Source organism: Nocardia sp. NPDC059236 (assembly GCF_042754085.1).
GTDB lineage: Bacteria > Actinomycetota > Actinomycetes > Mycobacteriales > Mycobacteriaceae > Nocardia.
Map to the genome: position 1 here is coordinate 1 of NZ_JBHZAF010000031.1, position 55,468 is coordinate 55,468.

52 protein-coding genes, 2 tRNA genes and 1 pseudogene (1 of these 55 cut by a window edge) are annotated in these 55,468 nt (G+C 69.5%); 28 read left to right on the forward strand and 27 right to left on the reverse strand.

Features of this window, described 5'->3' with window-relative positions; all coding sequences use genetic code 11:
* A pseudogene (locus tag ACFXIV_RS43675) lies at nt 1-674 on the reverse strand (NAD(P)(+) transhydrogenase (Re/Si-specific) subunit alpha); the annotation flags it as partial.
* A gap of 323 nt (nt 675-997) precedes the next feature.
* Between ACFXIV_RS43675 and ACFXIV_RS43680 the strand changes: the two are divergent.
* Genes ACFXIV_RS43680 through ACFXIV_RS43690 form a run of 3 tightly spaced genes read left to right on the forward strand, consistent with a single transcriptional unit; the run spans nt 998 to nt 2,904 of the window.
* Nucleotides 998-1,447: an HIT family protein gene (locus tag ACFXIV_RS43680; protein WP_379402897.1), complete on the forward strand. Its 450-nt coding sequence runs from the start codon at nt 998-1,000 to the stop codon at nt 1,445-1,447.
* Nucleotides 1,444-2,262 carry a maleylpyruvate isomerase family mycothiol-dependent enzyme gene (locus ACFXIV_RS43685; protein ID WP_379402893.1) on the forward strand — a complete coding sequence of 273 codons (819 nt, stop codon included), beginning with the start codon at nt 1,444-1,446 and terminating at the stop codon, nt 2,260-2,262. The genes ACFXIV_RS43680 and ACFXIV_RS43685 overlap by 4 nt, the downstream gene beginning before the upstream one ends.
* Before the next feature lie 3 nt (nt 2,263-2,265).
* Nucleotides 2,266-2,904 carry a Type 1 glutamine amidotransferase-like domain-containing protein gene (locus ACFXIV_RS43690; protein WP_379402892.1) on the forward strand — a complete coding sequence of 213 codons (639 nt, stop codon included), beginning with the start codon at nt 2,266-2,268 and terminating at the stop codon, nt 2,902-2,904.
* 68 nt (nt 2,905-2,972) lie between these two features.
* On the opposite strand, the gene ACFXIV_RS43695 is transcribed toward ACFXIV_RS43690, so the two are convergent.
* A complete protein-coding gene (locus ACFXIV_RS43695) occupies nt 2,973-4,415 on the reverse strand; it encodes an MFS transporter (RefSeq protein ID WP_379402891.1) in 1,443 nt (480 codons plus the stop codon).
* A 59-nt stretch (nt 4,416-4,474) separates the two neighbouring features.
* Here ACFXIV_RS43695 and ACFXIV_RS43700 point away from each other — a divergent pair, with 59 nt between their 5' ends.
* Complete coding sequence (locus tag ACFXIV_RS43700) at nt 4,475-5,011, forward strand: MarR family winged helix-turn-helix transcriptional regulator (RefSeq protein WP_379402890.1); 537 nt, start codon at nt 4,475-4,477, stop codon at nt 5,009-5,011.
* Nucleotides 5,012-5,019: 8 nt separating this feature from the next.
* Here the strand turns inward: ACFXIV_RS43700 and ACFXIV_RS43705 are convergent, their stop codons facing one another.
* Nucleotides 5,020-6,423 carry an MFS transporter gene (locus tag ACFXIV_RS43705; RefSeq protein ID WP_379402889.1) on the reverse strand — a complete coding sequence of 468 codons (1,404 nt, stop codon included), beginning with the start codon at nt 6,421-6,423 and terminating at the stop codon, nt 5,020-5,022.
* Between the two features lie 142 nt (nt 6,424-6,565).
* Entirely contained in the window at nt 6,566-7,423 is an 858-nt protein-coding gene (locus ACFXIV_RS43710; protein ID WP_379402888.1) for an NAD(P)H-binding protein, read from the reverse strand.
* A 74-nt stretch (nt 7,424-7,497) separates the two neighbouring features.
* Here ACFXIV_RS43710 and ACFXIV_RS43715 point away from each other — a divergent pair, with 74 nt between their 5' ends.
* Together ACFXIV_RS43715 and ACFXIV_RS43720 are read left to right on the forward strand one after the other, a co-directional pair.
* Entirely contained in the window at nt 7,498-8,454 is a 957-nt protein-coding gene (locus tag ACFXIV_RS43715) for a cupin domain-containing protein (RefSeq protein WP_379402887.1), read from the forward strand.
* Nucleotides 8,455-8,496: 42 nt separating this feature from the next.
* Nucleotides 8,497-8,940: an acyl-CoA thioesterase gene (locus ACFXIV_RS43720; protein ID WP_379402886.1), complete on the forward strand. Its 444-nt coding sequence runs from the start codon at nt 8,497-8,499 to the stop codon at nt 8,938-8,940.
* Here ACFXIV_RS43720 and ACFXIV_RS43725 read toward each other — a convergent pair.
* The 3 genes from ACFXIV_RS43725 to pdhA are packed head-to-tail and all read right to left on the reverse strand — an operon-like array spanning nt 8,937 to nt 12,469.
* Entirely contained in the window at nt 8,937-10,385 is a 1,449-nt protein-coding gene (locus ACFXIV_RS43725) for a dihydrolipoamide acetyltransferase family protein (protein WP_379402885.1), read from the reverse strand. The genes ACFXIV_RS43720 and ACFXIV_RS43725 overlap by 4 nt on opposite strands.
* Before the next feature lie 24 nt (nt 10,386-10,409).
* Nucleotides 10,410-11,393, reverse strand: a complete 984-nt coding sequence (locus ACFXIV_RS43730) for an alpha-ketoacid dehydrogenase subunit beta (protein ID WP_379402884.1) — start codon at nt 11,391-11,393, stop codon at nt 10,410-10,412.
* The gene (pdhA, locus tag ACFXIV_RS43735; protein ID WP_379402883.1) at nt 11,390-12,469 is read right to left on the reverse strand and encodes a pyruvate dehydrogenase (acetyl-transferring) E1 component subunit alpha; all 1,080 of its coding nucleotides are present in this window, start codon (nt 12,467-12,469) and stop codon (nt 11,390-11,392) included. Before pdhA ends, ACFXIV_RS43730 begins: the two co-directional genes overlap by 4 nt.
* 179 nt (nt 12,470-12,648) lie before the next feature.
* On the opposite strand from pdhA, the gene ACFXIV_RS43740 reads away from it, so the two are divergent.
* From ACFXIV_RS43740 to ACFXIV_RS43750, 3 genes are all read left to right on the forward strand, one after another.
* On the forward strand, nt 12,649-13,179 hold the full coding sequence (locus tag ACFXIV_RS43740; RefSeq protein WP_354849423.1) for an Lrp/AsnC family transcriptional regulator: 531 nt from the start codon (nt 12,649-12,651) through the stop codon (nt 13,177-13,179).
* 77 nt (nt 13,180-13,256) lie between these two features.
* Entirely contained in the window at nt 13,257-14,462 is a 1,206-nt protein-coding gene (locus tag ACFXIV_RS43745; protein ID WP_379402882.1) for a benzoate/H(+) symporter BenE family transporter, read from the forward strand.
* A gap of 67 nt (nt 14,463-14,529) precedes the next feature.
* Nucleotides 14,530-15,387, forward strand: coding sequence for a sulfurtransferase (locus tag ACFXIV_RS43750; protein WP_379402881.1), 858 nt, complete (start codon nt 14,530-14,532; stop codon nt 15,385-15,387).
* Here the strand turns inward: ACFXIV_RS43750 and ACFXIV_RS43755 are convergent, their stop codons facing one another.
* The gene (locus ACFXIV_RS43755; RefSeq protein ID WP_379402880.1) at nt 15,388-16,089 is read right to left on the reverse strand and encodes a methyltransferase domain-containing protein; all 702 of its coding nucleotides are present in this window, start codon (nt 16,087-16,089) and stop codon (nt 15,388-15,390) included. It lies immediately after the preceding gene.
* 54 nt (nt 16,090-16,143) lie between these two features.
* Here ACFXIV_RS43755 and ACFXIV_RS43760 point away from each other — a divergent pair, with 54 nt between their 5' ends.
* Complete coding sequence (locus tag ACFXIV_RS43760) at nt 16,144-16,773, forward strand: TetR/AcrR family transcriptional regulator (RefSeq protein WP_379402879.1); 630 nt, start codon at nt 16,144-16,146, stop codon at nt 16,771-16,773.
* On the opposite strand, the gene ACFXIV_RS43765 is transcribed toward ACFXIV_RS43760, so the two are convergent.
* Together ACFXIV_RS43765 and ACFXIV_RS43770 are read right to left on the reverse strand one after the other, a co-directional pair.
* Nucleotides 16,714-17,421, reverse strand: coding sequence for an HNH endonuclease family protein (locus ACFXIV_RS43765; protein WP_379402878.1), 708 nt, complete (start codon nt 17,419-17,421; stop codon nt 16,714-16,716). The two genes, ACFXIV_RS43760 and ACFXIV_RS43765, sit on opposite strands and share 60 nt — an antisense overlap.
* Before the next feature lie 70 nt (nt 17,422-17,491).
* The gene (locus ACFXIV_RS43770) at nt 17,492-17,854 is read right to left on the reverse strand and encodes a hypothetical protein (RefSeq protein ID WP_379402877.1); all 363 of its coding nucleotides are present in this window, start codon (nt 17,852-17,854) and stop codon (nt 17,492-17,494) included.
* A gap of 229 nt (nt 17,855-18,083) precedes the next feature.
* Between ACFXIV_RS43770 and ACFXIV_RS43775 the strand changes: the two genes are divergently transcribed.
* Entirely contained in the window at nt 18,084-20,909 is a 2,826-nt protein-coding gene (locus tag ACFXIV_RS43775; protein ID WP_379402876.1) for a DEAD/DEAH box helicase, read from the forward strand.
* On the forward strand, nt 20,906-21,676 hold the full coding sequence (locus ACFXIV_RS43780) for an SWIM zinc finger family protein (RefSeq protein ID WP_379402875.1): 771 nt from the start codon (nt 20,906-20,908) through the stop codon (nt 21,674-21,676). The genes ACFXIV_RS43775 and ACFXIV_RS43780 overlap by 4 nt, the downstream gene beginning before the upstream one ends.
* Here the strand turns inward: ACFXIV_RS43780 and ACFXIV_RS43785 are convergent.
* From ACFXIV_RS43785 to ACFXIV_RS43800, 4 genes are read right to left on the reverse strand one after another with little or no spacing between them, the layout of a single operon-like run.
* Nucleotides 21,635-23,221, reverse strand: a complete 1,587-nt coding sequence (locus ACFXIV_RS43785; RefSeq protein WP_379402874.1) for a flavin-containing monooxygenase — start codon at nt 23,219-23,221, stop codon at nt 21,635-21,637. The genes ACFXIV_RS43780 and ACFXIV_RS43785 overlap by 42 nt on opposite strands.
* Nucleotides 23,218-23,994, reverse strand: coding sequence for a hypothetical protein (locus ACFXIV_RS43790; RefSeq protein WP_379402873.1), 777 nt, complete (start codon nt 23,992-23,994; stop codon nt 23,218-23,220). Before ACFXIV_RS43790 ends, ACFXIV_RS43785 begins: the two co-directional genes overlap by 4 nt.
* Nucleotides 23,991-24,914: a ferritin-like domain-containing protein gene (locus tag ACFXIV_RS43795; protein WP_379402872.1), complete on the reverse strand. Its 924-nt coding sequence runs from the start codon at nt 24,912-24,914 to the stop codon at nt 23,991-23,993. Before ACFXIV_RS43795 ends, ACFXIV_RS43790 begins: the two co-directional genes overlap by 4 nt.
* A 23-nt stretch (nt 24,915-24,937) precedes the next feature.
* The gene (locus tag ACFXIV_RS43800; protein WP_379402871.1) at nt 24,938-25,774 is read right to left on the reverse strand and encodes an SDR family NAD(P)-dependent oxidoreductase; all 837 of its coding nucleotides are present in this window, start codon (nt 25,772-25,774) and stop codon (nt 24,938-24,940) included.
* 104 nt (nt 25,775-25,878) lie between these two features.
* Here ACFXIV_RS43800 and ACFXIV_RS43805 point away from each other — a divergent pair, with 104 nt between their 5' ends.
* Complete coding sequence (locus tag ACFXIV_RS43805; protein WP_379402870.1) at nt 25,879-26,556, forward strand: TetR/AcrR family transcriptional regulator; 678 nt, start codon at nt 25,879-25,881, stop codon at nt 26,554-26,556.
* A gap of 27 nt (nt 26,557-26,583) precedes the next feature.
* Here the strand turns inward: ACFXIV_RS43805 and ACFXIV_RS43810 are convergent, their stop codons facing one another.
* The 4 genes from ACFXIV_RS43810 to icmF form a co-directional block, all read right to left on the reverse strand.
* On the reverse strand, nt 26,584-27,570 hold the full coding sequence (locus ACFXIV_RS43810; protein WP_379402869.1) for a methyltransferase: 987 nt from the start codon (nt 27,568-27,570) through the stop codon (nt 26,584-26,586).
* Nucleotides 27,571-27,640: 70 nt separating this feature from the next.
* On the reverse strand, nt 27,641-28,717 hold the full coding sequence (locus tag ACFXIV_RS43815) for an amidohydrolase family protein (protein ID WP_379402868.1): 1,077 nt from the start codon (nt 28,715-28,717) through the stop codon (nt 27,641-27,643).
* A gap of 216 nt (nt 28,718-28,933) precedes the next feature.
* Entirely contained in the window at nt 28,934-29,329 is a 396-nt protein-coding gene (locus ACFXIV_RS43820) for a hypothetical protein (protein WP_379402867.1), read from the reverse strand.
* 138 nt (nt 29,330-29,467) lie between these two features.
* Nucleotides 29,468-32,743 carry a fused isobutyryl-CoA mutase/GTPase IcmF gene (gene icmF, locus ACFXIV_RS43825; protein ID WP_379402866.1) on the reverse strand — a complete coding sequence of 1,092 codons (3,276 nt, stop codon included), beginning with the start codon at nt 32,741-32,743 and terminating at the stop codon, nt 29,468-29,470.
* A gap of 127 nt (nt 32,744-32,870) precedes the next feature.
* On the opposite strand from icmF, the gene ACFXIV_RS43830 reads away from it, so the two are divergent.
* From ACFXIV_RS43830 to ACFXIV_RS43850, 5 genes are read left to right on the forward strand one after another with little or no spacing between them, the layout of a single operon-like run.
* Nucleotides 32,871-34,370, forward strand: coding sequence for a CoA-acylating methylmalonate-semialdehyde dehydrogenase (locus ACFXIV_RS43830; RefSeq protein WP_379402865.1), 1,500 nt, complete (start codon nt 32,871-32,873; stop codon nt 34,368-34,370).
* 4 nt (nt 34,371-34,374) lie between these two features.
* A complete protein-coding gene (locus ACFXIV_RS43835) occupies nt 34,375-35,514 on the forward strand; it encodes an acyl-CoA dehydrogenase family protein (protein WP_379402864.1) in 1,140 nt (379 codons plus the stop codon).
* Complete coding sequence (locus ACFXIV_RS43840) at nt 35,511-36,626, forward strand: enoyl-CoA hydratase/isomerase family protein (RefSeq protein WP_379402863.1); 1,116 nt, start codon at nt 35,511-35,513, stop codon at nt 36,624-36,626. Before ACFXIV_RS43835 ends, ACFXIV_RS43840 begins: the two co-directional genes overlap by 4 nt.
* Before the next feature lie 18 nt (nt 36,627-36,644).
* The gene (gene mmsB, locus ACFXIV_RS43845) at nt 36,645-37,547 is read left to right on the forward strand and encodes a 3-hydroxyisobutyrate dehydrogenase (RefSeq protein WP_379402862.1); all 903 of its coding nucleotides are present in this window, start codon (nt 36,645-36,647) and stop codon (nt 37,545-37,547) included.
* Nucleotides 37,544-38,320, forward strand: a complete 777-nt coding sequence (locus ACFXIV_RS43850) for an enoyl-CoA hydratase (RefSeq protein WP_364623263.1) — start codon at nt 37,544-37,546, stop codon at nt 38,318-38,320. The genes mmsB and ACFXIV_RS43850 overlap by 4 nt, the downstream gene beginning before the upstream one ends.
* A 177-nt stretch (nt 38,321-38,497) precedes the next feature.
* On the opposite strand, the gene ACFXIV_RS43855 is transcribed toward ACFXIV_RS43850, so the two are convergent.
* Entirely contained in the window at nt 38,498-39,553 is a 1,056-nt protein-coding gene (locus tag ACFXIV_RS43855) for a hypothetical protein (RefSeq protein WP_379402861.1), read from the reverse strand.
* Nucleotides 39,554-39,629: 76 nt separating this feature from the next.
* On the reverse strand, nt 39,630-40,172 hold the full coding sequence (locus ACFXIV_RS43860; RefSeq protein WP_354849479.1) for a MarR family transcriptional regulator: 543 nt from the start codon (nt 40,170-40,172) through the stop codon (nt 39,630-39,632).
* Between the two features lie 127 nt (nt 40,173-40,299).
* Between ACFXIV_RS43860 and ACFXIV_RS43865 the strand changes: the two genes are divergently transcribed.
* Nucleotides 40,300-40,374 (forward strand) — tRNA-Cys (locus tag ACFXIV_RS43865).
* 41 nt (nt 40,375-40,415) lie between these two features.
* On the opposite strand, the gene ACFXIV_RS43870 is transcribed toward ACFXIV_RS43865, so the two are convergent.
* Nucleotides 40,416-41,822 carry a metallophosphoesterase gene (locus ACFXIV_RS43870; RefSeq protein ID WP_379402860.1) on the reverse strand — a complete coding sequence of 469 codons (1,407 nt, stop codon included), beginning with the start codon at nt 41,820-41,822 and terminating at the stop codon, nt 40,416-40,418.
* Between the two features lie 7 nt (nt 41,823-41,829).
* The gene (locus tag ACFXIV_RS43875; protein ID WP_354849484.1) at nt 41,830-42,273 is read right to left on the reverse strand and encodes a hypothetical protein; all 444 of its coding nucleotides are present in this window, start codon (nt 42,271-42,273) and stop codon (nt 41,830-41,832) included.
* A gap of 179 nt (nt 42,274-42,452) precedes the next feature.
* On the opposite strand from ACFXIV_RS43875, the gene ACFXIV_RS43880 reads away from it, so the two are divergent.
* The 6 genes from ACFXIV_RS43880 to ACFXIV_RS43905 all read left to right on the forward strand — a co-directional run bounded on the left by ACFXIV_RS43880 (nt 42,453) and on the right by ACFXIV_RS43905 (nt 48,853).
* Nucleotides 42,453-43,475 carry an iron ABC transporter substrate-binding protein gene (locus ACFXIV_RS43880; RefSeq protein ID WP_379402859.1) on the forward strand — a complete coding sequence of 341 codons (1,023 nt, stop codon included), beginning with the start codon at nt 42,453-42,455 and terminating at the stop codon, nt 43,473-43,475.
* A 77-nt stretch (nt 43,476-43,552) separates the two neighbouring features.
* Nucleotides 43,553-45,091, forward strand: a complete 1,539-nt coding sequence (locus ACFXIV_RS43885) for an ABC transporter permease (protein ID WP_379402896.1) — start codon at nt 43,553-43,555, stop codon at nt 45,089-45,091.
* The gene (locus ACFXIV_RS43890; protein WP_379402858.1) at nt 45,088-46,206 is read left to right on the forward strand and encodes an ABC transporter ATP-binding protein; all 1,119 of its coding nucleotides are present in this window, start codon (nt 45,088-45,090) and stop codon (nt 46,204-46,206) included. The genes ACFXIV_RS43885 and ACFXIV_RS43890 overlap by 4 nt, the downstream gene beginning before the upstream one ends.
* A 123-nt stretch (nt 46,207-46,329) precedes the next feature.
* On the forward strand, nt 46,330-46,683 hold the full coding sequence (locus tag ACFXIV_RS43895) for a hypothetical protein (RefSeq protein WP_379402857.1): 354 nt from the start codon (nt 46,330-46,332) through the stop codon (nt 46,681-46,683).
* A 157-nt stretch (nt 46,684-46,840) separates the two neighbouring features.
* Nucleotides 46,841-48,244: a hypothetical protein gene (locus tag ACFXIV_RS43900; protein WP_379402856.1), complete on the forward strand. Its 1,404-nt coding sequence runs from the start codon at nt 46,841-46,843 to the stop codon at nt 48,242-48,244.
* 9 nt (nt 48,245-48,253) lie between these two features.
* On the forward strand, nt 48,254-48,853 hold the full coding sequence (locus ACFXIV_RS43905) for a TIGR03086 family metal-binding protein (RefSeq protein WP_379402855.1): 600 nt from the start codon (nt 48,254-48,256) through the stop codon (nt 48,851-48,853).
* A 4-nt stretch (nt 48,854-48,857) separates the two neighbouring features.
* Here ACFXIV_RS43905 and ACFXIV_RS43910 read toward each other — a convergent pair whose 3' ends face one another.
* The gene (locus ACFXIV_RS43910) at nt 48,858-49,280 is read right to left on the reverse strand and encodes an alpha/beta hydrolase family protein (protein ID WP_379402854.1); all 423 of its coding nucleotides are present in this window, start codon (nt 49,278-49,280) and stop codon (nt 48,858-48,860) included.
* Nucleotides 49,277-49,543: a hypothetical protein gene (locus ACFXIV_RS43915; protein WP_379402853.1), complete on the reverse strand. Its 267-nt coding sequence runs from the start codon at nt 49,541-49,543 to the stop codon at nt 49,277-49,279. The genes ACFXIV_RS43910 and ACFXIV_RS43915 overlap by 4 nt, the downstream gene beginning before the upstream one ends.
* Before the next feature lie 210 nt (nt 49,544-49,753).
* Between ACFXIV_RS43915 and ACFXIV_RS43920 the strand changes: the two genes are divergently transcribed.
* Nucleotides 49,754-50,101: a DoxX family protein gene (locus tag ACFXIV_RS43920; protein ID WP_379402852.1), complete on the forward strand. Its 348-nt coding sequence runs from the start codon at nt 49,754-49,756 to the stop codon at nt 50,099-50,101.
* Nucleotides 50,102-50,447: 346 nt separating this feature from the next.
* Here ACFXIV_RS43920 and ACFXIV_RS43925 read toward each other — a convergent pair.
* The 3 genes from ACFXIV_RS43925 to ACFXIV_RS43935 all read right to left on the reverse strand — a co-directional run bounded on the left by ACFXIV_RS43925 (nt 50,448) and on the right by ACFXIV_RS43935 (nt 52,332).
* Nucleotides 50,448-50,523, reverse strand: a tRNA-Arg gene (locus tag ACFXIV_RS43925).
* Between the two features lie 124 nt (nt 50,524-50,647).
* Entirely contained in the window at nt 50,648-51,361 is a 714-nt protein-coding gene (locus ACFXIV_RS43930; RefSeq protein WP_379402851.1) for a DUF305 domain-containing protein, read from the reverse strand.
* 11 nt (nt 51,362-51,372) lie between these two features.
* Nucleotides 51,373-52,332, reverse strand: a complete 960-nt coding sequence (locus ACFXIV_RS43935) for a DUF3105 domain-containing protein (RefSeq protein ID WP_379402850.1) — start codon at nt 52,330-52,332, stop codon at nt 51,373-51,375.
* A 122-nt stretch (nt 52,333-52,454) separates the two neighbouring features.
* Here ACFXIV_RS43935 and argS point away from each other — a divergent pair, with 122 nt between their 5' ends.
* Complete coding sequence (argS, locus tag ACFXIV_RS43940) at nt 52,455-54,113, forward strand: arginine--tRNA ligase (RefSeq protein WP_379390880.1); 1,659 nt, start codon at nt 52,455-52,457, stop codon at nt 54,111-54,113.
* Nucleotides 54,114-55,468: the 5' portion of a diaminopimelate decarboxylase gene (gene lysA, locus ACFXIV_RS43945; protein ID WP_379402849.1), read on the forward strand. It continues 67 nt past the right edge of the window; 1,355 of the gene's 1,422 nt are visible here — the first part of the coding sequence; the start codon lies at nt 54,114-54,116; its stop codon lies off the right edge, out of view. It begins immediately after the preceding gene.

Sequence of the window (55,468 nt, forward strand, 5' to 3'; positions counted from 1 at the left end):
AGGTCCAGCCACTGCGCGCCGACCGAGCGCACCTGGTCGGCGACCTCGGGGCGGACGTCGTAACCGGTGGTCCGGCCGCCGAGACGCTTGGCGGTGGCCAACGCTTGCAGACCGGCGACACCCACGCCGAGGACCAGCACGGTGGCGGGCTTCACGGTGCCCGCGGCGGTGGTCAGCATGGGGAAGAAACGGGTGGACTCCGACGCGGCGAGCAGCACGGCCTTGTAGCCGGCGACATTCGCCTGCGACGAGAGCGCGTCCATCACCTGGGCGCGGGAGATACGCGGAATGGCTTCCACCGCAAAGGCCTGCACGCCCGCGCTCTTCAGCGCACCGATCTTGTTGTCGGCGTTGCGAGGTGCGAGGAACCCGATCAGCGTCTGCCCCGACGACAGCTTGGCGATCTCGCTGTCGTTCGGCGCGGCGACCTTCACGACCACGTCGGCGCTGTACGGATCACCCAGCGTCGCACCGGCTTCGATGTACGCCTCGTCCGGAATCAACGCGCCCAGACCGGCACCGGCCTCGACGATCACCTCGACGCCCTGCTTCAGCAGGGCCGGGATGATCTTCGGCACCAATGCGACGCGTCGTTCGTCCGGGTTCGTCTCGCGAACCACTCCGACGCGCGCACCGCGGGGCGCAGCGGTCTGTGCGCTCTGCGTTGTGTCCACTAGTCAAACTTCCTTCTCGTGGTGAGCCCAGGTCACCCTCATGTCGGGGCCGCTTCACCGGTCCAACGGCGGGCCGAACTTACTCGGTAGTAAGTTCGTGAGAATTCTCGCAACTGTACCTGGTTCGGCGTGAGCGTAGCGGAGATGCCCGTCACATGGTGTGGCGAGAAAACCGGACAACTCCATGCTCGACCGGGGTTCGATCGGCGACAAGTACGAAGAATTCCGCGTGCTACTCACCAGTAGGTACGTTGCTGGTTGTGCCGACATCGGGGGCGTGTAGGGGGTGTCGCACATCACTTGTACGCCGTAATGTCTGCATGGTGAGTGGCTGCATGTTCTGCCGGATCGTCGCGGGCGACGCATCCGCGACCAAGGTCTTCGAAGACGACACCCTGGTGGCGTTCCTGGACATCCGGCCCATCACCCGCGGGCACACCCTGGTGATCCCCAAGCGCCACGCCACCGATCTCGACGAACTCGACCCGGCCCTGGGCGCACAGCTTTTCGCCTTCGGCCATCGCCTGGCCAAGTCCATGCGCCGCGCCGGCCTCGCGGCCGACGGCGCCAACCTGCTGATCAATGACGGCAAGGCCGCCTTCCAGACCGTTCACCACGTGCACCTGCACGTGATCCCGCGCCACCACGGCGACACCCTGCGCTTCGCCAAGGGTTTCGTGCTGCGCCGCCCGCACGACACCGAGCGCACCGCCGCGGCACTGCGTTCCGGACTGGACCGGCTCGCCGACGAAGAAAGGGAGACCACCGCATGACCGACACGGTGCCGGACCGCGCCGAGATCACGGCCCTCTTGTCCGACCAGTGGGACGCCCTTACCCGGCTGGTGGACGGCCTGGACGAGGACCGCTGGCGCACGGCCTCACCGCTGCCCGGCTGGACCGTGTTCGATGTGCTCGCCCATGTGATCGGCACCGAATCGGTCCTGCTGGGCGAGCCGACCCCCGATCTCGCGGTGGCCGGCGAGCACATTCGCAACGACATCGGCGCGCTCAACGAGAAGTGGATCGACTCGCTGCGCCCGCTCGCCGGTTCGCAGCTGCTGGAACGGTTCCTGGATGTCACCGGCCGCCGGCTGAAGATGCTGGAGCAGACCACCGACGAGGCCTGGGCCGAACTGGTGCCGACCCCGGTGGGCATGGCCCCCTACGGCCGGTTCATGCGTATCCGCCTGTTCGACTGCTGGATGCACGAGCACGATATCGCCGACGCGCTCGGTGTGGCCGTCGACGAGGGCGGCAGCCGCGGCGCGACGGCCTTCACCGAACTGCTGACCGTGCTGGGCAAGGCCGCGGTCAAAGGCGCGGGCGCACCGGACGGTTCGCGGATCACCTTCGAGCTCACCGGCCCGGTGCCGCAGACGCTGCACGTGACCGTCGACGGCGGCCGGGCGAGCCTGGTGGAAACCCTCGACGCCCCGGCGGGTCTCGTGGTGACCATGGACTCCGACCTGTTCGCCCGCCTGCGCGGCGGCCGCACCACCGCCGACGCGCACGCGGGGGAGATCACGCTCACCGGCGACACCGACCTCGGCGACCGCCTGGTCCGCAGCCTGGCCTTCACCATCTGACCCGTGCGACTGTTCCTGTCCAGCTATCGTTTCGGCGCGCACCAGCGGCGACTGCTCGAACTGGTCGGCGATCCCGGACCGGTGGCGGTCATCGCCAATGCCTGTGATGCCTGGCCCTCGGCCTGGCAGGGTGCGGTCACCAGCGACCTGGTGCCATTGCGCCGCCTGGGTTTCCGGCCTGATGTGCTGGATCTGCGCGACTACCTCGGCCGTCCGGCCGAGGTCGAGCAGCGGCTGCGCGAATATCCGATGGTGTGGGTGCGCGGCGGCAACACCTTCGTGCTGCGCGTCCAATTCGCCCGCAGCGGAGCAGATCTCGCCCTGACGACGCTGCTGGCCGAGGACGCGCTGGTCTACGCCGGCTACAGCGCGGGCGCCTGCGTCATGACCCCCGACCTGCACGGCATCGAAGCCATCGACGACCCGGACGAGGTCCGCACCGCCTGCGGCGTCGAACCACGCTGGGACGGACTGGGTCTGGTCGATCACCGCATCGTCCCGCACCTGGATTCCCCGACCGACCCCGAGGGGTTGTCCCGGAAACTGGTGCGCGAGTACGCCTCCGCGGGAATCCCGCACTGGGCGCTGACCGACGACCACGTCGTTGTCGTCGACGGCGATCGGACCGAGATCCTGACCTAGCGGTCCTCACATGGAAAAAGCCCGCGCACGCCGACGGCGTGCGCGGGCTTTTTCTGCCCGACAGATGGTCAGTGCCCCTTGTGGCGGATGCCGTGGCCCAGGGCGACGGCGGCCGCACCGAACGCGCCGATGGCCAGGGTCGCGAAGCTGGCGACGTACGCGCCCTCGGTCGGGACCGTGGCGTGCGGGCCGAGGTGCAGGACGTGGGCGGTCAGGATGGAGCCGGTGATCGCACCGGCGATCGAACCGCCGGCGGTGCGCACCAGCGAGTTGATGCCCGAGGCGATACCGCTCTCGCTCATCGGCACGTGCTGCACGGCCAGGGTGCCCAGTGCCGCGTAGCCGATGCCGAAACCGGTGCCCTGCAGCACATTCGCCATGATCATGTCGAACTTGTGATCGTGCGAGACGGCCAGCCAGCCCATGGACAGTCCGGCGAAGGCCGCGCCGATGGCCAGGGTGTAGGCCGGACCGATCTTGGCGGAGATGCGGCCGGTATTGAAGGAGAAGAAGGTCATCAGCGCCGCGCTCGGGATGCCGTAGAGGCCGACCGAGAGCACGGTGCCGGACAGGCCGTAGCCGACCTTGTCCGCCGGGGTCTGAATGAAGTTGGACACCAGCGAGAACGCGCCGAACATGGAGAACCCGAGCAGCGCGGAGGCCACATTGGCCGACAGCGACTGCGGTCCGACCAGCAGCTGCAGGCGCACCAGCGGCTGTTCGACCTTGAGCTCCACGAACACCCAGACGGCGGCGAGCACCGCGGCGGCGGCGAACAGCGCGATGACCGAGCCGGAGCCCCAGCCCCAGCGCGGGCCCTCGCTGATGCCCAGCAGCAGGCAGACCAGCAGGGCGGCCAGCAGCGCGGCGCCGACGAAGTCGGGCTTGCCGCCGTGGCGGACGCCATTGTTCTGGGCGCTCACCTGGATCAGCACGGTGGCGATCACGCCCAGGCCCGCGGTCAGCCAGAAGACCGGGTGCGGGTCGGTGGTGTGGTCGGCGATGACGCCGGTGGCCAGCAGGCCGATGGTGCCGCCGACGCCCATGGTGCCGGACACGATTCCGATTGCGCTGACCAGTTTTTCGCGCGGGAAGGTGTCGCGGATGATGCCGATGGCGAGCGGGATCATGGCCGAGGAGATGCCCTGCAGGGCGCGGCCGACGATGTAGACCGGCAGCGAGGTGGCGAAGGCGCAGACGACCGAGCCCGCGATGAGCACGCCCATCGCGACCATGACCATGGGCTTCTTGCCGTACATGTCGCCGAAGCGGGAGAGCAACGGGGTGGCGACCGCACCGGAGAGCAGGGCGGCGGTGAACAGCCAGGTGACACCGGCGACGTCGGTGTGCAGCTGTGTGATGAAGCGCGGCAGTAGCGGAATCACGACGGTCTGCTGGAGCGACACGACCAGGCCGGCCGCGCACAGCGCGAGCAATGTCAGGCCGAGGTGGGCCTTCGAGTGGTCTGCGGGTTTGGTCCCGTCGACCTGACCGACAGCGGTCGTAGTCATGCAGCGATCCTTTGGTTTACTTACCAAAATTAAGTAAATGAGTTTCGTAAGATAACCACATGCCGCGACCGGAAGCCACTCCCGCCAAACAAGTTGATGCAGCTCACATAGTCGAACTGGAGCGTGCGCTGGCCCGGGTCGCCTATCTGCTGACCCGGGTCCGCCGCCACGATCAAGCCATGGTGCAGTGCGGGCTCACCATGGATCGGGCCAGTGTCCCGCTGCTGCGGCTGCTCGCCGACGCCGGCGAGCCCATGCGCCTGGGCGAGCTCGCCACCCGCCTCGATGTGGAGGCCCCGCACGTGAGCCGCCAGATCCAGCGCCTGGAGAAGGCGGGCTACGTCGAGCGCGTTCCCGACCCGGACGACCGTCGCGCGCAACGGGTCCGCCCCACCGCCTCCGGCCGGCGCGCCGTCGAAGCCGTCCGCCAGGTCCTGCGCGGCTGGATGGCAGAGGCCCTCACCGACTGGACCACCGAGGACCTCCAGGCCCTCGCGGTCCTCAACCACCGCATGGTCGACGACTTCCTCGACCACGCCGAATTCATCGGCGACCTCGGCGCGACCGCGCGAGACCGGCCCAGCCGCACCGCCTGACCCCGCGGCTATCGGCCCGCAGGCGCTCGCCCGGGTGCGGCGACGGCGTGAGCGCCCCAGGCGCACAACAGCATTGCCACCAGCGGCACCGCCATCGCGGCGGTCAGTGGCATGGCCTTGTCGAGCCAGCCGATGATCGCGGGCCCGGCCAGCAAGCCCACATACCCGAGCCCGAACACTCGCGACATATCGGTGGCGGCGGTGCGCGAGCCCAGGTTCCCGGCGGCGGTGAACACCTGCGGCACGCCGCCGGACAGCCCGATGCCGCACAGCGTCCACCCCAGCAGCGTGAGCGGCAGCCACCCGGAGGCCACCACCAGCCCGAAACCGATGGCCGCCAGCAGCGTTCCCCAGCGCACGATGGCCACTCGCCCGAACCGCCCGCTCACCCGGTCCGTGCCGAACCGGCCGAGCGTCATGGCCAGCGAGAACCCGGTGAACGCCAGCGCCGCCGTCCCCGCCTCCACCCCGAGCCGCCCCTGCACCTGCAGCGCACTCCAATCCGCGGCCACCCCCTCTGCCATCAGCAGCGCGAACGCGATCAATCCCAGCGCCAGCACTTTTCGCCCGATCCGCGTGCCCGCCGGTGACCCAGGGCTCGGATGCTCTCCGTCCCGCTCACCCGGGGTAACGGCGGCAGCGGCGGTGAGTCCGGTGGACACGGTCGGTTCCGTGCCGGGCGTCACGGCGTGATCGACGGCGTCGCGAGCAGTGGGCAGGCCGTCCGCGCGCGGGTCGATCGGAGTGCTCGGGACGTGCTGGCCCGCCGCCGGGTCGGTTCGGTGGCGGCGGTTGCCTTCGGCTGCCGACACGTTCGGGACCGAGTGGGTCGTGGGAACGGTGGGCGGGAGCAGGCGCGGAATCGCGATGGCCACGGTGGCGAGGCCGAAGGCACTCGACAGAGCGAAGGTCGTGTGCAGCGGCCAGTGGGCGTGCTGGGTCGCCGCGCCGAAGGCGGAGCCGAGGAAGCCGCCGCAGGAGAAGAAGGCGTGGAAGGCCGACATGATGGGGCGGGCGTAGGCGCGCTCGATGTGGACGGCCTGGGCGTTCATGGAGACGTCGATCGCGCCGTTGGCGACACCGAAGGCGGCCAGGGCCAGTCCGAGGGTGAACGGGGAGGTGGCGTGTGCGGGGCCGAGCAGGGCCAGGGACAGCAGGGTGGCGGCGGTGGCGGTGAGGGTGCGGCTGCCGAGCCGGTCCGCCAGGGGTCCGGCGGCCTGCATACCCAGGATGGCGCAGGCCGCCATGAGCAGGATCAGCATGCCCAGGGTGGTCGGTGACACGCCGGTGCGCCCGGTGACGGCGGGGATGTGCACGATCCAGACGGCCGAGAGCATCCCATTGAGGCCGAACACCGCGAACAGCGCCAGGCGCGCCTTCCGGATCCGGGGAGCGGGCGTCGTAGCGGCCATCGGTACGACGCTACCGGGTGTTGTCCCGGCATCTCCCTGGTTTCCGCAACCCCTCGCGGCTTCGTCGGCGCTCGGGGCTGCGATCCGAATCATCTGCAGTACAGCCTGTTTGATATCGAGTGTAGGCGGGGGCACCGACAGGTTATGCGCTCGCCGGGACCGCCCAGGCGCCCGAGCTCGCCACCTCGCGCACATACTCGGCGAAGTCGTGCGGCTCCCGGCCCAGCGCCCGCCGCACCCCGTCGGACAGGTGCGAATTCCGCCCGTCGAGCACCGTGCCGAACAGGTAGTCCAGCAGGCTGATCTCCTCGCCGGGCACCCCGTAGGAGGTCAGCGCGGCCACGAAATCGGTTCGGGTGAGCGGAACGTAGGCGATCTCCCGCCCGATCGCCGCGCCGATCTCCGCCACCGCCTCGGCGAAGGTGAGCGCGCGCGGGCCGGTCAGCTCGTACACCTGTCCGGCGTGCCGGTCGTCGAGCAGCGCCGCCACCGCCACCTCGGCGATATCGTCCGCGTGCACGAACGGCTCCGGCACATCCCCGGCGGGCAGCGCGACCTCACCGGCCAGGATGAAATCGGCGAACGCGCCCTCGCTGAAGTTCTGCGCGAACCAGGCGCACCGCACCACGGTCCACCCCAGGCCCGAATCCCGCACGATGGCTTCGCATTCCAGCGCCTCGGGCTCGCCGCGGCCGGACAGCAGCACCAGCGTCCGCACGCCGGCGGCGACCGCCTGATCGCAGAACGCCTTGATATCCGCGGGCGCGCCCGGAACCGCCAGATCCGGCTGGTAGGCCAGGTACACGGCATCCACTCCCGCCAGGGCCGCCGCCCAGGTGCCGCGGTCGGTCCAGTCGAACGGGATTGCGGCCGTGCGCGAACCGGCCCGCACCGGCACGCCGCGCGCGCCCAGCAGGGCGGCCACCCGATGCCCGGTCTTCCCGGTCGCACCGAGCACGAGAACGGTGTTTGCGCTGTTCGAGGTGTTTTCGATGATCATGTATCGAGTACACCGGGATTCGGCGAGCGCGAACATGGTTGAGAAGCGCACGGGCATTTGCCATCGTCTTCGGTATGGATGCGTTGGCCAGCCTGCTCGAAGGACCACGCGCGCGAGCCGCATTCGTGATGCGCTCGTCGGTCGACCCGCCCTGGTCCCTGCGCATCCGCGACGAGGCCCCGCTGACCGTAGTGGCGGTGGTGCGCGGCGGCGGCTGGGTGACACCGGAGCCCAAGGGCGGCAAGCCGACTCCGCCGCGACAGCTGCGCACCGGCGATATCGCCATCTTCCGGGGGCCCGACCACTATGTCGTCGCCGACGATCCGGCCACGCCGCCGCAGGTGCTCATCGAACCCGGAAATATCACCACCACCATGGATGGTGAAGTGCTGTGCGAGGCACTGAGTCTGGGGGTGCGCAGCTGGGGCGCCAGCGTCGATGCGGAGACCGTGCTGGTCACCGGTACCTACGAGCACGAGTCGGCGGCCAGCCGGCGCCTGCTGCGGGCGCTGCCGCCGGTCGCGGTGCTCGGCCGCGGCGAAGTCGATGCCCGGGTGCTGGATCTGCTGGTCGACGAGGCCGCCAAGGACCTGCCCGCCCAGAGCGCCATGCTGGATCGACTATTGGATCTGCTGCTCATCGCCGCCCTGCGCGCCTGGTTCTCCCGTTCCGACGCGCCCGCCTGGTATCACGCCTACGGCGATCCGCTGGTCGGCCGGGCATTGCGCCTGATGCAGCACAATCCGGCCCACCCCTGGACGGTGGCGTCGCTGGCCGCCGAGGTCGGCGTCTCCCGGGCCGCCCTGGCCCGCCGGTTCACCGAGCTGGTCGGCGAGCCGCCGATGGCCTTCCTCACCGACTGGCGGCTGGCCCTGGCCGCCGACCTCCTGCACGAAACCGACGCCACCCTGGAATCCATTGCCCGCCGGGTCGGCTACGGCAGCGCCTTCGCCCTGTCCACCGCCTTCAAACGCCACTACGGCATCAGCCCCCGGGACCACCGCGCCACCCCTGACGAACGCTCCGCCTGACCGGTCAGGGTTCGGCCGGGCGGGGCGGGTTAGGGTCGCGGGGTGACGCAAGATCAGGGATACCCGGTGCTCTGGCCGGTGCCGACGCGCTGGGCCGACAACGATCACTACGGTCACGTGAACAACGTGACGTACTACTCGTACTTCGATACCGCGGTGAATGCCTGGCTGATCAGCGCCACCGGCACCGATATCCGCGACCTGCACGCCATCGGCGTGGTGGCGCAGACCTCCTGCACGTTCCTCGGCTCGATCAGCTTTCCGGACATGCTGCGGGTGGGCATCCGGGTCGCGCGGCTGGGCAACTCCAGCATCAACTACGAGCTGGCCGTCTTCCGCGACGCCGGCGACAGCCTGGAGCTGGCCGCCACCGGCACCTTCACCCACGTCTACGTGGACGAGCAGACCCGCAAGCCGGTGCCGATCCCGGCGGTCATCCGCGCGGCGGCCGAGCCGCTGGTGGTCACCGCGCCCGCGGAGGGCTAGACCCGGCCGAGCAGGGTCAGCGGATCCTCCAGCAGGGCCGCGATGCTCGCCAGGAAGCGCGAGCCCTGCTCACCGTCGATCATGCGGTGATCGAAGCTGAGCCCCAGGCTGGTCACCCAGCGCACGGCCAGTTCGTCGCGATGCACCCACGGGCGCTTGCGGATGGAACCCAGGCACAGGATGGCCGCCTCGCCCGGATTCACCAGCGGCACACCGGTATCCACGCCGAAGACGCCGACATTGGTGATGGTGAAGGTGCCGCCGGTCAGGTCGGCGGGCGTGGCGGTGCCGCTCCGCGCCTTGCCGGCCACCCCGGCGATCTCCAGGCACAGATCGCGCAGCGTGAACCCCTGCGCGTCCTTGAGATTCGGCACCAGCAGCCCGCGCTCGGTCGCGACCGCGATGCCCAGATTCACGTAGTGCTTGGTGACGATCTCCTGATTGGGTTCATCCCAGGCAGCATTGATCTCGGGGAACTCGAGCAGCGCCGCCAGCGTCGCCCGCGCCACCAGCGCCAGCGGAGTCAGGGTCAGGCCGGTGAAGCTGGGTGTGGACCGCAGATGCTCGAGCAGCTCCATGGACGCGGTGAAATCCGCGGTCACGAAGGTGCTGGCCTGGGGAATGTGCTGGGCGCTGGCCATCATGGCCGCGGCGGTGCGCTTGCGGATTCCGCTGATGGGCGTGCGGGTTTCGCGTTCGGCCGGGGCGGCGCGTCCGCCGGCCGCCGGATGCATGGGCAGCACCTCCGGCGCGGGATGCGGCGCCGGCAGGGCGCTGACGGTGGCGGGCGGCGGCGGGGTGTGGATCGGAATGTGGCCCGTCCCAAGGGCTTCGGGCCGCATCCCGTACAGGTCCTCCACGGTGACCGCGCCCTGCGGCCCGGTCCCGATCACCGCCCCCAGATCGATCCCGATCTCGCGGGCCAGTTTCCGGGCGGCGGGGGTGGCGGCGGGCCGTCCGGCCGGTGCCGAGCTGCCGAGTCCCTCGGCGCCGTCCGAGCCCATGGCGCGCCGACTCGAAACAGTCGGTGCGTCAGTAGTTTTCGCGGCGGCCCGGGCGGCGCGGCGGGACACCGGCTCGCTGTCGGGGCCGTAGCCGACCAGCACCGACCGCCGTTCTTCCGGCGGCTGCGCGCCGGTCTCGCCGCCCGTCTCCGCACCGGCGCTCGGCGCCGCGGCAGCACCGGTCCGCGCCGCCACGCCGATCCGGATGAGCGGCGCGCCGACCGGCACCGTGTCGCCCGGTTCCGCCAGTAGTTCCAGCACCCGGCCCGCGTACGGGCTAGGTAGCGCTACCTGCGCCTTGGCGGTCTCGACCTCGGCGATGATCTGGTTCAGGTCCACGGTGTCGCCGACCGCGACGGACCACGACACCAATTCCGCGTCGGCCAATCCCTCTCCGAGATCGGGCAAACGAAATTCCATGACCTGCTGCTGATCTTCCACCGGGCTTCCTCCGTGGCTTGACCGTTAGGCGGCGAGCGAGCGATCGACCGCGGCGAGAATGCGATCGGGGTCGGGCAGGTGGTGCCGCTCGAGTTTAGCCGGGGGATAGGGGATGTCGAAGCCACCGACGCGCAATACCGGTGATTCCAGATGGTAGAAGCAGCGTTCCGTGATGCGTGCCGCGATTTCGGCTCCCAGCCCGGCGAATACGGGCGCCTCGTGGACCACGATGAGCCGTCCGGTTTTCCGCACCGAGGTCTCGATGGTGTCGAAATCGATCGGGGACAGGCTGCGCAGATCGATCACCTCGATCGAATGTCCCTCCGACGCCGCGATATCGGCGGCGGTGAGCGCGGTGGCGACGGTGCCGCCGTAGGCCACGATGGTGGCGTCCTCCCCGCTGGCGCAGACCTGGGCCTGGTCCAGCGCCGGTCCGCCATCCTGGTCCAGCCGGTCGAAATCCACCTCGGTCTTGTCCCAGTACCGGCGCTTGGGCTCGAAGAAGATCACCGGATCGTCGAGGGCAATGGCCTGACGGATCATCAGATACGCGTCGGCCGGATTGCTCGGCGAGACCACCCGCAATCCCGCGGTGTGCGCGAAATACGCCTCCGGTGATTCCGAATGATGCTCGACCGAGCCGATGCCGCCGCCGAACGGAATGCGAATGGTGATGGGCGCGATCACCTTTCCGCGCGTGCGGGAGTGGATTTTCGCAACCTGCGAGACGATCTGGTCGAAGGCCGGATACACGAATCCGTCGAACTGGATTTCACAGACCGGCCGAAATCCGCGCAATGCCATTCCGAAAGCCGTTCCCACGATTCCGGATTCGGCGAGCGGCGTGTCGATGACGCGGTTGTTGCCGAAATCCTTCTGCAGCGTGTCGGTGACCCGGAAGACCCCGCCCAGCCGCCCGATGTCCTCACCCATCAGCAGGACCTTCGGGTCGTCCTCCAGCGCGCGGCGCAGTCCGTGGTTGATGGCTCCGGCGAAGGTGGTCTTCATTGCCCCGCTCCCTCCAGATAGGCGGCGTACTCGCGGCGTTCCTCCTCGATCAGCCGATGCGGTGTGGCGTACACGTGGTCGAACAGCTCCGTGGGTTCCGGATCGGGCATGGTGAGGGTGGCGGTGCGCAGCCGGGTCGCCACCTCGTCGGCGCGTTCGGCGACCGAGGTCTCGAAGGCGGTGTCCCACAGCTCCTCTCGTTCGAGCAAGCGCCGTAGGCGGTCGATGGGATCGCGCTGCTGCCAGATCTCGAGTTCGGCGGCGGTGCGGTAGCGGGTGGGGTCGTCGGCGGTGGTGTGCGGGCCCATCCGGTAGGTGATGGCCTCGACGAAGCTCGGCCCGCCGCCGGCCCGTGCGCGCAGCAGCGCCTGCCGGGTCACGGCCAGCACCGCGAGGGCGTCGTTGCCGTCCACCTGCACGCCGGGAATGCCGTAGCCGAGGGCGCGCCGCGCGATCGGGGTGGCGCTCTGTATCCGGACCGGCGCGCTGATCGCCCAGTGATTGTTCTGGCAGAAGAACACCACCGGGACACTCCAGCCGGCCGCGAATCCGAGCGCCTCGGCGATATCGCCCTGACTGGTCGCACCGTCGCCGAAGTAGGCGATGGTGGCGATCTCGGCGCCTTCGAGGTGCGCGGCGTAGGCGTAGCCGGTGGCGTGTAAACCGTGCGCCCCCACCACGATCGAGGGATTGGTCATCTTGACCGCGTCGGCGTCCCAGCAGGAGTGGGCGGCGCCGCGCCACAGCCGGGTGAGGTCCTCGGGCGGGACGCCGCGGCAGTAGGCGACGCCCGCCTCCCGATAGCTGCAGAACACATAGTCGTCGGGGGCGAGGGCGTGGGCCGAACCGATCTGCGCGCCCTCCTGGCCCAGCAGTGGCGGCCACAGTCCGAGCTGGCCCTGCCGTTGCAGGGCGGTGGCCTCGGTGTCGATGCGCCGGGCCACCACCATGTCGGTGTACATGGCTCGGAGTCGGGTGCCGTCGATATCGGCGACGAGCGGGGCGTGTACGCGATCCAGTACGCGATGACCGTCGGGCTGTACGAGCTGCACCGGGTAGGTGTTCTTCTCGGGCATGGATATCGCCTCCTGACACCGGGTTACACCGTCGTCGCCCGGGGATTGTGTCCCGTGAGCAACCGATGTGTGTCCTGTACCACACAGCATCCTCCGTTGAGCGATGTGTGCAAGTATGGCGCGCCCAACTGTGCAGAATGCTCGGTCGATGGCCGGTCGCAGATGTCATACTGATCCCCATGAGCAGCAGGGAGCCCCTTTCTGCCCCGCTGGACGCCACCGATGCCCGGCTGTTGCTGGAGCTGGTGGCCAACCCGCGCGCGACCGGTGTCGAATTGGCCGCTCGCCTGGGTCTCTCGCGCAATACCGTGCAGGCCAGGCTGGCTCGCTGGGAGGCGAGCGGGGTGCTGGCCAGCTTCGAGCGCCGGGTCGATCCCCGGGTGCTGGGTTATCCACTGGCAGCCTTCGTGGCGGTGGTGGTGGATCAGCATCGGCTCGACTCGGTGGTTGCCGAACTGGCCGAGATTCCGGAGGTCACCGAGGTCTGCGGCATGACCGGGCCGACCGATCTGACGGTCCGGGTGGTCGCCGCCGACGCGGATGATCTGTACCGCCTGACCGGCAGCATTCTGAAGATCCCGGGGGTGGAGCGCACCAATATGGCGCTGGTGATGCGGTCGCTGGTCGGGCCGCGTGTGACGCCGCTGTTGGAGCGGCTGGCATTGCAGAACGGGTCGGGGGGCCACCCGCAGGATGCCGACCGGTTCTGACTGTTTCGGTGAATTTCAGTCCAGTTTCGGAGGATTGGCCGCTGACCTCGGGGTGACTGGACCGCGACGATGACCCGATGAGCACCAGCGTCACCAGCACTCCGGAGGTCGGGAGTCCGCGTACGGCCGGGATCGGGCAGCCGATCGGGGCCGGAATCGTCACCGCGCTCGTCGGATTCACCAGCTCGTTCGCGGTGGTGCTGGCGGGCCTGACCGCCATGGGGGCGACCTCGGCGCAGGCGGCGTCCGGGCTGCTGGCGGTCTGCGTGACCCAGGCCCTCGGCATGATCGTGCTGAGCCGGCGGTACCGGATACCGATCACACTGGCCTGGTCCACCCCGGGCGCGGCATTGCTGGCCAGCACGGGCGCGGTGTCCGGCGGCTGGGCGGCCGCCGTGGGCGCGTTCGCGGTGGCGGGCGGACTCATCGTGCTGACCGGTTTCTGGCAGCGGCTGGGCGCGCTCATCGCGGCGATTCCGGTGGAGATCGCGCAGGCCATGCTGGCCGGGGTGCTGCTGCCCATGTGCCTGGCGCCGGTGAAGGCGCTGCCGGTGAGCCCGGCCGTGGTGGTGCCGGTCATCGCGACCTGGCTTGTGCTGCAACGCTTCGCGCCGCGCTGGTCGGTGCTGGCCGCCTTCGCGGTCGCGGCCGTCGGCGCGGGTGTCGACATCGCCGTCACCCATCGCCGCATGGACCTGTCGGCCATGGTGCCGCGGGTGGAATGGACTGTGCCGCACTGGAGTTGGCAGGCGGTGATCGGGGTCGCGGTGCCGCTCTACATCGTGACCATGGCCGCGCAGAACATTCCGGGTACGGCGGTCATGAAGACCTTCGGCTATCAGGTGCCGTGGCGGGCGGCCATGACGGTCACGGGCCTGGGCACCATGCTCGGTGCGCCCGCGGGCGGGCACGCCATCAACCTGGCGGCCATCAGTGCCGCGCTCTCCGCCGCGCCGTCCGCGCATCCGGATCCGCGGCGCCGGTGGATCGCCGCGTTCGCCGCGGGCGGCATGTACCTGGTGCTCGCACTGGCCTCGGGTGCGCTGGTGATGCTGGTGGCCGCGGCGCCGAAGGGCGTCCTGGAAACCGTTGCGGGCCTTGCCCTCCTCGCCACCCTGGCGGGTGCGCTGACCGCCGCGTTGACACCCGCCGCCCACCGTTCCGCGGCCGCGCTCACCTTCCTGGTGGCCGCGTCCGGAATCTCGCTGCTCGGCATCGGCGCGGCCTTCTGGGCGCTGGTCGCGGGCCTGCTGGCGCGCTGGTTCCTGCCCCCGTCGAAATAGCGGACCGGGCAGGCTGCAGGGTGCAGCCGGCGGTGGCTAGGGTGGGGTGGTTCGGCTTCAAAGGGCGATGAATCGGCGAAGAGGAGTTGGCTTGAGTTCGGTGCTGATTTCGGTTGCGGAGCTTGCGGACCTGCTGGGCCAGAGCGGCGGCCGGGTGCGATTGCTGGACGTCCGGTGGGCGCTCGGAGATCCGGACGGACCGCAGCATTATCTGGACGGCCATATTCCGGGCGCGATATTCGTCGACCTGGAAACCGAACTCGCCGATCCGCCCTCCGCCGCCAAGGGCCGCCACCCCATGCCGGACCTGGCGCACCTGCAGAAGTGCGCGCGCAGCTGGGGCGTGTCCGACGGGGACATGGTGGTCGTCTACGACGCCACCGGCGGCATGGCCGCCGCGCGGGCCTGGTGGCTGCTGCGCTGGGGCGGCGTGGCCGATGTGCGCATTCTCGACGGCGGACTGCCGGCGTGGGAGCAGGCCGGGGGCAAGATCGTCACCGGGGACGAAACCGCCCCGCAGCCGGGCACCGTGGTCCTGTCCCCGGACAATATGCCGACCATCGACGCCGATGGCGCGGCCGGCTGGCCGGGCCTGCTGCTGGATGCCCGCGCGGGCGAGCGCTACCGCGGCGAGGTGGAACCCGTGGATCCGCGCGCCGGGCACATTCCGGGTGCGGTGAGCGCGCCGACCGCCGAGAACCTCACGGCCACTGGGCAATTCAAGCCGATCCCCGAATTGCGTTCCCGTTTCGAGGGATTCGGTTCCGGGCCGGTCGCGGTGTACTGCGGTTCCGGCGTCACGGCCGCCCACCAGGTCGCGGCGCTGGCCGTCGCCGGCATCGACGCCGCGCTCTATCCCGGCTCCTGGTCGCAGTGGTCCAACGACCCCAAGCGGCCGGCCGCCACCGGCGCCGAACCGGCCTGATCAGCCGGGTTTGACGGCGGTGAGGATGCCGGTCGCGAACGGGCCGGTGCGGAATTCGACTGCCGTGAAACCGATGTCGGTGAGCACGTCGCGGTAGCGGCGGATGTCGACCGCCGACAGCGGATCCCCGGCCCCGTCGCCGTCATGGGAGTGTCCCTGGCCCCCGGCGCGGTGCGCGGCCAGCTGGGCCATGGCGCGAACGGCGAGACCGCGCAGGCCCGAGGTCGGATGGGTGTCGGCGAGCAGCAGGCGGCCGCCCGGGCGCAGGACGCGGAAGACGCCCGCCAGGGCGGTCTTTCGCTCGGATTCGGCGATGTGGTGCATGGCGAAGGTCGAGGTCGCCACATCGAACGAGGCGTCCGGGTAGGGCAGCGACTGGGCCGCACCGAGGTCGAAGCTGCAGTTGGGGGCGGCGTGGGCGGTCGCGTAGGCGATCATCTGCGGCGACGGGTCCACGCCGATCGCCCGGCCGTCCGGTCCGGCCTGCCGGGCCAGCTCATTGGCCAGCCGCCCAGGGCCGCAACCGAGATCGAGAGCGTGATCGCCCGGGCGGATGCCGCTGGTCGTGGCGAAGTACCGCGCCAGGCTGCTCGCGCGGCCCAGGAAGTAGACGTCGGTGAGCAGCTGATAGCGGCGCGGCCAGGTTATGAGGGCCCCGACGGGCCGGGATTCGATATCGGACACTTGCTCGTGCTGGGTCATGTGGTCAATCATCGAAGGATGGAAAAGTCCAGGCCAGGCGCAGTTTCTGGGGATGTGCACGATTCCGGACAGTCGGATGGAATCCGTCCGGGAACGGCCCCGGAGGCCGACCGCCGCGTCCGCCGCACCCGCACGGCACTGCACCGGGCGCTCATCGAGCTCATGCAGGACCGGCCCTATGCCCGGATCACGGTGCAGGACATCATCGATCGCGCCGATGTCGGCCGCTCCACCTTCTACGCGCACTACCGCGACAAGGACGATCTGCTGCTGGTCAGCTGTATCGAGCATGTGCGAGGCGAGATTTCGGCCCAGCTGGCCTGCTATCCGGGCGAACCGCCGCCGCTGGCCCCCGTCGAGATCCTGTTCAAGCTGGTCGCGGCGCATCCGGACGTGTACCGGCCACTGGTCCGGCAGCGGGCGAACACCATTGTGCTGCGGTCGATCCGGCAGATGTACGCCGAACTGCTGACCGAGCACCTGGGCCCGCGGCTCGGGCCGGACCCCGTCGCGGCGGGCGCGACCATCACATTTCTGTCCTGGGGTATATACGGATTGCTCGAATCGGTCATGGATCCGCGCCAGGAGCTCACCGCCGATCAGGCCTACCGCCACTTCGCCACGCTATGGGCAGCCGCGGGCGACCCGCGACAGGGCGTCCCGGTCGGCGGCGGTGACCGGTAGCCCGTACCGGTTCGCGGCCATCAGGTACTTGCCCGCGTAGAAGCAGCGGTTCGCGCGGGCGGGCGGCAGCCAGTCGCCGGGCGTGCGATCGCCCTTGTCCTCGTTGGTCTTTCCGTCCACCGCGAGCAGGTTGTAGTCGACGTCGTTGGCGAAGCGCACGCGCCGCGGCAGCGGCCACCCGGCCGCGCCCAGATCCCAGGCGGCCGCCAGCGGATACACGTGATCGATCTGCACGGCCTTGGCCGCGGCCCGATCGAAGGCGATGCGCTGCCCGGTATAGGGATCGTCCAGCGACCCGGCCACCACCACGCAACCGTTCCCGGGCCGGAAGGCCACCCGGGTGAGCTGCCTGGCCAGCACGGTATTGCGGCTGTCGCACCCGTCGTGACCGCCCGGCCCGTCGTGATCATCGGTCCACGCCGGTCCGAACACGCATCCCTGCCCGCTGCCGCAACCACGTTCGTAACCGCCCGGACGCGGCCGGGCGGGCACCGTGCGGACACCCGCCAGCAGTCGTTCGAGCTGGACGCGGGTGGGGCTACCCGGCGCCGGGGTCACCTGCCCGAGGGACTCGCACCCAAGGACCACGAGCAGGACGACCACCGCGCCGAGCAGCCGGAGCAGGAAGGTTCCGCCCGTGAGCCACACGGCAATACGTGTACCGCACCAGCCGATCGGTGAGTGCCGTCACGCGGACTTCGCACTCCCGTTGGGCTTACTAGAGCCAGGCGTGCGCGAGGATGTCGTCCGCGGCGGTTTCGGAGAGCTGCGGCGGAAAGCGGGTTGCCGCAATGGAATCCACACACGCGCCGTCGTGGCCGATGAGCCACGAACCGCCCTGCTCCTCGCATTCGGCGATCTTGGCGAAAACGGTGAGCAGGAACGTGATGGAGTCGCGTGGGTCGGCGGTGCGGGCGAGGCGCTGCGACTCGCCGGGCCGGGACAGATCCAGCCACACCCCGGACTGCCCGTCCAGGCGCATCCCCACGATCTTGCTCGTGTCCACGAAGGTGAATTTCCGCCGTTCCCACTGTGTCGTGGGGGTGAAGCTCTGCTCGAGCACTTGGAGCAGAATCGTCATCGTCACGGCCTCCCTACGGTCTCGAAAGTGCCACGGCTCCGGATTGAGTCGCGGTGGATTGTCGGGTGCGCCCCGCGCGGCTGCCGTCCGGGCACGACGATGTCGTACAACGGACACAGCGGACACCGACGCCTGCGGTGACCTGCGGATTTATCCAGTATGTTCCGTATCCGATCAGAAATAAAGAGGGGCCGGCCGGCTTGTCGGGGGTGACTGATTGGATGGGCGGATGTTGCACGGGCTGTGGTCGCCGGGGTCCGGGTTGGTGCTGTGGCACGACCCGGGTGAGGACATGGCCGGGGATGCGGAGGGTTTGCCGGAGCCGCTCGGGTCGATCGTGCGCGGGGCGAAGTGGCGGCATCGGGCGCAGGTGCTGGTGCGGGGGGAGCACGGGCCGGAGCAGACGCGGGTGCGGGCGCATGCGCTGGCCCCGGAGACGGCTGCCCGGGTCCTGTCGCAGGAACTACCGGCGGGGGCGGTGGCGGGGGATCTGCGGTTTCTCGGGCATGTGGCGCGCGGGGTGCAGCGATGGGTGCGGGCGGGGCGGGTGGTGCCGGAGGTGCGGCGGGACGACGGGGAGTGGTGGGTGCGGTGGCGGCTGGTGGGCGGGCAGCGGCAGCGGGCCTGGCTGGCGGAGCTCGCGGTGGCCATGCCGGGCGCGTTGCAGGTGGCCGGGCGGCCTGCCGAGGTGCTGGAGAACCTCGTCGGTGAGTTGGCCGATCCCCTCGTGCGACTGCACATTCCGGAACGGCCGGATCGGGAATCGGGGTCGCATCCGCTGCTGACCGCGCTGGCCGCGGCGACGCCGCTGGAGACCGGATCGCATCGGGTGGCCTCGGTGCTGGACGACTGGCGGACCAGTCTCACCGCCGACGAGCCGGAGCTGGTGCTGCGGCTGCTGGAACCGGACGGCGAGGAACCGGGCGAACTGTGGCGGCTCGAGGTCTGCCTGCGCGAGGAAGGGGAGGCGCCGCAACCGGTGCTGCTGCCGGGGGATCCGCAGCTCATGCGGATTGCGGGGGAGAAGCTGGCGGCCGCCAAGCAGGCGTATCCGCGCCTGCGCGATCTACCCGGCGATGCCCGCAGCATGGATCTGTTCCTGCCCACCGAGGTGGTGATGGATCTGGTCGCGCACGGGGCGAACGCGCTGCGGTCGGCCGGGGTGCGGCTCCTGCTGCCGCGGGCCTGGCGGGTGGCCGCGCCCGCCATGAAGCTGCGGGTGCAGAGCCCGGCCGCCACCGAAACCGCCGTCGGGCTCAAGGGTTTGGTGTCCTTCCGCTGGGAGCTGGCGCTGGGCGACACCGTGCTGACGCCCGCCGAGATGTCGCGGCTGGTGGACGCGAAATCGGATCTGGTGCGGCTGCGCGGGGAGTGGGTGCAGGCCGATCACCGCATGCTGGCCGCGGCCGCCGACTACGTCTCGGGCCGCACCGACGAGATCGAGACCACCGTCGGCGGCCTGTTCGCCGAGCTGTCCGCGCATCCGGTGATCGGGGTGCCGCTGGAGGAGGTCACCGCGACCGGCTGGGCCGCGGAGCTTTTCGACGGTGAGCGGTCGGCCGAGCCCGTCCCGGATCCGGTCGGGTTGAAGGCCCAGCTGCGGCCGTATCAGCAGCGCGGCCTGACCTGGCTGGCGGCCATGAGCCGGCTCGGATGCGGGGCGATCCTCGCCGACGACATGGGTCTCGGCAAGACCGTGCAGGTGCTGGCCCTGCTGGTGCACGAGCGGGAAACAGCTGCTACCGCAAGTGAATCGGAGGCCGTCGGGCCTACCCTGCTGGTGTGCCCGATGTCGGTGGTGGGCAACTGGCAGCGCGAGTCCGAACGCTTCGCCCCGGATCTCCGGGTGCTGGTGCACCACGGCGCCGGTCGGCGGTCGGGCGCGGAATTGGCTGCGGCGGTGGCAGATTCGGATCTGGTGGTGACCACCTACGCGCTGCTGGCCCGGGATATCGAGGACCTGAAGCGCCAGGACTGGCAGCGGGTCGTGCTGGACGAGGCACAGCACATCAAGAACGCCGGGACCCGGCAGGCGCGCGCGGCACGGCTGGTGCCGGCGCGACACCGCCTGGCGCTCACCGGAACCCCGGTGGAGAACCGGCTCGAGGAGCTGCGCTCGATCCTGGATTTCGCCAATCCCAAGCTGCTGGGCAAGGCCTCCGAGTTCCATGCCCGCTTCGCGGTGCCGATCGAGCGCGAGCACGACGAGAACGCCGTCACCCGTCTGCGCGCCATCACCTCGCCGTTCGTGCTGCGACGGGTCAAGACCGATCCGGCGGTGATCTCGGATCTGCCGGAGAAGATCGAGATGACGGTGCGGGCCAACCTCACCGTGGAGCAGGCGGCGCTGTATCAGGCCGTGCTGGACGATATGTCGGCCAAGCTGAAGGCGGCCGAGGGCATGGAGCGCAAGGGCGCGGTGCTGGCCGCACTGACCCGGCTCAAACAGGTGTGCAACCATCCCGCGCATTTCCTCAGCGACGGGTCGGCGCTGCTGCGCCGGGGACATCATCGGTCCGGGAAGCTGGCGCTGGTGGAGGACATTCTGGAGTCGGCGATCGCCGACGGGGAGCGGGCGCTGCTGTTCACCCAGTTCGCGGAGTTCGGAAACCTGCTGGCGCCCTTCCTGTCCGAGCGTTTCGGGGCGGAGGTGCCGTTCCTCCACGGCGGGGTGAGCAAGCAGCGCCGCGACGACATGGTCACCCGCTTCCAGGAGGAGGACGGCGCGCCGCTCATGCTGCTGTCGCTCAAGGCCGGCGGCACCGGCCTCAACCTGACCGCCGCCAATCACGTGGTGCACCTGGACCGCTGGTGGAATCCGGCGGTGGAGAACCAGGCCACCGACCGCGCCTTCCGCATCGGCCAGCGCCGTGACGTCCAGGTGCGCAAGCTGGTCTGCGTCGACACCATCGAGGAGCGCGTCGACGACATGCTGAAGGGCAAGAGTCAGCTCGCCGACCTCACCGTGGGCACCGGCGAGAACTGGATCACCGAACTCGGCGACGACGAATTGCGGGAACTGTTCGCCCTGGGATCGGAGGCGGTCGGCGAATGAGCAATGTCATCGACTTCAGCGAGTACGGCAAGCGCCGCCCGGTGCGCGGCGGGGTGCAGCCGCGCAGCCGCCGGGGCACCGCGTTCGCCCGGACCTGGTGGGGCCGTTCGTTTCTGGAAGCGGTCGAGGGCGTCGCGGACGCCGGTCGCCTGGCTCGCGGCCGTTCCTACGCCCGCACCGGTCAGGTGGTGAACTACCGCCTGGAGCCCGGCCTGGTGAGCGCGGAAGTACAGGGCAGCCAACCCCGCCCGTTCATCTCGGTGCTGACCCTGCGGCAGCTGCGCGACGACCGCCTCGACGAGCTGGTGGACCTGGTCCGTGCCACCCCCGGCATGCTGGGTGAGATCGCCGCGGGCACCCTGCCCCAGGCCCTCGGCCCGCTGCTGCTCCCCACCACGGTGTCGGAGCTCGACTTCTCGTGCAGCTGCCCCGATTCCGGCTGGCCCTGCAAGCACGCCGCCGCCGTCTGCTACGTCATCGCCGAACGCCTCGACGAGCACCCGGGCGAACTGCTCACCCTGCGTGGCATCGAACTCGACGCCCTCATCGGCAGCGTCCAGCGCGCCGATCCGCCCGCCGAATCCACCGATCTCTACGGCGACAACACGGCGCTCCCCGCCCTCCCCAAGCCCGAATTCCGTCCGGCCCCGGACGATCTCGACGCCGTCCTGCTCCGCCAGGCCCTGCGCATGACGGCCGAGGACGAGCAGTCCGTCGCCGCCGGTCTACGCGAACTCCGCGCCCTCTACCGCGCCCTCGACACCTGAGGCATCCGGCTGGGCCGTCGCGGTGCGGGCCGCGGGGCGGACGGTGGTGCGGCGTTCGCCGAGGGATTCGAAGTGGTAGTCGCGCAGGTCGAAATGGGCGGCGCGCCAGGCGGCTTCGGGGGTGCTCATGGCGCGCAGCGGGACGTCGCCGTTCTTGTCGAAGTAGTAGGAGTTGGCCAGGGTGCAGCTGTCCTGCCAGAAGACCTGGGTACCGCGGCGGGCGAGCATTTCCTGGAAGTAGCGCTCGTTGGCCTCGGGGGTGACCTCGATGCGGGTGGCGGCGCGGCGGCGGGCATTACGGAGCAGGCGCAGGATGTGGGTGGTCTGCATCTCGATGAGGGTGAAGTAGGACGCGCCGTTGTAGCCGTAGGGGCCGATGATGGTGAAGAAGTTGGGGAAGCCGGGCACACTGACCCCCTCGTAGGCCTGGAGGCGGTGGGTGTCCCACCAGTCCTCGAGGCGCAGACCGCCGCTGCCGTGCAGGTCGAAGGTGGGCATATTGCCGGACTCCATGACCTTGAAGCCGGTGGCCATGATGAGCACGTCGACCTGGTGGTGGCGGCCGGTGGTGCGCAGTCCGGTGGCGGTGATCTCGGTGATGGGATCGGTTTCCAGCGTGACGTTCTCGCGGTTGAAGGTCTTCAGGTAGTCGTTGGAGAACGACGGCCGCTTGCAGCCCAGCGCGTATTTCGGCGTGAGCTGCCCCCGGACGACCGGGTCCTGCACCTGATCGCGCAGGTGGGCCAGCCCGGTGCGCTCGCCGAGCTTCACCATGGGCAGCACCTTGTAGTAGTGCGCCGAGAGCGGGAAGGTCAGCTCCACGAACGCCTGGCTGAGCCAGCGGGTGAGGAACTGCCCGCCGGGCAGCCGCATCAGGGCGCGCACCGGCGGCGGCAGGGGCGTGTCCGGCCGGGGCAGGCACCAGATCGGAGTGCGCTGGAAGACAACGAGTTCCGACACCTCCGGGGCGATCTCGGGAATGATCTGGATGGCCGAGGCGCCGGTGCCGATGACGCCGACCCGCTTGCCGCGCAGATCGATCCCGTGATCCCAGCGCGCGGTGTGCATGGTTTCGCCCCGGAATCGTTCCGCGCCGGGGATATCGGGCAGTTTGGGCCGGGTCAGCACCCCGGTCGCACCGATCAGGAAGCGGCAGGTGAGCTCGTCGCCGTCGGTGGTGCGCACCCGCCACAGGTGCAGCACGTCGTCGAAGTCGGCGCGGGCGATGGTGGTGCCGAACCGGATCCGCGGCCGCAGCCCGTATTTCTCGACGCAGTGCTCGGCGTACGCCTTAAGCTCACGCCCGGGTGCGTATACCCGCGACCACGAGCGCTGCTTCTCGAACGAGTACTGGTAGCTGAACGACGGAATGTCCACGGCGATGCCGGGATAGGTGTTCCAGTGCCAGGTGCCGCCCACCCCGTCCGCCTCGTCGATCATGACGAAATCGTCGAAACCGGCCTTGCGCAGCGCGATCGCGGTCCCGATTCCCGAGAATCCCGCGCCCACGATGACGATCTCGTGGTCCACGACGGTCTTTGTCACGATGCGTCCTCCGCGTAGATGATGCAGTCCACCCGATGCTCGACCCCGTCCACGGTGCGAATCCCGAGCGGCGCGAGCCGGGCGATGGGCCAGCTGATGAGCCGGCAGTTCCGCTGCCGCAGGGCCCGGTAGTAGCGGCTGTGCACCCGCACCGCGGCGGGCCGATCCGGCGTCAGCTGCCGCCGCTCCCACGAATCCCCCACCTGCGCACGCAGATTCGCCGCGGCAGCCCGCCGCAGCGCCTGCTGCGCGCACCAGCGCAGGACGCCCGGCCCTGAGGCGCCCGGCGCGCTCGAGGCGGGCCCCGGAACTCCACGGGTAACCTTCCTGGATCCGGCATGCGGTGGACCATCTTCGCGCGCTGCTCGTGTCGGGCCGTGTTCCTCTGCACGCCTGCCGGCCGGCGCGGTGCTGTCCCCCTGGCGGGCGGCCCCACGCTCTTCCCGGCGTGCCGGAGCTCCGGGCAACGGCGGCGCGGAGTCGCTGGGCAGCAGTCCCAGCGCATCGGCGGGCAACCGGCGCAACAGAATTCCGGCTCCGGGGACGGGTGGGGTGGGCAGAATCCAGATCGGATCGTGCTGGAACACGGTTACTCTGCGCGCCTGGGCGACGATCGGCGGGACCACCCGGGCCAGTGCGGCGCCGCTGCCGATGACCGCTACGTGGAGGCGGTCCAGCTCGTGCTGGTCACGCCAGCGGGTGCAGTGAATCTTGGGCCCGGTATAGGCGTCGCGGGCTCTGCCCGGGTCGCTCCGGCGGATCGGGGCGGTCATTTCGCCACCGGCTCGTAGGTCAGGGCCTTGGACCAGGAGGGGGTGTGGCGCAGGACGCGCACCGGGAAGCGGTCGATGGCCTTGTTCAGGGCGTCGTTGATGCCCTGGATCGGCTGCCAGTGGTTGATCGTGGCCATGCCGTGCAGCCGGACCACGTGGTAGAGCGGCACGCGTTTGATGTCCGGGCTGCGCTCACCGGCTTTCTCGTAGCGCCGCACGGCATTCCAGAGCTTCTCCTCGTCCAGCCCCATCGCCATGATGTTGGCGGACATGCGGGACAGCAGCGGCGTGTACAGCAGCGCGCCGAGCAGGAAGGTGGGTCGCAGCGCGAAACCCGCTGTCTCGATGGCGATTCGCCGCAGCGGTCCCGCGCCGAGCTGCTCGAGCACCTGGAACCCTACCGCCAGATGCCGGGACTCGTCGCTGTTGATGTGCCGGAACACCTCGTGGCACAGCGGATCCCGCACCTCGTCGAGCAGGAACTTCACCAGTGCCCCGTCCAGCGCGCACTCCAGCGAGGGGATCACGGTGCCCAGCACCGGCAGGGACAGGTCGTCCCCGTACCGGTCCAGCCATTCGATGACGAGCCGGATGTTCTTGTTGGGCAGCGGCATCGCGTCGCCGTCGAGCATGCCCCAGCGCCGCATCAGGGCAAGTTCGGCATTGGCGTGCTTCTGCTCCTCGGCGTGGAAGTACCGGTAGATCTCCTTGAGCGGCCCGTCGGGGGCGCGCAGCGTGAGCGCCGCGAGCCCGCGGGCGCCGACGTGCTCGATCCACACCAGATCGGCCATGAAGGCCGCGAGCGTGGGTCGCTGCTCATCGGTGATGAGCTCGGCTCCCGGTGCGTCCCAGTCGAGATCGGCCAGCGCCCACTGCCGATCCTGGACGACACCGAGCATGTCGGAATACGCGAACGCCATTGTTCAACTCCTTGCCGCTGTGGCTACCGCACCAGCCGCTCCAGCAATCCGGCTGCGCGGGTGTAGGTCTCGGGCAGCAGTCGCTTGGACTGCCAGATCGCCTTGGCCTCGAGCTGCGGGACCACGTACAGCTGACCGTGATCCACCGCGTCGAGGGTGGTGCGGGCGATGGACGCGGGCGGCCGGCCGGTCCAGCGGATGAGGCGGTCGCCCCAGAGCTGGATGGTCTCGTCGCCGATCTCCACGCCTTCCAGAATGTTGGTCCGCACCCCGGTGGGGCACAGCACGGTGACGGTGACGCCGGTGCCGGACAGTTCCGCGGCCAGCGTTTCCGACAGCGCCAGCACCCCGGCCTTGCTCACGTTGTAGGCGCCCATGCGCGGCGCCGACCCGAAGGCGGCCGCGGAGGCCACGTTCACGATCGAGCCGTGCCCGCTCGCGCGCAGCCGGGGCGCGAAGACATGGCAGCCGTGGATGACGCCCCACAGATTGACGTCGAGCACCTGATGCCATTCCGCAGGCGGGGTGTCGCCGATGAGTGTGCCGCCGCGCCCGATACCGGCGTTGTTGACCACCAGATCCGGGCTCTTGCCGAACCATTCCTCGGCGGTGTTCGCCAGCACGGTCACCTGGTCCAGGCTGCTCACGTCGCAGACGGTGTCGAAGGCCTTTCCCCCGGTGTCGCCGATCATTTCGGCGGTGTCGCGGGCGCGCCCGGCGTCGATGTCGGAGCAGACCACCCGCCCGCCGCGCTTGCCGATCTCGATCGCGAAGGCGCGGCCGATGCCGCTGCCCGCACCGGTCACCACCGCGTCCGCCTGCTGAGTGCGGCGGGGTCCGCCGAAGGGGTTGAGTCGCATGGGAACTCCCGGGGCCGTGCCGTCCGGGCAGTCAATTGGTGGCGTGTGCCACCACTGGCCGCACCTGCCACCAATTAGGCTCCCGGTGCGCTATTTTGTCAACTATGGACGTGCCCGCACCGGCAGCCGCCGACGTGTCCCCGGGGCCCGCGCCGACCCGGCGCGGCGGCACCTGGGGCGGCCGCACCCAGGAGGAACGCCGCGCCGAGCGCCGCGAGCGGCTGATCGCGGCGGCGCTGGACATCTGGCTCGAAAACGGCTGGGCCGCAGTGACCATGCGCGGCGTGTGCACCGGCGCGGGCCTCAACGACCGCTACTTCTACGAGCACTTCGCCGACCGCGACCAACTGCTGGGCGCGGTCTGGGACGAGGTCGGATTCCAGGTGCTGGCGGAACTCTCGGCGGTGGTCGCCGAGAACCTCGAGCATCCGGCACTGGGCATTCTGCGCCTGGCCATCGCCCGCGCGGTCGCTCTGCAGTCGGAGGGCCCGGCGCGCATCCTGTTCGGCGACCATGCCGGCAGCCGCATCCTCGAGGAGCGCCGCACCGCCATGCTCACCGAGGCCACCGACCTGCTGATCGCCACCGCCCGCCCCTACCTGCGGCCCGGCGTCGACGAATCCGACCTGCGCATGGGCGTTCTCATGGGCATCGGCGGCTTCATCGAACTCCTGACCGCCTGGCGCACGGGCGCCATCGATGCCGACGCCACCCGCATCGTCGACCACGTCAGCCGCACCGCCGATCTGCTCGGCGCGCAGTACCTCGCTTTGCCGGGCTGAGTGATCCTGGCCTGCCCGGCCGATGGGCTACTTGACCGCCCAGACCATGGACTCCGGCCCGGCGAGGTGTTCGGTCTGGGGGTCGCGGAAACCGGTGTCGGCCAGCCAGGTTCGCAGGTCGGCGGCGGTGTAGTCGAAGCCGCCGGGGGTCTCGATGAGCATGTTGAGGCTCATCAGCAGACCGGAGAGATTGGTGCGGCGGTCGTCGTCGATGAGCGACTCGTAGACGAGGATGGCGCCGCCGTCGGGGAGGGCGCGGTGGGCCTTCTCCAGCAGCATGAGCTTGGTGGGCAGGTCCCAGTCGTGCAGGATGTGACCGAAGACCAGGACATCGGCCTCGGGCAGCTCATCGGTGAAGAAGTCGCCGGCCTGGAAGATGGCCCGATCCGCCACCGGCGCACTGTATTCGGTGAAGATCGGCTCCACCGCCGCCAGGTCGTAGCCGATGCCGTGCAGGTGCGGATTGGTCTCCAGGACGGTGCGCAGCAGCGCGCCCTGGGCGGTGCCGATGTCGGCCATCGACTTCCAGCGATGCCACGGGAACACCTCGGCGAGGGCGTGCGCACTGGGCAGCGACAGCCCGGTCATGGCGCGCTGAAAGTCATAGAGCCGCTGCGGATCCCGGTAGAGCGTGGTGAAGAAGTCGCCGCCGTCGCGGGCCTCGTTCTGCGGCTGCCCGGTGCGCAGGCCCTCGGTGAGCCGGCCCCAGAACGGGTAGAGCCGGGCCGCGGCCATCTCCAGGAAGCCGCCGATGTACTCGCTGCCGGTGCTGTCCAGGTAGGTGGCGGTGTCGGCGGTATTGGCGTACCGATCGTCGGTGCGCCGCAGCATCTCCATGGCCACCAGCGCGTCGAAGAAGTCGCGGGCGGACCGCGGATGCAGGCCCAGTTCGCGCTGTAGCTGCTCGGCGGTCATTTGCCGATGCCCGAGCACGGTGAACACGCCGATTTCGACAGCGCTGAGCAAGGTCCGGGACTCCCAGAAACCCATTCCGATCCGCAGGATCCGTTCCATGGCGCATCACGATAGCCACAGCGACCCTCCGGCAAAGGCAGACGCGGCAAATCCGTCCCGGGGAGTGGGCTCAGAGCACGTCGATCCGGTACACCCGTTCGGCATTGCGGCGGAAGATCTGCTCGATGGCCTTGTCGTCGGCCCCGTGCCCGGCCAGCGCGGTGGCCACCGCCTCCGCGGCATTCGGGATGCTCGTAATCGGCTTGTCCACCGGGAAATTCGAGCCCCAGATGAGCCGATCGGCCCCGAACACGTCGAGCGCGTGCTCCAGCATCGGCGAAATCCGTTCCACCAGTATCGGAACCGGGGTCGGCTGACCCCGCCGCGGCACCGGATGCCCGAGGATCGGCATCATCAGGCCGCTCACCTTGGCCACCACATTGGCGTGCTGGGCGAGAGCGGTGAGGTCGTCGCGCCAGCGCACGAACAGCTCGCGCCGCTGCCCGGGATTGCGCCCGGTGTTCCGCCCGACCGGCCCGAAAATGCCTGCGGGCGTGGCGAGATGGTTGAGCACGATGGTGGTGCCGGGATAGCGCTCGGCCAGCGCGGCCACCTCGGGCAGCTGCCCCGAGTACACCCACGCCTCGAACGCGAGCTCGCGGTCGGCGAGCGCGCCGAAGCCGTCCAGGAAGGCGGGAGAGGTGAGCAGGCCCGGCGTCTTGCGGGTCGCCCGCACGTCCGGGTCCGGGTGGTATTCGACGCGGGCGCGAATGCCCCGGAACAGCGGCGAGGCGGCCCGGTGCGCGTCGAGCAGTTCGGCGAACTCGGCGGCGGTGGGGTCGCCCGCGCCCATGATCGCCCCGAGCGCGGGGGTGTCCACGCCGAAGGGCAGGCTGCTCACCCACCGGGTTTCGTCGGCGGGCCCGAGCGGACCCTTGCCGACCCACTCCACCTCGATGTGCACGATGGCCTCGACCGGCACGTCCCCGGCGTCTTCCTGGTAGTCGCGCGGCAGGTACGGATGGACGACAGGTGTTGGATCCCCGACGAATTCGCGGTCGCGCCGCGGCGCCAGCCGTTTCGCCAGATCGATCGGCACCGGCACATAGCGGAACAGCTTCGCCAGCCCGCTGAACTCGCGTGGCGTGGTGAGCGGATCCCACTGGTGAATGTGGGCGTCCACGACAGTCATTCCCGCGAGGTCCATGAGATGCCTTCCGTCTGGGTCAGCCTGTTCGGATTGTTCCACGCCCATCCGCTCGAGCTCGCGTGTTCGGACATCGAAGCACGCCCCGCCCTCGCCGCCCCGGCGACACCGCCGCGGTCGTCGCCCCGGCCGGTATCCCGGCGGGTCGGTAGACGACTGTGCCGCGCCCGGCGAGCTGGGCGCGGCACAGTCGTTGTGCGGTGGTGCGATTCGCGGCTACGGCAGCACCTGCGGAATGACGTTGGGGTCGAGGATGCCGACCAGGGCGCCGATGCCGCCGCCGATCAGGGCGCCGAGGGCCGAGCCGCCGATCATGCCGGGGACGGAGCCGACGACCGAGCCGAGGGCCGCGCCGCCCGCACTGCCGGTGAGCGCGCCCGCGGCCGCGCCGTTCAGGGCCGGGTCGGGGAACTGGGCATTCGGGTTGGTGTCCACCGGGTCCAACGGGACGGCGGCGGCGACCGGGGTGGCCTGGACCGGCTGTACGGCCGGGGCCGGCGCGCTGTCCGGCGCTTCCGCCGAGGCCACGCCCGCGAACAGGGTGGCGGCGGCCGCGACGGGCAGTGCGACGGCGATCAGTCTGGCGGTGGTTCTCCGGGTGGTACGACGCATCATGGTCTTCCTGTCCTCCGCGACCCCGATTCCCCGATCCGAATCGAATGTCAGCTGTGATCGAACCGAACGATTCAGATATAGCTGAGAAATTGCTTTCGATCGGAAATCGGCACGCACCAGAATCGGACGTTTTTATCAGACATTGCGCCGGTATTGACCGCCCACCGTGAAGAAGGTGTCCGTGACCTGCTGGAGTGTGCACACTCGCGCGGCATCCATCAGCACCTCGAAAACATTCTCGTCGCTCGCCGCGGCCGCCGCGAGCCGGGCCAGCGCCGCCGGCGCCGCATCCCGGTGCCGATCGGTGAATTCGCGGACTCGTTGCAGCTGAGACTGCTTTTCCGCCTCGGTGCCGCGGGCCAATTCCAGCACCCGAGGTGCTTCCTCGTGCCCATTGCGGAAGGTATTGACCCCGATGATGGGCAGGCTGCCGTCGTGCTTGCGTCGCTCGTAGAGCATGGACTCGTCCTGGATCCGCCCGCGCTGATAGCCGGTCTCCATGGCCCCGAGCACCCCGCCGCGCTCGCTGATCCGCTCGAACTCGCGCAGCACCGCCTCCTCCACCAGATCGGTCAGCTCGTCGATGATGAAGCTGCCCTGCAGCGGATTCTCGTTCATCGCGAGCCCCCACTCCCGGTTGATGATGAGCTGGATGGCCAGCGCCCGCCGCACCGATTCCTCGGTCGGCGTCGTGACCGCCTCGTCGTAGGCATTGGTGTGCAGGCTGTTGCAGTTGTCGTACACCGCGATGAGCGCCTGCAGCGTGGTGCGAATGTCGTTGAAGCTCATCTCCTGTGCGTGCAGCGACCGCCCGGAGGTCTGGACGTGGTACTTCAGCTTCTGCGACCGCTCGTTGGCCCCGTACCGGTCGCGCATGGCGATCGCCCAGATGCGCCGCGCCACCCGGCCGATCACCGAGTACTCGGCGTCCATGCCATTGGAGAAGAAGAACGACAGGTTGGGCGCGAAGTCGTCGATGTCCATGCCCCGCGCGAGATACGCCTCCACATAGGTGAAACCGTTGGCCAGCGTGAAGGCCAGCTGGCTGATCGGGTTCGCCCCGGCCTCGGCGATGTGATAGCCGGAGATGGACACCGAGTAGAAGTTGCGAACGCCGTTGCGCACGAACCACTCCTGGATGTCGGCCATCATGCGCAGGCTGAACTCGGTGGAGAAGATGCAGGTGTTCTGGCCCTGGTCCTCCTTGAGGATGTCGGCCTGCACGGTGCCGCGCACCGTCGCCAGGGTGCGGGCGCGCAGGCCGGCCGCCTCGTCGGGGGTGGGCTCGCGGCCCTGCTCGGCCGCGAACTCCGCCACCGCTTGATCGATGGCGGCATTGAGGAAGTAGGCCAGAATCGTCGGCGCGGGACCGTTGATGGTCATGGACACCGAGGTGGCAGGCGCGTCGAGGTCGAAGCCGTCGTAGAGCGCCTTCATATCGTCGAGGGTGGCGATGGACACCCCGGAGGTGCCGACCTTGCCGTAGATGTCCGGCCGCTCGGCCGGGTCGTGCCCGTACAGCGTGACCGAGTCGAAGGCGGTCGACAGCCGTTTGGCCTCGGCGTGTTCGGAGAGCACCTTGAACCGGCGGTTGGTGCGGAAGGCATCGCCCTCGCCCGCGAACATGCGCGCCGGATCCTCGTTGTCGCGCTTGAACGGGAACACTCCGGCGGTGAACGGGAAGCGTCCCGGCAGGTTCTCCGAGCGCAGGAACCGCAGCAGCTCACCGTGATCGGTGAAGCGGGGGAGCGCCACCCGGGGAATCGAACTGCCGGACAATGTCTCCCGGCGCAGCGCCGTCCGCAGCTCCCGATCGCGCACCCGCACCACCTGTTCGTCGCCCCGATACGATTCCGCGACCGCGGGCCATTCCGCCAGCAGCTCAGCGGTTTCCGGCTTCTGGTCGGCGCGAACCTGCGCGAGCAGCCCGCGCAGCACCTCTCCGGCAGCATCGGACGTGACGGCATCGCCGGTGGTCGCTGTCGCCGGGGAAGCCGGGAGTGCGCCGTCGCCCGGCAGCTCGGCGAGTACCTGCTCCAGGCGCTGGACACGCCGCGCGGCCTCCATCTCGCGCGCGGTGCCGGCGTGGTAATCCCGCACGGCTTCCGCGATTTCGGCCAGATAGCGTACGCGGGCGGGCGGAATGATCTGGGCGAAGCGGGTGGAGGTGCGGGTGGCCACCCGCGGCAGCACGCCTTCCTGCAGCGGCAGCCCCTGCTCGGCGAGCAGTCCGCTCAGGTGCTGGTAGAGCGCTGTCACCCCGTCATCGTTGAAGGTCGCCGCGCTGGTGCCGAAGACCGGCATATCCTCGGGCATGGCGTGGAACTCCTCCCGATTCCGCACCAGCTGCCGCGACACATCGCGCAGCGCGTCCTCGGCCCCGCGCCGCTCGAACTTGTTGATGGCCACCACATCCGCGTAATCGAGCATGTCGATCTTCTCGAGCTGGGAGGCCGCGCCGAACTCCGGCGTCATCACGTACAGCGACACGTCCACGTGCTCGGCGATGGCCGCGTCACCCTGTCCGATGCCGGGCGTCTCCAGGATCACCAGATCGAATCCCGCTGCCTTGCAGGCGATCACCATGGTGTCGATATCGTGCGGCAGTTCCCGCTCACCCCGGGTGGCCAGCGACCGGAAGTAGACCCGTTCGCCGTCGAGGGCGTTCATCCGGATCCGGTCGCCCAGCAGCGCACCCCCGCCGCGCCGCCGGGTCGGGTCCACCGCCAGCACCGCGACCCGCAGCTTGTCCTGCTGATCGGTGCGCAGCCGCCGCACGAGTTCGTCTGTGAGAGAGGACTTTCCGGATCCGCCGGTGCCGGTGATGCCCAGCACGGGCACGTGCCGCACGGCCGCCGCGGCCGTCAGCGCCGCTCGGTCCGCCTCCGGCAGCGTCCCCTGCTGCAGGCAGGTGAGGGTCCGCGCCAGTGCCGCCCGATCCCCGCTCAGCACCGCTTCCACCGACGCGGGTGCGTGTGAAAGATCCACGTCGCAAGCCGAAATCAGGTGATTGATCATCCCCGGCAGCCCGAGCCGCTGCCCGTCCTCCGGCGAGAAGATGGTCACGCCCGACTCGGCCAGCCGCGCGATCTCCTCGGGAATGATCACCCCGCCGCCCCCGCCGAAGATCTTCACGTGCTCGGCCCCGGCCTCTTTCAAGGCCTGCGCCAGGTACTCGAAGTACTCGATGTGCCCGCCCTGATACGAGCTGACCGCGACGCCCTGCACGTCCTCGGTGACGGCCGCGTCCACGACGTCGCGCACGGCCCGGTTGTGCCCCAGATGAATCACCTCGGCTCCCTGGGCCTGCAGGATTCTTCGCATGATGTTGATGGCCGCGTCATGGCCGTCGAACAGCGCCGCTGCGGTCACGAACCGCACTGGATGAACCGGGACATGCAGATCGGGCATGCGGTTGCTCCAACTCTCGGAGGCTCTCTGGGCGCTGTGAATTATCCCACAGCCAATACTTGGATGTCCAACTATAGGATCGCCACAGACCGCGCAATCGGCGCGCAAGCTTCGAGACAGGACTGGCATGGCTCGCGAACTCACCCACTTCATCGGCGGGAAGCACGTCCCGGGAACTTCGGGCAACTTCGGCGATGTGTTCAACCCCAGCACCGGCCAGGTTCAGGCGCGGGTGCCGCTGGCGAGCAAGAGTGAGGTCGAGGCGGTCATCGCGAATGCCGCCGCCGCACAGCCGGCCTGGGCCGCCATGAACCCGCAGAAGCGCGCCCGGATCCTGATGAAGTTCCTGACCCTGGTGCAGGACGAGATGGATTCGCTGGCCGCACTGCTCTCCAGCGAGCACGGCAAGACCATCGCCGACGCCAAGGGCGATATCCAGCGTGGCCTCGAGGTCATCGAATTCGCCGTCGGCATCCCGCACCTGCTCAAGGGCGAGTACACCGAGAGCGCCGGCACCGGCATCGACGTGTACTCCATGCGGCAGCCGCTGGGCGTGGTCGCGGGCATCACCCCGTTCAACTTCCCGGCCATGATCCCGCTGTGGAAGGCCGGACCGGCGCTGGCCTGCGGTAATGCCTTCGTGCTCAAGCCCTCCGAGCGCGACCCCTCGGTGCCGCTGCGCCTGGCCGAGCTGTTCCTCGAGGCCGGACTGCCCGCCGGCATCTTCAATGTGGTCAACGGCGACAAGGAAGCCGTCGACACGCTGCTGCACGACGAGCGGATCAAGGCCGTCGGCTTCGTCGGCTCCACCCCGATCGCGCAGTACATCTACGAGACCGCCTCCGCCAACGGCAAGCGCGCCCAGTGCTTCGGCGGCGCCAAGAACCACGCCATCGTGATGCCGGACGCCGACCTCGACGATGTGGCCGACCAGCTCATCGGCGCGGGCTACGGCTCCGCAGGCGAGCGCTGCATGGCCATCTCGGTCGCCGTGCCGGTGGGCGAGGAGACCGCGGATCGCCTGCGCGCCAAGCTCATCGAGCGCATCAACAAGCTCAATGTCGGCGTCTCCGACGACCCGGGCGCGGACTTCGGCCCGCTGGTCGGCCGCGACGGCGTGGACCGGGTGAACAACTATGTCCAGATCGGCGTCGACGAGGGCGCGGAACTGGTGATCGACGGGCGTGGCCTGGTCGTCGAGGGCGGCGAGGACGGATTCTTCGCGGGCGCTTCGCTGTTCGACCAGGTCACCCCGGAGATGCGCATCTACCGGGAAGAGATCTTCGGCCCGGTGCTGATGCTGGTGCGCGCCAAGGACTACGAAGAGGCGCTGCGCCTGCCCAACGAGCACGAATACGGCAATGGCGTCGCCATTTTCACCCGCGACGGCGACACCGCCCGCGACTTCGCCGCCCGCGTCCAGGTCGGCATGGTCGGCATCAATGTCCCGATCCCGGTGCCGATCGCGTACCACACCTTCGGCGGCTGGAAGCGCTCCGGCTTCGGCGACCTCAACCAGCACGGCCCGGACTCGATCCGCTTCTACACCAAGACCAAGACGGTGACGCAGCGCTGGCCCGCGGGACTCAAGGAGTCCAACGCCTTCGTCATCCCGACCATGGACTGACCTGATGTTCGTACTTGACGAGGACGAGAAGGCGATCGTCGAGACCGCCCGCTCCTTCGCCGACGAGCTGCTCGCGCCCAGTGCCCTGGAATGGGATGAGCGCAAGCACTTCCCGGTGGACGTGCTGCGCAAGGCGGGCTCGCTCGGCCTGGGCGGTATCTATGTGCGCGAGGACGTGGGCGGCTCGGAGCTGCGGCGGCTGGACGCCGTGCGCATCTTCGAGCAGCTGGCCACCGGCTGCCCGGCCGTGGCCGCCTACATCTCCATCCACAATATGGCCACGTGGATGATCGACACCTACGGCGATGCGGCGCAACGCAATCGGTGGCTGCCGGGGCTGAGCTCCATGGACCTGCTGGCCTCCTACGCGCTGACCGAGCCGGGCGTCGGCTCCGACGCGGCGGCGCTGAGCACCAAGGCCGTCCGTGACGGCGACGACTACCTGCTCACCGGCGTCAAGCAGTTCATCTCCGGCGCGGGTAGCACCGACGTGTACGTGATCATGGCGCGCACCGGAAACGAAGGGGCGCGCGGGATCTCGGCCTTCATCGTCCCGGCCGATACGCCCGGGCTGTCCTTCGGGGCCAACGAGAAGAAGATGGGCTGGAACGCGCAGCCCACCCGGCAGGTCATTCTCGACAATGCCCGGATCCCGGCGGCCAACCTGCTGGGCGAGGAGGGCAACGGCTTCCGCATCGCCATGAACGGGCTCAATGGCGGACGGTTGAACATCGCCGCCTGCTCGATGGGCGGGGCGCAGGCCGCGCTCGATCGGACCGTCGCCTATATGGCCCAGCGCAAGGCGTTCGGCTCGCGACTGCTGGACAACACCGCCCTGCAGTTCGAGCTGGCCGATATGCGCACCTCGCTGGAGGCCGCTCGCACCCTGCTGTGGCGGGCCGCGGCCGCGCTGGACGCCGACGCCCCCGACAAGGTGGAGCTGTGCGCCATGGCCAAGCGGTTCGCCACCGACGCCGGGTTCGAGGTGGCCAACAAGGCCCTGCAACTCCACGGTGGCTACGGTTACCTGGCCGAATACGGCATCGAGAAGATCGTCCGCGACCTGCGGGTGCATCAGATTCTCGAGGGCACGAACGAAATCATGCGGGTGGTCGTCGCCCGCTCGGTGGTAGGAGCAGCATGAGCGCTGAGGCATCGAAGAGCACGGTGCACGAACCCGAGGTGTTGATCGAGCGGCGCGACGGCCTCGGCCTGATCACGCTCAACCGGCCGCGGGCCATCAATGCGCTCAATCACCCGATGGCGCTGACCATCCTGGACGCGCTGCGGGCCTGGGCGGACGACGACGAGGTGCGCGCGGTGGTGCTCACCGGCGCGGGCGAGCGCGGGCTGTGCGCGGGCGGCGACATCGTCGCCATCCACAACGACGCCGAGCACGCTGTGGCCCAGGGTGATTCGCCCGAGGTGGCCGCGGATTCCCCGAGCGGCACGTTCTGGCGCGACGAGTACATCCTCAATGCCCTCATCGGCCGCTACCCGAAGCCGTATGTCGCGGTCATGGACGGCATCGTGATGGGCGGCGGCGTCGGCCTGTCCGGGCACGCCTCGCATCGCATCGTGACCGAGCGGTCCATGGTCGGCATGCCCGAGACCGGCATCGGCTTCATCCCGGACGTCGGCGGCACCTACCTGCTGGCGCACGCGCCGGGCGAGATCGGCACCCATGTCGCGCTCACCACCGCGCGCATGTCCGCCGGTGATGCCATCGCGGCCGGGTTCGCCGACTATTTCGTTCCGTCGGAACACATTCCGGCGCTGCTGGAGGCGCTGACCACCGCCGAGGTCGACGTGGCCATCGCCAAGTTCGCACAGCCCGCACCGGTCTCGGAGTTCGTGGCACAGCAGGAGTGGATCGACTCCTGCTACAGCGCGGACACCGTCGAGGAGATCGTGCACCGGCTGCAGCTCGACGGCCGGGCCGAGGCCGCCAAGGCCGCCGCCGACGTGCTGTCGAAATCGCCGGTGGCGCTGAAGGTCACGCTGCGCTCGCTGCGCGATGCGCGCCGGGCCGCCGACCTCGAGACGGCGCTGAACCAGGAGTACCGGGTCTCCGTCGCCTCCCTGAACACCCACGACCTGGTGGAGGGCATCCGCGCCCAGGTCATCGACAAGGACCGCAACCCGCAGTGGTCGCCCGCCACCCTGGCGGACGTCACCGAGGCCGACGTGGACGCCTACTTCGGCGCGCTCGGCGATCGCGAATTGGGTTTGGCCGCACCTGTTTCAGGCGAATAGAGCATTGAAGGACGAGCAATGAGCACTAACACCAAGGTCGGGTTCCTGGGGCTGGGCCACATGGGCGGACCCATGGCCGCCAACCTGGTCGAGGCCGGATACGACGTCCTCGCCTTCGACCCGGTGCCCGCCGCACAGGATCAGGCGCGCCAGGACGGGGCGACCGTGGTCGCCACTGCCGCGGAAGCGGTTTCGGCCTCCGACATCGTGATCACCATGCTGCCCAACGGCCGCATCGTGCTCGACCTCTACGGCGAGATCCTCCCGGCCGCCAAGCCGGGCACCCTGTTCGTCGACTGCTCCACCATCGACGTCGCCGATGCCAAGCAGGCCGCGGAACTCGCTGCGGCAGCGGGACATCGGGCCCTGGACGCCCCGGTCTCCGGCGGCGTGGCGGGCGCGGCGGCGGGCACCCTCACCTTCATGGTGGGCGGCGCGGACGCCGACTTCGCCGACGCGCTGCCGCTGCTGGAGGTCATGGGCGGCAAGGTCGTGCACTGCGGCGGCGCCGGCGTGGGTCAGGCCGCCAAGATCTGCAACAACATGCTGCTGGGCATCTCCATGATCGGGCTCTCGGAAGCCATTGTGCTGGGCGAGAAGCTGGGGCTCACCCACGACAAGTTCTTCGACGTGGTGTCCACCGCCTCGGGGCAGTCGTGGGCGCTGACCTCCTACTGCCCGGTGCCCGGACCGGTTCCGGCCAGCCCGGCCAACAATGACTACCAGCCCGGCTTCGCGACCGCGCTCATGTCCAAGGACCTGGGTCTCGCGGCGAACGCGCTGCGGGCCAATGGCGTCGACGGGCAGATCGGGCAGCTGGCGGCGGAGATCTACAGCCGCTTCAACCAGGAGGAAGCGGGCAAGGACTTCTCGGCTATCGTCACCGATATCCGCAAGCGATCGGGAGAGGAACCGGCGTGACAGACTTCGAGACCATTCTGCTGGAGCGCAAGGGGCGTGTCGCCCTCATCACGCTGAACCGGCCGAAGGCCCTCAACGCGCTGAACTCGCAGGTCCTGGCCGACATTTCGGCGGCGCTGGACGAGCTGGAGAACGACAACGAGGTCGGCGCGGTCGTGCTGACCGGGTCCGACCGGGCCTTCGCGGCCGGCGCGGACATCAAGGAGATGCAGTCCAAGTCCTATATGGACATGTTCCTGACCGACCACTTCGCCGGTTGGGACCGACTGGTCGCGTTCCGTAAGCCCATCATCGCCGCGGTCGCCGGCTACGCCCTCGGCGGCGGCTGCGAACTCGCCATGATGTGCGACATCCTGCTCGCCGCCGACACCGCCAAGTTCGGGCAGCCCGAGATCAAGCTCGGCGTCATCCCCGGCATGGGCGGCTCACAGCGCCTCACCCGCGCCGTCGGCAAGGCCAAGGCCATGGACCTGATCCTGACCGGCCGCAATATGGACGCCGAGGAAGCCGAACGCGCGGGCCTGGTCTCGCGCATCGTCCCCGCCGCCGACCTCGTCGCCACCGCCATGGAGGTCGCCGAGACCATCGCGTCCATGTCGCTGCCGTCGGTCATGATCGCCAAGGAAGCGGTCGACCGCGCCTTCGAAACCACCCTCACCGAGGGCCTGCGCTTCGAGCGCCGCGTCTTCCACTCGCTCTTCGCGACCGAGGATCAGAAGGAAGGCATGACCGCCTTCGTCGAGAAGCGCCCGGCGAACTTCACCAACAAGTAAGCGCCGCAACCACTCTCGGAGCTCTCGTGCCCCGCTGCCTGACGCAGCGGGGCACGTTGACGAGAGGGGGCAGGTATTGCTCGGCGGGCCTCGTGCTCGAGGTCATCGGCGCGGGCGCTGGCGTCAGGCGTGTTTGGGTGGGCCTCGTGCTCGAGGTCATCGGCGCGGGCGCCGGCGTCAGCCGTGTTTGGGCGGGCCGACCACTTCGACGGTCGGGGGCTTGCCGTCGGGGTGTTCGCCGCCGTCGCGGTTCATGGCCAGCGCGCCGACGATGGTGCCGCCCAGGGTGGCGGTAACCGCCACTGCCGCAACGAGTTTGCGGCGGGAGACGGGGGAGGTGGCGGGGGCCTCGTGGGAGGTGGCGGCCTGGGCCAGGTGCACGCTGCGGATGCTGCGGGCCGATGGCCGTTCGGCGGCCAGCAGGACCGCGCCGCGGGTGGAGACGAATTCGGGTTCGGGATCGTAGATGAGCGGATAGCCCAGCTGCTGTTTCAGCTCGTCCCGGATGCTCTTGTTGCGGGTGCAGCCGCCCAGCAGCGCCATTCCGGCGGGCTGGATGCCGGTCTCGTCGATCATGTGGCGGACGAAGGACGCCGAGTGATGAATGCCCGCTTCGACCAGTTCGGCGAAATCACTGCGGGTGACCACGGTGCGCTGCCCGGTGATCGGGTCGCAGACGGCCAGGACGCGCTCGGAGGCCAGCGCCTCCTTCTGGCGGCGGGTGGTGGCCAGATCCACGGTGACCCCGGCGCGGGTGAGCAGCCAGCGCAACAGCGCGTCGTGGCCGTCACCACCCAGGACGGTGCTGCGCTTGGTGGCGAGGACGGCATCGTTGCGGCAGTCGATCTGGGTGAGGGTCAGTCCCGAAGCACCCAGGTCGTAGAGCAGGACCGAACCCTCGCTGGGTAGCTTCCGGGTGAATCGGAGATATCGGAGCTGGGCCACCGGCTCATCGATGACCGTGAGGCGGTTGCGGCCCGCGGCGGTGCGAATCGCCTCGGCGTGGGTGGCCGAGCGGCAGGTCACGGCAATGCCGGTAATGAATTCGTCGCGCTCGGCAGCCGACTTGCGCATCTGCTGGATGGCCTCGAAAACGGGGTCCTCCATGCCGCGATCACCGGCCCGGCGCAGGACCTTGCAACGGTCGATGGGAGGCAGGTGAGGCTGGTCGGAATGGGTGAGCATGGCACGTGCGCCAGCAGCGCCCGCCGACACCCCGAGGACCAGCACCATGCGCTCAATGGTGAACCTTTTGCGAGCCGAATCCAAGACTATGACGCAGGAAATTGGCTGCTGGGTCGCTGACCGGTTACTGACCGGCCCATCGTGTCGGCGAGCTACCCGGATCGAAGTCGCCGGCGCTCTGCCGGAACTCCGACAGCAATTGCAGCAGCAATTGCAATCGTTCCGGCGGCAGTCCGGCCTCGGCGAAAACTCGCCGGTTCAGCTCGGTGGTGGCCCTGGCCACCAATTCTCTTCCGGCATCGGTGATTTCGATCAGCGTCGCCCGCCGGTCACTGGGATGTGGCACACGCTTCACCAAGTGCGCCGCCTCCAGCCGGTCCACCGTGTTGGTGACGGAGGTGGGGTGCACCTGCAGGCGGGCGCTGGCCACCGCCATCGGCAGCGCGCCGGTTTTGCTGAAACTCAGCAGCATCAGTAACTCGTACCGGGAAAAGGTCAAACCGGACGGCCGCAGGGCTTCGTCCACCCGTGCCATCACGATTTGCTGCGCCCGCACCAGTGACGTCACCGCCGCCATTCCGTCGGCCACGTCACCCCAGCCGTGCTCGGTCCACTGACGGTGCGCCTCCTCGATCGGGTCGAGTGGCAGTGGACGTGGTCGAGACATGACCCGATCATCGCACGTCGCGAACCGGTTGGTCGCAGCGCCGAGCCGATCCCCGGGGAGCATACGAATCACGGTGATTCAAAACCTCGGCCGCAGGCCCGATTCGCCGCACTATTGGGTACACCCTGCGGCTGTGTCCGAGTTGGTCAGGAGCAGGCCTGCAAAGCCTGTCACACGGGTTCGAGTCCCGTCGGTCGCTCCATCGGAGAACGCCTCCCGTACACCCGGGAGGCGTTCTCGCATTCAGCTCGCGATCACGCCGGAGAGATCGCGCGACACCACGAAATTGCGGTCGGCGGTCGTGCCCAGCGTGTATTCGGGCAGCAGACCGAAGTATTCGCCCCGCGACCGCGTGCTCCAGCGCCGCGCGGCCTCGGTGCGGGTCTTGTAGAAATTCAGCATGTAGCCGCCCTCGTAGAGGCGCAGCAGCGAGTAACCGCCCGGATATTCCTTGGCCGCCGCCACTTCCAGGAATTCGACCGGGATGGGCAGATCGGGCCGGGTACGGCGGTTGCGGTGGGTGTGCCCCGCATGGTGCAGGAAGACGCCGGGCGCGGAGCGGTAGATCGATTGCAGCTCGGCGGCATTCGCGGCATCGAGAATGAAGCTCGGTCCGGCCAGATTGGACCCGCCGGACTCGGTGGTGACCGGGTGATGACCGAAAACGAGTGTGGGACGGTCCGGGTCGCCGGTGAGCCGGTCCCGCAGCTCGTCGAGCTGGGACCGGTCCAAAGTGCCGCCCGGGGCGTCGAGCTGGGTGGTGTCCAGGGCGATCAGGCGCAGCTCGCCGACCTCGTAGGCCGCCAATTGCTGTCGGGCGGTGAAGGAATCACCCCAGCAGTCGTAGTGGTCGAGGTACGGGCTGCAGTCCGCGTAGTCCGAGCCCAGGTGCGGGCGGTCGTGATTGCCGCGGGCGGCGAACCAGTCCCGGCCCGGCGCACCCCAGTTCGCGAGGTGGGTGTGGACGCCGCGCACCTGGTCCGGGGTGGCCTCGGCGGTGAGGTCACCGGCGAGCAGCAGATGGTCGACGGCACGGTCGGGCCGGTGCATATCGTCGAGCAGCGCGGTCAGCATGACTTCGGGATACGGTGCGAGACCGGGCTCCTGGCGCACGCCGGGCGGCAGGCCGGCGGTGATGAGCCCGCTGACCTCCTCGCCGAAGTGAATGTCATTGGACAGGGCGAGGGTTCGCAGCAGCCGGCCCGGCGGCGGCACCAGCGTGGTGAAGACCCCTTGCGCCTCCGGCGTATTCGGCAGGCGGGTGGCGACATTCAGCGCGGGCGCGGCCGCGATGCCCTGGGAACGCGCCTCGAACCGATAGGCGCGCCCGGGCTCGAGCCCGGTGACCTCGGCGTAGTGACAGGCGGTCGGCTGCGGGTCGCCGAAGACCTGCCGCAGCCCGGTCCCGTCCGCGGGACCGAGCCAGACTTCGCCGCCGGTCTCCACCGGAACAGGGTTGCCGGCCGCGTCCGGGCCCAGCGTCGTCCAGGTGAAGACGGCCGACTGCTCGGTGATGGTGACGACCTCGAGATCGGTCGCCACCAGCGAACCCGGCTGTGCCCGAGCGGGACTCGGCGCCGCCAGCGGCAGGGCCGCGGCCGCCGCCAGCAGGCCCAGCAGCTGCCGCCGGTTCGGGCCGCAGCAGCTCATGACCGTCCTACTTCGCGTCGGTGGAACAGACCTTCCATACGCCGTCTTCCTTGCGCAGGTGTTCATCGGTGGAACGCTTGCTGTCGGCGGTGCCGGGCAGGGTGAGCGTGCCCAGGGTGACAGCCGTGGCGCGGTCGCCGGTGATGGTGATGCCCTGCACCGAATCGACCTTCATGGAGATCTTGCCCTGGTCCATGGCCTTCCGCTGGGCCTCGGGCAGCGCGTCGTACTGGGCGCGGTCGCCGGCGCAGGTCTTGCCGACGGCCTGCGACGCGCCGCCGGCGGAGAGCGCGTCGTAGAAATCGCGCACCGCGGTCTCGACACGCTTGTCGTCGCTCGGTCCGGAGTCCTTGCCGTTCAACGTCACCGCGGTGGCGATGCCACCTCCCACGAGCACCACGGCGGCCACGCCGAGTCCGATGGTCAAGGGGGTACGCCGCTGCAAGCTCATCGAGATCCTTCGACTCCGGCCGATCTTCGGTTGCTGTCCGTCCGGGGCCGTCCCCGGAACGCACGCAGACTACAGCGATTCCGTGTCGATTGGTGGGGTGGCATTTGAACCCGTGACATGGGGCGGTACGTTGGTTAGGCAAACCTCATAGACGAGGCTGGGCAAGCGAAAGGACGGTCATGACGGCGGCTCGATGGAAACTGGTGTCCGGTGCGCTGGCGGCGATCGCGGTGCTCGGCGCGACCACTGCCTGCTCCAGCTCGTCGAAGAACGACAACGAGATCCTGGTCTACAACGCGCAACACGAATCCCTCACCAAGGAGTGGGTGGACGCGTTCACCAAGGACACCGGCATCAAGGTGACCCTCCGCAACGGCGGTGACACCGACCTGGGCAACCAGATCGTGGCCGAGGGCAAGAACTCGCCCGCCGACGTCTTCCTCACCGAGAACTCCCCGGCCATGGCGCTGGTCGAGAACGCCGGCCTGTTCTCCGACGTCGACAAGGACACCCTGGCCCAGGTGCCCGACCAGTTCCGCCCCTCCACCGGCAAGTGGACCGGGATCGCCGCGCGCTCCACCGTTTTCGTCTACAACACCGCCAAGCTCCCGGCCGACCAGCTGCCCAAGTCGCTGCTGGATCTGCAGCAGCCGCAGTGGAAGGGCCGCTGGAGCGGTGCCGCCTCCGGCGCGGACTTCCAGGCCATCGTGGCCGCCCTGCTCGCCCAGAAGGGCGAGGACGCCACCAAGGCGTGGCTGAAGGGCATGAAGGACAACGCGGTCACCTCGCAGAACAACACCACCGTCATGAAGGGCGCCAACTCCGGCCAGTTCGAGGGCGGCGTGATCTACCACTACTACTGGTACCGCGACCAGGCCAAGACCAAGGAGAACAGCGGCAACACCCAGCTGTTCTACTTCAAGAACCAGGACCCGGGCGCCTTCGTCTCCATTTCCGGTGGCGGCGTGCTGAAGTCGAGCAAGAAGCAGGCCAACGCCCAGAAGTTCCTGGCCTTCATCACCTCCAAGCAGGGCCAGGAGGTGCTGCGCGACGGTGACTCCATGGAGTACCCGGTGGCCGCCGACGTCGCGGCCAACCCGGCGCTGCCGCCGCTGGCCTCGCTCGACGCGCCCAAGATCGACCCGAGCAAGCTGGACGCCAAGAAGGTCACGCAGCTCATGACCGAGGCGGGTCTGCTCTAACCGTGGCTGTTCGGACCGCTGTACCCACCCCGGCCGCGAAGGACCTGCCCAGCAGGGTCTCTCGGGCACTGACCAGGATGGTCCCGAGTGCATCGGCCATCCGGCCCGGGGCGATCGTCACGATCGCCGCCCTGCTCATGGTGGCGGCCACCTTCGTGCCGCTGGGGTACATCGTGTCCACGCTGGTCTCGACCGGATGGCACGAGACCGCACAGCTGGTGTTCCGCCCGCGCGTGGCCGAATTGCTGCGCAACACCGCCGAACTGGTGGTGCTGACCGTACCGATCTGCGTGGCGCTGGGCATCGGCCTGGCCTGGATCGTGGAGCGCACCGACGTGCCGGGCGCGGCCTGGTGGGGCCCGATCTTCGCGGCCCCCCTCGCGGTTCCGGCCTTCGTCAACAGCTACGGCTGGGTCAGCGCCATCCCCTCGCTGCACGGGCTCTGGGCGGGGGTGCTCGTCTCGACGGTCTCGTACTTCCCGCTGGTGTACCTCCCGGCGGCGGCCACCCTGCGGCGGCTGGATCCCGCCGTGGAGGAATCGGCCCGGGCCCTCGGCTCCGGGCCCGTCGCCGTCTTCGCACGCATCGTGCTGCCGCAGCTGCGGCTGGCGATTCTCGGTGGCGGACTGCTGATCTCGCTGCACCTGCTGGCCGAGTACGGCGCCTTCGCCATGATCCGGTTCGACACCTTCACCACCGCCATCTTCCAGCAGTACCAGTCCAGCTTCGCGGGCGCGGCGGGCAGCACGCTCTCGGGCGTGCTGGTGGTGCTGTGCCTGGTGCTGCTGGCCGGTGAGGCCACCGTGCGCGGCCGGGCCCGCTACGCCCGGATCGGCGGCGGCGCGCAGCGGGGCGCGAACCGGATTCGCCTGGGCCTGGCCAAGATTCCCCTGTTCGCGCTGCTGGCCGCCGCGCTGGCGGCGACGCTGGGCGTGCCGCTGTGGACCATCGGCCGGTGGCTGAAGATCGGCGGCTCGGCGGTGTGGAACACCACCGATATCGGCGAATCCCTCGGTCAGACCATCGGTTTGGCCGCCACCGCCGCGGTGATCACCACCCTGTGCGCCTTCCCGGTGGCCTGGGTCGCGGTGCGCTCCACCTCGCGGTTCGCGCGGATCATCGAGGGGGCCAACTACATCACCAGTTCGCTGCCGGGCATCGTGATCGCGCTGGCGCTGGTGACCGTGTCGATTCGCTGGCTGCCCGCGCTCTATCAGACGGCCGCGACCATCCTGGCCGCCTACACGCTCATGTTCCTGCCGCGCGCGCTGGTGAGCGTGCGTGCCGGGCTGGCGCAGGTGCCGGTGGGGCTGGAGGAGGCCTCGCAGGCGCTCGGAAAATCCCCGGCCGCCACCTTCTTCCGCGTCACCCTGCGGCTCACCGCGCCCGCGGCGGCCGCGGCGGCGGCCATGGCGTTCGTGGCCGTGGCCACCGAGCTGACCGCCACCCTGCTGCTGGCCCCCAACGGCACCAACACCCTCGCCATGCAGTTCTGGCAGCTGTCGGGCGAATTGGACTACGCGGCCGCCGCGCCGCACGCGCTGATCATGATCATCGTCTCGGTGCCGGTCACCTATCTGCTGTTCACCCAATCCAGGAAGGCGGCGGGACTGTGAGTCGTCTTGTCGTAGACCAGGTTCGCAAGACCTTCGGACAGGCGCCGGTGCTCGACGGCATCAGCCTCGACGTCGCCGACGGCAGCGCCACGGCGGTGGTCGGATCCTCCGGATGCGGCAAGACCACGCTGCTGCGGGTGATCGCCGGATTCGAGAACCCGGACGCCGGATCGGTGTCCGTCGGCGGGGAAACCATTACCCGCCAGGGCTTCTCGGTGCCGTCGCACCGGCGCAGAATCGGCTACGTGGCACAGGACGGGGCGCTGTTCCCGCACCTGACGGTGGGGCAGAACATTGCTTACGGGCTCGGCGGGGGACTGGGTGCGCGGCGCAAGCACCGGCAGCACGTCGCCGAACTGCTCGACATGGTCTCGCTCGACCCGTCCTACGCGGATCGGCGGCCGCATCAGCTCTCCGGCGGCCAGCAGCAGCGCGTCGCCCTGGCCCGCGCCATGGCCCGCAAACCCGATCTCATGCTGCTGGACGAGCCCTTCAGCGCTCTGGACACCGGACTCCGCGCCGCCACCCGGCAGGCCGTCGCCGAGACCCTGCGCGCCGCGGGCATGACCAGCATCCTGGTCACCCACGATCAGGAGGAGGCGCTGTCCTTCGCCGATCAGGTCGCGGTCATGTGCTCGGGCCGGTTCACCCAGGTCGGCACGCCGGAGCAGGTGTACGCGGCCCCCGCGGACCTGTTCACGGCCGGATTCCTCGGCGACACAGTGCTTCTCGACGCCACCATCGGCACGGAGACCGCTCAGACCGTGCTCGGCCGCATCCCGGTGCAGGTGAACGCGCCGACCGGTGCGGGCGCGGTCATGATGCGGCCTGAACAGCTGCTGGCCCGGGCGGCCACCGACGGTCGCGCCGGCTGCGCCACCGTGCGCGCCCTCGAGTTCCGGGGTGCGGATGTCCTGCTCACCCTCGACCTCGACGGCTGCCCCGAACCTGTCCAGGTGCGCCGGGTGAGCGTGGACGCGCCCACGGTCGGCGACCGGGTCGAGCTCGAAGTCCTCGGCGCGGCAGTCGCATTCACCGCCGAGCAGTGCGCCGCCGCCGGCCGGACAACCGGCGCGGCCGCCGTGAGCCGGGTCGGCGCGGTCTCCGCGGTCTGAGCGATCGGCCCGTCCGGCCGGTCGGAATGTGACCGATCGGACCGGGGAGTCCCTATAGTGGCGCGGAGGCCGAATCGTCGGCCGCAGAGGCGAACTGCCTCAGCTCGTCCCGAAGGAGACAAGGTGCGCCGCACGCTGCTCGTCACATCCGCTCTCGCCGTCGCGTGCGCCCTGGCCCCGCTCGCGTCCGCGGAACCTCCCGCCGATCCCGCGGTGAAGGTGCAGGCGGTCTACGGCCCCGAGCAGTTCCCCATGGCGGGCGTGGCCGCCGACATCGCGCCCTGCGGCGGCGGCGCGAATGTGGCGACTCTCACCACCGGCGTCGACGGCACGGCCGTCTACAACGGCGCGCTCGGCTGCTACCGGGTTCAGGTCAGCACCCCGATCGGCTGTGCGCTGGACAGTGATCCGGCCGTTCAGGTCACCTCGGTGCCGGGCGTCACCCCGCCGGCGACCTTCCGTTTCCGCTGCGCCTGACGGTGTCCCGGGCCTGCTCCCCGGCCCGCCGAAGGACTGTGACCGACTCCACTTCTCAGGGTTCCCACATACCGCAGCTGTTAGTGTCGCGAGAGATAGCTGCTCGTTATTGCTGTAACGCGGAAGGCGTCGCATCACCGAGGGAGTAGGTGACGAAATGGGCGCGAGGTTCGCGTTGGCAGACCCGCCGGGCAGGACCGCGCCCCTGGCGCTGCGACGCTACGCGGTTCCGATCGAGGCGATGGCCGCCCTGCTGGGCGCGGCGGTGGCCGGACTGCTGCTCATGGCCCCCCTCGATCTGGGCTGGACCTCCGAAGGCCCGGTGCTGCAGCTGGATCTGCTGGTGCTGAACATGCCGCGCGCGGCCGCCGCCGGCGCGGCGTTCGCGGTGGTCTCGGCGGCGCTGGTGGTCGCGCTCGGGCGCAAGACGGCCTGGATCGCCTCGAGCGGCAGCGCGGTGGTGCTGGTGATCGACCAGCTGTGGAACCGCGACGCGGCGATCCCAGGAAACCTGACCACGGCCAACTACATCGACTCCATCTTCAGTGGCATCCTGCTCGGGGCGCTCGCGGTCGCGGTATTCGGCAAACCCATCGCGACGGGCGCGTACCTGATCGGCGCCCTGTCCGCGATCCTGATCGCCGACCAGACCTCGCTGCCGCCCACGGGCGGCCGGGGCAATCCCCTCACCGAATGGGCGTCGACCGGAACGCCGCCGGCGTGGCTGCTCGTGCTGGCCGGTGCGCTGCTGGTCGCGGGGATCGCCGTCCAGCAGCCGGAACCGGCGGGCGAACACGAGAACACCGATCTGGCGATGGGCCCGATCCTGTCCGCGCTGATCCTGGTCACCGCGACCACACTGTCGACGCAGTGGTTCGTGCAGCACGCCGGCACCGTCGCACAGGCCGGGGTGGCCGCGGCCATCACCATCGGCGCGGCGCTGGCCGCGGCGCTGCTGCTGCCCGGGCGCGAGGGCACCCTGGTGCTGCTGACGGTGGCGGTGGCCAATGCGGGCAGCGCGATCATCGCGGTGCCCCGGCCGGATTGGACCGCACCGTTCCCGGTCCTGGCCGTGGTGGCCGGGCTGGCGGTGGGACGCCGATGGCGCACGCCCTGGATCGCGCTGGCCGCGACCGCCGGGCTGGCGGTCTTCGCGGCCGGCACCGCGGGCATCGCGCACCAGTACGCGGTGATCCCGGTGCTCGGTGTGATCCTCACCGCGCTGGCCATCGGCTTCTGCTTCGGCGCGGCGGTCCCGAAGACCGCCGGCAGCGCCGTGGTGGCGCTCGCCGTACTGGTGGTGCCGTGCCTGGTGGTGGCGCTGCGGGGCAGCAGCTTCGGCCGGGTCGCCTACTCGCCGCGCTGGTATCGGGATCCGCACGGGGCGGTCTCCGCGATGCCCGGCACGGTGGCCCTGGTGATCACCCTGGGCTGTGCGGCCGCGCTGTACCTGCTGTGGCGGATCCGATCCCCACGGGCCGTGGCCGCGCCGGAACCCGCTCTCCCGCCACGGGTGATCGTCATGCCCGATGGGGCGCGGAACGTCTTGCCGCAGGGCTAGTCTGGCCGCATGGCCGACAAGTCACCGGTGGACCCGACGATCGATCTCCTGGAACGGGCCGTCGCCCAGATCGGCGATGTCATCGCCGCCGTCACCCCAGACCGGGCAGCCCTGCCGACGCCGTGCGAGGACTGGCACGTGCGCGGGCTGCTGGACCACATCGTGGGCCAGATCCTGCGCGACTTCACCATCGCCGCGCGCGGCGAGATGCCGGACTGGGGCGCACCGCCCGACCCGGTCGGCGCGGACTGGGCCGCCGAGTTCCGCACCCGCGCGCAGCCGCTGCTCGAGACGTGGCGCGCCGCCGATCCGGAGCGGCTGGTGCCCGGCATGGGCGGGGAGGCCCCGCTGCGCGGTCGCGCCGATCAGCAGATCACCGAATTCGCCATGCACGCCTGGGATCTCACCCGGGCCACCGGTCAGGGCCGCACCCTGGATCCGGAGCTCGCCGAGCATGGCCTGGCCTGGTCCAAACAGCTGCTGAAGCCCGAATTCCGCGGTCCCGGAAAGGCTTTCGGGTACGAGGTGCCGATCGCCACCGACGCGCCCGCCTACGACCGGCTGGCCGCCTGGTTCGGTCGCGATCCGGGCTGGCAGCCCGCGGCCTGACCGCCTACCGGCCGAATCGGGTATCCACCCAGGCCAGTGCGTCATTGAACGACGCGTCGAGCACGCCGCGGTGGTCCGCGCCCGGATAGCTGTGGTACTGCACGGGCTGACCGCCCGCGCGCTGCTGCACCACCATGGCGTCGGTGGCGAGCGCCGGCACCGTGGTGTCGGCGCGGCCCTGCAATACCAGCAGCGGCTGCGTCAAAGTCAGTGCGCCGGGGTCGTTGTCGTTCAGCACCCGGATCAGTGCGGAGATGTCCCCGTCACGGTTGAAGACGTCGTCGGCGGTGAGGCCGCCCCACGAATCCTGTTGCCGCAGCCGGCCGATGCATCCGGTGTCGGCTTGGGCGAGCATGGATTGCGCACGAGGCGTGAGGAATCGGGCCGGATCCAGGGGTGTGACCGTCTGCGCGCCGCGAATGATCAAGGGCAGGAACGATACCGCGCTGCCGGTGAGTGGGGACAGGACGCCCGCCACCCCCGCGGTGGTGGCAAGCTGCGCCGCCTGCAGTCCGGGAAGTAGAACGACGCCTCGGTCGCCTCCTCCGGCGCCACCGGGGTGGCGGCGACCGGCGCGGCCAGGCTCAGGGCCGCGATCGCGGCCGCCAGGACCGTGGTGAATCCCCCGGCGAGCGGGCGTGAGACGCGACGCTGCGGCTGTTGTGCACGGGCGCTCTCGTTGTCCGACACCTCTCAGAACATACCGGCCCGTTCGTGTTTCACATGAAAAGCAGGGCCGTTCGCACTGCGAATGAGTCGGCCGGGTGCGCGGTGCGCACGCCCGGCTACAGCGGGCGTATCGGGGATGGATCGAAAACGGATCGCGGATCTATGAATTCGCCCCCGCACCATTCCGATCGGCAGAAGCCACCCGGATCCAGCAGAATGCGAGCCCCGCCCATGTCCACCGCGTACCACATCGTCACCGTCCTGGCCGCCCTCTGGGTGGGCTTCTCGGCCGTCTCCCTGCTGCGCAAGGCCAAGTTCGTGGCCGAGCCCCTCGCCGAGTACGGCGTCCCCGAATCCTGGTGGCCGTGGCTGGGCCTGGCCAAGGCGGCCGGCGCCATCGGCCTGATCGCCGGGCTGTTCTACCCGCCGCTCGGCGTCGCGGCCGCCATCGGCATCGTGCTGTACTTCACCGGCGCCATCATCACCATCGTCCGCGCCAAGTCCTACGGCCACGTCCCGTTCCCCATGACCTACATGGTCCCGGTGATCGCGGCCATGGCCCTGGAATACGCGGCCTGACCGCCTAGTGCGTGACCGGCACCGTCGAACGCGGTGCCCGGGTCATCGCCGAGATCGATTCCAGCGCAGCGGAATTCGACATCATCCTGGAGTCGATCGGCGGCGGCACCTTCGCCGCGGCCTGAAACCTCTGATCGTGGCCCGAAAACGCGCTCGCGGTGTCCGGCTGCCTCCTGCACAACCGGACACCGCGATGCACAGCTACTACCTTTGCTCCCGAGTCCTCGAATCGGAATCCCAATCGGTCACGATGGCACGATAAGTCAGTCATTCGGTGCCGAAACGGCCCGCCGCTCCCCGCGAACGAGTAAGGCCCCGACCGTGATCCACGGTCGGGGCCTTACTGTGGTGCCCTCGGCAGGATTCGAACCTGCGGCCTTCTGCTCCGGAGGCAGACGCTCTATCCCCTGAGCTACGAGGGCGGGGATGGTCCCGTCCGGTCTCCCGGTCGGGCTGGGACAGCGTATCGCATCGCTCGCGCTGCGCCAAAAACGAACACGGACCGGGCGTTTCTGTGCCCGGTCCGTGTTCGTCGGAGGTGCTCGGTCAGTTCATCGGCAGTGGGGAGACCTTGCGCTCGGCCAGCATCTGGGTCATCAGATCGGCCTCGCTCTTCTGGGTCTTGGCCATGCTCTCGGCCAGCGAGCGCACCGCGTCGGTGTCCGCGCGCTGGGCGGCGTACTCGATCATCGGCATGCCGCCCTGGTGGTGGCGCAGCATGAGCTGCAGGTACAGCGCATCCAGGGCCGGGCCGGTGGCCTGGCCCAGGGCGGCCATCTCCTGATCGGACGCCATGCCGGGCATGGTCTGCACCGCACCGGAGTGCATGGCGGTGCCGGAATGCTCGTGCGTGGACATGTCCGTCATCCAGCCCATGTAGCCGTCGGAGGAGAGGAGCGGTTTGTCCCACTGCTGCAGCCAGCCCTGCATGCGGCCGGCCTGATTGGCCTGCGTGGTGAGGATGTCGTAGGCGAGCCGCTTCACCGCCGGGTCCGTGGTCCCCGACAGCGCGACGCCCGACATCTGCACCGCCTGCGCGTGATGCACCGACATGTCCTGGGAGAAGCCGACATCCACCGCGCCCGGCGTCTCCGGGCCGTGGTGCATGGCATTGCCCACCAACAGTCCGGCCATGAAACCGATGAGCAGCACCGCGACCACCCCGATCGCCAGCAGGGCGGGCTGCTGATTGCGGCGTGTTTGCGGCACCGGTTCGGCGGCGGGATCGGGCTCCGAGCTGCGATCTGGAATGTCGGACATGAACGGCGGCACTACTGGGTCGGAGCCGGCTGATCCGGCTGGGTCGGGCCGTCGGTCGGGGCCGGGATGGACGGGATGCCGCCGGGCAGGTTCGTGCCATCGGTGGGCAGACCCGGCACGCCGTTCGGGAGACCCGGGATACCGCCGGCGGGCATGCCCGGAATACCGCCGCCGCCACCCAGCTCACTCGCATCCTGCTGCAGGCCTTTGCCGTCCATCGGCACCGCGTCGGGGCCGGGCGGGGTCGGGTCGAAGGCCGGCGGGTTGTCGGTGTTGAAGGTTGGGTTCGCGCAGTCCGCGCCGACCTCCGGGTAGGCGTACTGGTTCAGGCGCAGCGCGGTGATGAACTCGCCGACGCGCTTGTCGTCGGCGCTGTTCAGCTTCAGCTGGTGACCCCACGACTGCAGGGAGATCGGGGTGTCCAGGCCGGGGTAGGGCGACATCAGGCTGTAGGGCTTGCCCTTGACCTTCGACTTCAGGGTGTCGATGCCGGCCTGATCGACCTTGTCCGGGTTGTAGGCGATCCAGATCGCGCCGTGCTCGAGCGAGTGCACCGCGTTCTCGGTGCGGATCGCCTTGGCGTACACCACGCCGGTGCAGGCCGCCCACGAGCCGTCGTGCGGCCCGCCGAAGGGCGGGGACTGGTCGTAGTTCACGCGCTGGGTGGCCGCGACGTGCATGCCCGCCGCGTAGTCCTTCTTCACCACGCCCGGAATCTGATCCGAGGGATCCTTCTTCTGGGCGGACGGCGTGTACTTGTCCTGCTCCTGCTTGTCCTGGATCTTGGGCACCAGCACCCAGGCGATGCCGCCGATGAGGGCGAGGATGCAGACCACGGCCCCGATCATGAGCCACGGAATCTGACGCTTACCGCCCAGGCTGCCCCCGCGACCGCCCTTCCTGGACGATCCGGCCGACTTGCCCGCGGCCTTGATGGCCTTGGCCGACTTGGCACTGGTCTTGCTCGGCATGCTTGTTGTGCTCTTTTCGACGTGTCGGACAATCAAACGACGCGGCCGCATCGTTTGCTGGGCACCTGCCCGGTGGTGCCCGCTCGCGGCGTTCACCTGCTCAGACCATAGGATAGTGACTCGTGACTCCAGCTGACCTTGCAGATCTCCTTCGGGCTACCGCAGCGAAGGTACTTGTCGAACGCGGATCAGACCCTGCGATCCTGCCCGACGAGGTCAAGGTGGAGCGTCCCCGCAACCCCGAGCACGGTGACTATGCCACGAATGTGGCCATGCAGGTAGGCAAGAAGGCGGGAATGAACCCCCGCGATTTCGCAACGTTGCTGGCCGAGGCGCTGTCGGCCGCCGAGGGCGTCGAGGCCGCCGAGGTCGCTGGACCCGGCTTCCTGAACATTCGCCTGGCCAAGGCCGCGCAGGGCGCGATCGTCGAGAAGATCCTCGAGGCCGGTGCGAAGTTCGGCACCGCGGACGCTCTCGGCGGCACGAAGATCAACCTCGAATTCGTCTCCGCCAACCCGACTGGCCCGATCCACCTCGGTGGAACCCGCTGGGCCTCGGTCGGCGACGCGCTCGGCCGGATCCTGGCGGCCCAGGGCGCGGACGTGACCCGCGAGTACTACTTCAACGACCACGGCGCGCAGATCGACCGCTTCGCCAACTCGCTGGTGGCCGCCGCGCTGGGACAGCCGACCCCCGAGGACGGTTACGCGGGCGCGTACATCAACGAGATCGCCGACACCGTCGTGAAGGCCAACCCGGGTGTGCTGGAACTCCCGGAGGCCGAGCGGCACGAGCTTTTCCGCCGCGAGGGCGTCGAGCTCATGTTCGCGCACATCAAGCAGACGCTGCACGACTTCGGCACCGACTTCGACGTGTACTTCAACGAGAGTTCGCTGTTCGCCTCCGGCGCGGTCGAGCAGGCCATCGAGACGCTGAAGGCGTCCGGCAAGCTGTACGAGAAGGACGGCGCCTGGTGGATCGCCTCCACCGAATACGGCGACGACAAGGACCGCGTCGTCATCAAGAGCGACGGCAAGTCCGCCTACATCGGCGGTGATATCGCCTACTTCCAGAACAAGCGCTCGCGCGGTTTCGATCTGTGCATCTACATGCTCGGTGCGGACCACCACGGCTACATCGGCCGTCTCAAGGCCGCCGCGGCCGCGTTCGGCGACAACCCGGACACCGTCGAGGTGCTCATCGGCCAGATGGTGAACCTGGTGAAAGATGGTGCCGCCGTTCGCATGTCGAAGCGCGCGGGCACCGTCGTCACCCTCGACGACCTGGTCGAGCAGATCGGCGTGGACGCGGCGCGCTACTCGCTGGTGCGCTCCTCGGTGAACTCCAGCATCGACATCGACCTGGACCTGTGGACCCGGCAGGACAGCGAGAACCCGGTCTACTACGTGCAGTACGCGCACGCGCGCACCAACCAGATCCTCGGCAACGCGGCCGCGTTCGACTACGCCTCGGTCACACCGGATTTCGCGCTGCTGACCGATGACCGCGAGGGCGCGCTCATCCGCACGCTGGGCGAGTACCCGCGCGTGGTGGCCACCGCCGCCGAGATGCGGGAGCCGCACCGGGTCGTGCGCTACCTCGAGGAACTCGCCGGGGCCTACCACCCCTTCCAGTCCGACAAGACGCTGCGCGTCATCCCGCAGGGCGACGACGTGGTCACCCCGCTCAATGCCGCTCGCCTCGAGCTGGTCAAAGCCACCCGTCAGGTTCTCGCCAACGGCCTCGGCCTCCTAGGCGTCAGTGCACCGGAGCGTATGTAGATGAGTGCCCACCCCGCAGGACCCCGCCACGCGGACATCCCGCACGCGCCCACGCTCGCCGAGCGTCCCAGCGCACCCGCGCAGATGATCGAACTGCCGGCGAATGTGTGGCCGCGCAACGCCTCTCGCGACGCCGACGGCGTGGTGCGGCTGGCGGGCGTGCCGGTGCACGAGCTGGCCGCCGAGTACGGCACCCCGCTGTTCGTGATCGACGAGGACGACTTCCGCTCCCGCTGCCGCGACATGGTCCGCGCCTTCGGTGACGGCGCGCGAGTGCACTACGCCTCCAAGGCATTCCTGTCCGGCGAGGTCGCCCGCTGGATCCGTGACGAGGGCCTGCACCTGGACGTGTGCTCCGGCGGCGAGCTGGCGGTGGCGCTGCACGCCGGCTTCCCGGCCGAGCGGATCGCCCTGCACGGCAACAACAAATCGGTGCCCGAGCTGGAGATGGCGGTCGGGGCGGGCGTCGGCGACGTGGTCGTCGACTCGCTGATCGAGATCGAGCGCCTGGAGGCGGTGGCCAAGCGCGCCGGCCAGGTGGTGGACGTGCTGATCCGCGTCACCGTCGGCGTGGAGGCCCACACCCACGAGTACATCTCGACCGCGCACGAGGACCAGAAGTTCGGCTTCTCCATCGCCGGCGGCGACGCCATGCAGGCGATCGCCCGGGTCTTCGAGTCCGACAATCTGCGCCTGGTCGGCCTGCACTCGCACATCGGCTCGCAGATCTTCGAGATCGACGGCTTCGAGATCTCCACCCGCCGCATGCTGGGCCTGCTGCGCGAGGTCGCCGACAAGTTCGGCATGGAACGCGCCGAACAGATGCACGTGCTGGATCTCGGTGGCGGCCTGGGCATTTCGTACCTGCCGCACGAGGATCCGCCGGCCCTGGACGGCTTCGCGGCCAACCTGCGCCGCATCGTGGCCGAGGAGGCCGAGCGGGCCGGGCTGCCGGTGCCGACCATCGCGGTCGAGCCGGGCCGCGCCATCGCCGGCCCCGGCACCGTCACCCTCTACGAGGTCGGCACCATCAAAGATGTTGTGCTCGACGGTGGTAATCGCCGACGCTATGTGAGCGTCGACGGCGGCATGAGCGACAACATCCGCCCCGCCCTGTACCAGGCCGAGTACGACTGCCGCCTGGTCTCGCGCTCCAGCGAGGCCGGTCCGGTGGTCGCGCGAGTGGTCGGAAAGCATTGCGAGAGTGGGGATATCGTCATCCGTGACACCTGGCTCCCGGCCGATGTGGGCCCGGGCGACCTGGTGGCGGTGGCCGCGACCGGCGCGTACTGCTACTCGATGTCGAGCCGCTACAACATGCTCACCCGGCCCGCGGTGGTCGCGGTGCGAGATGG

Coding starts and splice junctions, on each gene's coding strand:
- ACFXIV_RS43805 (WP_379402870.1), top strand. CDS start 25,879: ATGGACGTGCCCGCACCGGCAGCCGCCGACGTGTCCCCGGGGCCCGCG.
- ACFXIV_RS43685 (WP_379402893.1), top strand. CDS start 1,444: ATGACCGACACGGTGCCGGACCGCGCCGAGATCACGGCCCTCTTGTCC.
- ACFXIV_RS43835 (WP_379402864.1), top strand. CDS start 34,375: ATGTTCGTACTTGACGAGGACGAGAAGGCGATCGTCGAGACCGCCCGC.
- ACFXIV_RS43830 (WP_379402865.1), top strand. CDS start 32,871: ATGGCTCGCGAACTCACCCACTTCATCGGCGGGAAGCACGTCCCGGGA.
- ACFXIV_RS43840 (WP_379402863.1), top strand. CDS start 35,511: ATGAGCGCTGAGGCATCGAAGAGCACGGTGCACGAACCCGAGGTGTTG.
- ACFXIV_RS43695 (WP_379402891.1), bottom strand. CDS start 4,415: ATGACTACGACCGCTGTCGGTCAGGTCGACGGGACCAAACCCGCAGAC.
- ACFXIV_RS43790 (WP_379402873.1), bottom strand. CDS start 23,994: ATGACCGCCCCGATCCGCCGGAGCGACCCGGGCAGAGCCCGCGACGCC.
- ACFXIV_RS43860 (WP_354849479.1), bottom strand. CDS start 40,172: ATGTCTCGACCACGTCCACTGCCACTCGACCCGATCGAGGAGGCGCAC.
- ACFXIV_RS43815 (WP_379402868.1), bottom strand. CDS start 28,717: ATGGACCTCGCGGGAATGACTGTCGTGGACGCCCACATTCACCAGTGG.
- ACFXIV_RS43930 (WP_379402851.1), bottom strand. CDS start 51,361: ATGTCCGACATTCCAGATCGCAGCTCGGAGCCCGATCCCGCCGCCGAA.
- ACFXIV_RS43780 (WP_379402875.1), top strand. CDS start 20,906: ATGAGCAATGTCATCGACTTCAGCGAGTACGGCAAGCGCCGCCCGGTG.
- ACFXIV_RS43900 (WP_379402856.1), top strand. CDS start 46,841: ATGGGCGCGAGGTTCGCGTTGGCAGACCCGCCGGGCAGGACCGCGCCC.
- ACFXIV_RS43745 (WP_379402882.1), top strand. CDS start 13,257: ATGAGCACCAGCGTCACCAGCACTCCGGAGGTCGGGAGTCCGCGTACG.
- ACFXIV_RS43820 (WP_379402867.1), bottom strand. CDS start 29,329: ATGCGTCGTACCACCCGGAGAACCACCGCCAGACTGATCGCCGTCGCA.
- ACFXIV_RS43730 (WP_379402884.1), bottom strand. CDS start 11,393: ATGAAGACCACCTTCGCCGGAGCCATCAACCACGGACTGCGCCGCGCG.
- ACFXIV_RS43795 (WP_379402872.1), bottom strand. CDS start 24,914: ATGGCGTTCGCGTATTCCGACATGCTCGGTGTCGTCCAGGATCGGCAG.
- ACFXIV_RS43740 (WP_354849423.1), top strand. CDS start 12,649: ATGAGCAGCAGGGAGCCCCTTTCTGCCCCGCTGGACGCCACCGATGCC.
- ACFXIV_RS43710 (WP_379402888.1), bottom strand. CDS start 7,423: ATGATCATCGAAAACACCTCGAACAGCGCAAACACCGTTCTCGTGCTC.
- ACFXIV_RS43905 (WP_379402855.1), top strand. CDS start 48,254: ATGGCCGACAAGTCACCGGTGGACCCGACGATCGATCTCCTGGAACGG.
- mmsB (WP_379402862.1), top strand. CDS start 36,645: ATGAGCACTAACACCAAGGTCGGGTTCCTGGGGCTGGGCCACATGGGC.
- ACFXIV_RS43855 (WP_379402861.1), bottom strand. CDS start 39,553: ATGGTGCTGGTCCTCGGGGTGTCGGCGGGCGCTGCTGGCGCACGTGCC.
- pdhA (WP_379402883.1), bottom strand. CDS start 12,469: ATGCCCGAGAAGAACACCTACCCGGTGCAGCTCGTACAGCCCGACGGT.
- ACFXIV_RS43920 (WP_379402852.1), top strand. CDS start 49,754: ATGTCCACCGCGTACCACATCGTCACCGTCCTGGCCGCCCTCTGGGTG.
- ACFXIV_RS43885 (WP_379402896.1), top strand. CDS start 43,553: ATGGTCCCGAGTGCATCGGCCATCCGGCCCGGGGCGATCGTCACGATC.
- ACFXIV_RS43705 (WP_379402889.1), bottom strand. CDS start 6,423: ATGGCCGCTACGACGCCCGCTCCCCGGATCCGGAAGGCGCGCCTGGCG.
- ACFXIV_RS43800 (WP_379402871.1), bottom strand. CDS start 25,774: ATGCGACTCAACCCCTTCGGCGGACCCCGCCGCACTCAGCAGGCGGAC.
- ACFXIV_RS43810 (WP_379402869.1), bottom strand. CDS start 27,570: ATGGAACGGATCCTGCGGATCGGAATGGGTTTCTGGGAGTCCCGGACC.
- icmF (WP_379402866.1), bottom strand. CDS start 32,743: ATGCCCGATCTGCATGTCCCGGTTCATCCAGTGCGGTTCGTGACCGCA.
- ACFXIV_RS43770 (WP_379402877.1), bottom strand. CDS start 17,854: ATGACGATTCTGCTCCAAGTGCTCGAGCAGAGCTTCACCCCCACGACA.
- ACFXIV_RS43715 (WP_379402887.1), top strand. CDS start 7,498: ATGGATGCGTTGGCCAGCCTGCTCGAAGGACCACGCGCGCGAGCCGCA.
- ACFXIV_RS43750 (WP_379402881.1), top strand. CDS start 14,530: ATGAATCGGCGAAGAGGAGTTGGCTTGAGTTCGGTGCTGATTTCGGTT.
- ACFXIV_RS43880 (WP_379402859.1), top strand. CDS start 42,453: ATGACGGCGGCTCGATGGAAACTGGTGTCCGGTGCGCTGGCGGCGATC.
- ACFXIV_RS43700 (WP_379402890.1), top strand. CDS start 4,475: ATGCCGCGACCGGAAGCCACTCCCGCCAAACAAGTTGATGCAGCTCAC.
- ACFXIV_RS43875 (WP_354849484.1), bottom strand. CDS start 42,273: ATGAGCTTGCAGCGGCGTACCCCCTTGACCATCGGACTCGGCGTGGCC.
- ACFXIV_RS43755 (WP_379402880.1), bottom strand. CDS start 16,089: ATGACCCAGCACGAGCAAGTGTCCGATATCGAATCCCGGCCCGTCGGG.
- ACFXIV_RS43870 (WP_379402860.1), bottom strand. CDS start 41,822: ATGAGCTGCTGCGGCCCGAACCGGCGGCAGCTGCTGGGCCTGCTGGCG.
- ACFXIV_RS43935 (WP_379402850.1), bottom strand. CDS start 52,332: ATGCCGAGCAAGACCAGTGCCAAGTCGGCCAAGGCCATCAAGGCCGCG.
- ACFXIV_RS43775 (WP_379402876.1), top strand. CDS start 18,084: ATGTTGCACGGGCTGTGGTCGCCGGGGTCCGGGTTGGTGCTGTGGCAC.